Origin of the sequence: Thermomonas sp., assembly GCF_035369645.1 — a bacterium.
Lineage (GTDB): Bacteria > Pseudomonadota > Gammaproteobacteria > Xanthomonadales > Xanthomonadaceae > Thermomonas.
This window is the reverse complement of sequence record NZ_DAOOUM010000006.1, coordinates 1-56,228: the sequence shown is the minus strand read 5'-3', so window position 1 is coordinate 56,228 and position 56,228 is coordinate 1. Positions and strand designations below refer to the sequence as shown.

62 protein-coding genes and 1 tRNA gene (1 of these 63 running past the window's edge) are annotated in these 56,228 nt (G+C 61.4%); 20 read left to right on the top strand and 43 right to left on the bottom strand.

The window, feature by feature from the left end:
- The 16 genes from PK789_RS02305 to PK789_RS02230 all read right to left on the bottom strand — a co-directional run.
- Positions 1-49: the 5' portion of a hypothetical protein gene (locus tag PK789_RS02305; protein ID WP_324306740.1), read on the bottom strand. It extends 1,790 nt beyond the left edge of the window; only the first 49 of its 1,839 coding nucleotides appear in the window; it begins with the start codon at positions 47-49; the stop codon falls past the left edge of the window.
- A gap of 21 nt (positions 50-70) precedes the next feature.
- Positions 71-1,120 carry an ABC transporter ATP-binding protein gene (locus PK789_RS02300; protein ID WP_324306738.1) on the bottom strand — a complete coding sequence of 350 codons (1,050 nt, stop codon included), beginning with the start codon at positions 1,118-1,120 and terminating at the stop codon, positions 71-73.
- Positions 1,121-1,162: 42 nt separating this feature from the next.
- A complete protein-coding gene (locus PK789_RS02295; protein ID WP_503011872.1) occupies positions 1,163-1,510 on the bottom strand; it encodes a PilZ domain-containing protein in 348 nt (115 codons plus the stop codon).
- Between the two features lie 52 nt (positions 1,511-1,562).
- On the bottom strand, positions 1,563-2,558 hold the full coding sequence (locus PK789_RS02290) for a DNA polymerase III delta subunit-related protein (protein ID WP_324306747.1): 996 nt from the start codon (positions 2,556-2,558) through the stop codon (positions 1,563-1,565).
- Positions 2,559-2,560: 2 nt separating this feature from the next.
- The gene (gene tmk, locus PK789_RS02285) at positions 2,561-3,217 is read right to left on the bottom strand and encodes a dTMP kinase (RefSeq protein WP_324306736.1); all 657 of its coding nucleotides are present in this window, start codon (positions 3,215-3,217) and stop codon (positions 2,561-2,563) included.
- Positions 3,214-4,251 (bottom strand): endolytic transglycosylase MltG, encoded by a 1,038-nt coding sequence (mltG, locus tag PK789_RS02280; RefSeq protein WP_324306735.1) that lies wholly within the window; start codon positions 4,249-4,251, stop codon positions 3,214-3,216. Before mltG ends, tmk begins: the two co-directional genes overlap by 4 nt.
- Positions 4,248-5,048, bottom strand: coding sequence for an aminodeoxychorismate lyase (gene pabC, locus PK789_RS02275; protein WP_324306734.1), 801 nt, complete (start codon positions 5,046-5,048; stop codon positions 4,248-4,250). Before pabC ends, mltG begins: the two co-directional genes overlap by 4 nt.
- Positions 5,049-5,122: 74 nt before the next feature.
- Positions 5,123-6,478, bottom strand: a complete 1,356-nt coding sequence (locus PK789_RS02270; RefSeq protein WP_324306733.1) for an aminodeoxychorismate synthase component I — start codon at positions 6,476-6,478, stop codon at positions 5,123-5,125.
- 45 nt (positions 6,479-6,523) lie between these two features.
- Positions 6,524-7,762: a beta-ketoacyl-ACP synthase II gene (fabF, locus tag PK789_RS02265; RefSeq protein ID WP_324306732.1), complete on the bottom strand. Its 1,239-nt coding sequence runs from the start codon at positions 7,760-7,762 to the stop codon at positions 6,524-6,526.
- A gap of 125 nt (positions 7,763-7,887) precedes the next feature.
- Positions 7,888-8,127, bottom strand: coding sequence for an acyl carrier protein (gene acpP / locus PK789_RS02260; protein WP_324306731.1), 240 nt, complete (start codon positions 8,125-8,127; stop codon positions 7,888-7,890).
- 100 nt (positions 8,128-8,227) lie between these two features.
- On the bottom strand, positions 8,228-8,971 hold the full coding sequence (gene fabG, locus PK789_RS02255; RefSeq protein WP_324306730.1) for a 3-oxoacyl-ACP reductase FabG: 744 nt from the start codon (positions 8,969-8,971) through the stop codon (positions 8,228-8,230).
- Positions 8,968-9,924, bottom strand: coding sequence for an ACP S-malonyltransferase (fabD, locus tag PK789_RS02250; RefSeq protein ID WP_324306728.1), 957 nt, complete (start codon positions 9,922-9,924; stop codon positions 8,968-8,970). The genes fabG and fabD overlap by 4 nt, the downstream gene beginning before the upstream one ends.
- Before the next feature lie 126 nt (positions 9,925-10,050).
- Positions 10,051-11,034, bottom strand: a complete 984-nt coding sequence (locus PK789_RS02245) for a VirK/YbjX family protein (protein WP_324306726.1) — start codon at positions 11,032-11,034, stop codon at positions 10,051-10,053.
- Positions 11,035-11,162: 128 nt separating this feature from the next.
- Positions 11,163-12,155, bottom strand: a complete 993-nt coding sequence (locus PK789_RS02240) for a beta-ketoacyl-ACP synthase III (protein WP_324306725.1) — start codon at positions 12,153-12,155, stop codon at positions 11,163-11,165.
- 183 nt (positions 12,156-12,338) lie between these two features.
- Positions 12,339-12,533 (bottom strand): 50S ribosomal protein L32, encoded by a 195-nt coding sequence (gene rpmF, locus PK789_RS02235; protein WP_187551685.1) that lies wholly within the window; start codon positions 12,531-12,533, stop codon positions 12,339-12,341.
- 52 nt (positions 12,534-12,585) lie between these two features.
- The gene (locus tag PK789_RS02230) at positions 12,586-13,092 is read right to left on the bottom strand and encodes a YceD family protein (protein ID WP_324306745.1); all 507 of its coding nucleotides are present in this window, start codon (positions 13,090-13,092) and stop codon (positions 12,586-12,588) included.
- A gap of 112 nt (positions 13,093-13,204) precedes the next feature.
- Here PK789_RS02230 and PK789_RS02225 point away from each other — a divergent pair, with 112 nt between their 5' ends.
- Together PK789_RS02225 and PK789_RS02220 are read left to right on the top strand one after the other, a co-directional pair.
- Positions 13,205-13,564, top strand: coding sequence for a hypothetical protein (locus PK789_RS02225; protein ID WP_324306722.1), 360 nt, complete (start codon positions 13,205-13,207; stop codon positions 13,562-13,564).
- A 2-nt stretch (positions 13,565-13,566) separates the two neighbouring features.
- Positions 13,567-14,145: a Maf family protein gene (locus PK789_RS02220; RefSeq protein WP_324306721.1), complete on the top strand. Its 579-nt coding sequence runs from the start codon at positions 13,567-13,569 to the stop codon at positions 14,143-14,145.
- Here PK789_RS02220 and PK789_RS02215 read toward each other — a convergent pair.
- Positions 14,113-15,651, bottom strand: coding sequence for an ArnT family glycosyltransferase (locus PK789_RS02215; protein WP_324306719.1), 1,539 nt, complete (start codon positions 15,649-15,651; stop codon positions 14,113-14,115). The genes PK789_RS02220 and PK789_RS02215 overlap by 33 nt on opposite strands.
- A gap of 58 nt (positions 15,652-15,709) precedes the next feature.
- Here PK789_RS02215 and PK789_RS02210 point away from each other — a divergent pair, with 58 nt between their 5' ends.
- From PK789_RS02210 to PK789_RS02200, 3 genes are read left to right on the top strand one after another with little or no spacing between them, the layout of a single operon-like run.
- Entirely contained in the window at positions 15,710-16,660 is a 951-nt protein-coding gene (locus PK789_RS02210; protein WP_324306717.1) for an AAA family ATPase, read from the top strand.
- A gap of 2 nt (positions 16,661-16,662) precedes the next feature.
- Entirely contained in the window at positions 16,663-17,619 is a 957-nt protein-coding gene (locus PK789_RS02205; RefSeq protein ID WP_324306716.1) for a DUF58 domain-containing protein, read from the top strand.
- 19 nt (positions 17,620-17,638) lie between these two features.
- Entirely contained in the window at positions 17,639-19,579 is a 1,941-nt protein-coding gene (locus PK789_RS02200; protein WP_324306714.1) for a transglutaminase TgpA family protein, read from the top strand.
- Positions 19,580-19,591: 12 nt separating this feature from the next.
- Here PK789_RS02200 and PK789_RS02195 read toward each other — a convergent pair whose 3' ends face one another.
- The 4 genes from PK789_RS02195 to dnaX all read right to left on the bottom strand — a co-directional run bounded on the left by PK789_RS02195 (position 19,592) and on the right by dnaX (position 22,735).
- A complete protein-coding gene (locus tag PK789_RS02195) occupies positions 19,592-19,939 on the bottom strand; it encodes a histidine triad nucleotide-binding protein (protein WP_324306712.1) in 348 nt (115 codons plus the stop codon).
- 17 nt (positions 19,940-19,956) lie between these two features.
- Positions 19,957-20,553, bottom strand: a complete 597-nt coding sequence (gene recR / locus PK789_RS02190) for a recombination mediator RecR (protein WP_324306711.1) — start codon at positions 20,551-20,553, stop codon at positions 19,957-19,959.
- Positions 20,554-20,605: 52 nt separating this feature from the next.
- On the bottom strand, positions 20,606-20,926 hold the full coding sequence (locus tag PK789_RS02185; RefSeq protein WP_324306709.1) for a YbaB/EbfC family nucleoid-associated protein: 321 nt from the start codon (positions 20,924-20,926) through the stop codon (positions 20,606-20,608).
- A 63-nt stretch (positions 20,927-20,989) separates the two neighbouring features.
- Entirely contained in the window at positions 20,990-22,735 is a 1,746-nt protein-coding gene (dnaX, locus tag PK789_RS02180; RefSeq protein ID WP_324306708.1) for a DNA polymerase III subunit gamma/tau, read from the bottom strand.
- Between the two features lie 103 nt (positions 22,736-22,838).
- Between dnaX and PK789_RS02175 the strand changes: the two genes are divergently transcribed.
- Positions 22,839-22,931: transfer RNA gene (locus PK789_RS02175), tRNA-Ser, on the top strand.
- A 33-nt stretch (positions 22,932-22,964) separates the two neighbouring features.
- Here the strand turns inward: PK789_RS02175 and PK789_RS02170 are convergent.
- Both PK789_RS02170 and ubiH read right to left on the bottom strand, forming a co-directional pair.
- On the bottom strand, positions 22,965-24,167 hold the full coding sequence (locus PK789_RS02170) for an FAD-dependent oxidoreductase (protein WP_324306706.1): 1,203 nt from the start codon (positions 24,165-24,167) through the stop codon (positions 22,965-22,967).
- Entirely contained in the window at positions 24,164-25,396 is a 1,233-nt protein-coding gene (gene ubiH / locus PK789_RS02165) for a 2-octaprenyl-6-methoxyphenyl hydroxylase (protein WP_324306705.1), read from the bottom strand. The genes PK789_RS02170 and ubiH overlap by 4 nt, the downstream gene beginning before the upstream one ends.
- A gap of 42 nt (positions 25,397-25,438) precedes the next feature.
- On the opposite strand from ubiH, the gene PK789_RS02160 reads away from it, so the two are divergent.
- The 9 genes from PK789_RS02160 to PK789_RS02120 are packed head-to-tail and all read left to right on the top strand — an operon-like array spanning position 25,439 to position 34,406.
- Positions 25,439-26,008 carry a DUF6580 family putative transport protein gene (locus PK789_RS02160; RefSeq protein WP_324306704.1) on the top strand — a complete coding sequence of 190 codons (570 nt, stop codon included), beginning with the start codon at positions 25,439-25,441 and terminating at the stop codon, positions 26,006-26,008.
- Complete coding sequence (locus PK789_RS02155; protein ID WP_324306703.1) at positions 26,008-26,559, top strand: cob(I)yrinic acid a,c-diamide adenosyltransferase; 552 nt, start codon at positions 26,008-26,010, stop codon at positions 26,557-26,559. Before PK789_RS02160 ends, PK789_RS02155 begins: the two co-directional genes overlap by 1 nt.
- Before the next feature lie 21 nt (positions 26,560-26,580).
- Positions 26,581-27,495: a histone deacetylase family protein gene (locus tag PK789_RS02150; protein ID WP_324306702.1), complete on the top strand. Its 915-nt coding sequence runs from the start codon at positions 26,581-26,583 to the stop codon at positions 27,493-27,495.
- Between the two features lie 53 nt (positions 27,496-27,548).
- Positions 27,549-29,849, top strand: a complete 2,301-nt coding sequence (lptD, locus tag PK789_RS02145) for an LPS assembly protein LptD (RefSeq protein WP_324306701.1) — start codon at positions 27,549-27,551, stop codon at positions 29,847-29,849.
- Entirely contained in the window at positions 29,846-31,270 is a 1,425-nt protein-coding gene (locus PK789_RS02140; RefSeq protein ID WP_324306700.1) for a peptidylprolyl isomerase, read from the top strand. Before lptD ends, PK789_RS02140 begins: the two co-directional genes overlap by 4 nt.
- Before the next feature lie 5 nt (positions 31,271-31,275).
- Positions 31,276-32,253, top strand: a complete 978-nt coding sequence (gene pdxA / locus PK789_RS02135) for a 4-hydroxythreonine-4-phosphate dehydrogenase PdxA (RefSeq protein ID WP_324306699.1) — start codon at positions 31,276-31,278, stop codon at positions 32,251-32,253.
- Positions 32,250-33,053, top strand: a complete 804-nt coding sequence (gene rsmA / locus PK789_RS02130; RefSeq protein WP_324306698.1) for a 16S rRNA (adenine(1518)-N(6)/adenine(1519)-N(6))-dimethyltransferase RsmA — start codon at positions 32,250-32,252, stop codon at positions 33,051-33,053. Before pdxA ends, rsmA begins: the two co-directional genes overlap by 4 nt.
- Positions 33,054-33,107: 54 nt before the next feature.
- The gene (gene apaG, locus PK789_RS02125) at positions 33,108-33,488 is read left to right on the top strand and encodes a Co2+/Mg2+ efflux facilitator ApaG/CorD (protein ID WP_324306696.1); all 381 of its coding nucleotides are present in this window, start codon (positions 33,108-33,110) and stop codon (positions 33,486-33,488) included.
- A 12-nt stretch (positions 33,489-33,500) separates the two neighbouring features.
- On the top strand, positions 33,501-34,406 hold the full coding sequence (locus PK789_RS02120) for a symmetrical bis(5'-nucleosyl)-tetraphosphatase (RefSeq protein ID WP_324306694.1): 906 nt from the start codon (positions 33,501-33,503) through the stop codon (positions 34,404-34,406).
- Here the strand turns inward: PK789_RS02120 and PK789_RS02115 are convergent.
- The 13 genes from PK789_RS02115 to PK789_RS02055 form a co-directional block, all read right to left on the bottom strand.
- On the bottom strand, positions 34,403-34,900 hold the full coding sequence (locus PK789_RS02115; RefSeq protein WP_324306693.1) for a dihydrofolate reductase: 498 nt from the start codon (positions 34,898-34,900) through the stop codon (positions 34,403-34,405). The two genes, PK789_RS02120 and PK789_RS02115, sit on opposite strands and share 4 nt — an antisense overlap.
- Before the next feature lie 74 nt (positions 34,901-34,974).
- Positions 34,975-35,838, bottom strand: coding sequence for a ChbG/HpnK family deacetylase (locus PK789_RS02110; protein WP_324306692.1), 864 nt, complete (start codon positions 35,836-35,838; stop codon positions 34,975-34,977).
- Positions 35,835-37,394, bottom strand: coding sequence for an ArnT family glycosyltransferase (locus tag PK789_RS02105; RefSeq protein WP_324306690.1), 1,560 nt, complete (start codon positions 37,392-37,394; stop codon positions 35,835-35,837). The genes PK789_RS02110 and PK789_RS02105 overlap by 4 nt, the downstream gene beginning before the upstream one ends.
- Positions 37,391-38,449, bottom strand: coding sequence for a glycosyltransferase family 2 protein (locus tag PK789_RS02100; protein WP_324306689.1), 1,059 nt, complete (start codon positions 38,447-38,449; stop codon positions 37,391-37,393). Before PK789_RS02100 ends, PK789_RS02105 begins: the two co-directional genes overlap by 4 nt.
- 44 nt (positions 38,450-38,493) lie before the next feature.
- Positions 38,494-39,288, bottom strand: coding sequence for a thymidylate synthase (locus PK789_RS02095; protein ID WP_324306688.1), 795 nt, complete (start codon positions 39,286-39,288; stop codon positions 38,494-38,496).
- Complete coding sequence (lgt, locus tag PK789_RS02090; RefSeq protein WP_324306687.1) at positions 39,288-40,169, bottom strand: prolipoprotein diacylglyceryl transferase; 882 nt, start codon at positions 40,167-40,169, stop codon at positions 39,288-39,290. Before lgt ends, PK789_RS02095 begins: the two co-directional genes overlap by 1 nt.
- Before the next feature lie 37 nt (positions 40,170-40,206).
- Positions 40,207-40,956 (bottom strand): TerC family protein, encoded by a 750-nt coding sequence (locus tag PK789_RS02085; RefSeq protein WP_324306686.1) that lies wholly within the window; start codon positions 40,954-40,956, stop codon positions 40,207-40,209.
- Between the two features lie 15 nt (positions 40,957-40,971).
- Entirely contained in the window at positions 40,972-41,358 is a 387-nt protein-coding gene (locus PK789_RS02080) for a diacylglycerol kinase (protein ID WP_324306684.1), read from the bottom strand.
- A 137-nt stretch (positions 41,359-41,495) separates the two neighbouring features.
- The gene (locus tag PK789_RS02075; RefSeq protein WP_324306683.1) at positions 41,496-42,731 is read right to left on the bottom strand and encodes an ABC transporter permease; all 1,236 of its coding nucleotides are present in this window, start codon (positions 42,729-42,731) and stop codon (positions 41,496-41,498) included.
- Positions 42,728-43,432: an ABC transporter ATP-binding protein gene (locus PK789_RS02070; protein WP_324306682.1), complete on the bottom strand. Its 705-nt coding sequence runs from the start codon at positions 43,430-43,432 to the stop codon at positions 42,728-42,730. The genes PK789_RS02075 and PK789_RS02070 overlap by 4 nt, the downstream gene beginning before the upstream one ends.
- Complete coding sequence (locus PK789_RS02065) at positions 43,432-44,961, bottom strand: efflux RND transporter periplasmic adaptor subunit (RefSeq protein ID WP_324306680.1); 1,530 nt, start codon at positions 44,959-44,961, stop codon at positions 43,432-43,434. Before PK789_RS02065 ends, PK789_RS02070 begins: the two co-directional genes overlap by 1 nt.
- A gap of 135 nt (positions 44,962-45,096) precedes the next feature.
- Positions 45,097-45,807: a sensor histidine kinase gene (locus tag PK789_RS02060; RefSeq protein ID WP_324306679.1), complete on the bottom strand. Its 711-nt coding sequence runs from the start codon at positions 45,805-45,807 to the stop codon at positions 45,097-45,099.
- A gap of 9 nt (positions 45,808-45,816) precedes the next feature.
- Complete coding sequence (locus tag PK789_RS02055; protein ID WP_324306677.1) at positions 45,817-46,518, bottom strand: response regulator transcription factor; 702 nt, start codon at positions 46,516-46,518, stop codon at positions 45,817-45,819.
- Positions 46,519-46,628: 110 nt separating this feature from the next.
- Here PK789_RS02055 and PK789_RS02050 point away from each other — a divergent pair, with 110 nt between their 5' ends.
- Together PK789_RS02050 and PK789_RS02045 are read left to right on the top strand one after the other, a co-directional pair.
- Positions 46,629-46,970 (top strand): DMT family protein, encoded by a 342-nt coding sequence (locus PK789_RS02050; RefSeq protein ID WP_324306676.1) that lies wholly within the window; start codon positions 46,629-46,631, stop codon positions 46,968-46,970.
- A 73-nt stretch (positions 46,971-47,043) separates the two neighbouring features.
- Positions 47,044-47,454: a hypothetical protein gene (locus tag PK789_RS02045; protein ID WP_324306675.1), complete on the top strand. Its 411-nt coding sequence runs from the start codon at positions 47,044-47,046 to the stop codon at positions 47,452-47,454.
- Between the two features lie 30 nt (positions 47,455-47,484).
- Here PK789_RS02045 and PK789_RS02040 read toward each other — a convergent pair whose 3' ends face one another.
- The 4 genes from PK789_RS02040 to nudE are packed head-to-tail and all read right to left on the bottom strand — an operon-like array spanning position 47,485 to position 49,881.
- On the bottom strand, positions 47,485-47,673 hold the full coding sequence (locus PK789_RS02040) for a hypothetical protein (protein WP_324306674.1): 189 nt from the start codon (positions 47,671-47,673) through the stop codon (positions 47,485-47,487).
- A 54-nt stretch (positions 47,674-47,727) separates the two neighbouring features.
- Positions 47,728-48,549 carry a nucleoside triphosphate pyrophosphohydrolase gene (gene mazG, locus PK789_RS02035; RefSeq protein WP_503011870.1) on the bottom strand — a complete coding sequence of 274 codons (822 nt, stop codon included), beginning with the start codon at positions 48,547-48,549 and terminating at the stop codon, positions 47,728-47,730.
- Entirely contained in the window at positions 48,546-49,340 is a 795-nt protein-coding gene (cysQ, locus tag PK789_RS02030) for a 3'(2'),5'-bisphosphate nucleotidase CysQ (protein ID WP_324306672.1), read from the bottom strand. Before cysQ ends, mazG begins: the two co-directional genes overlap by 4 nt.
- Positions 49,330-49,881 (bottom strand): ADP compounds hydrolase NudE, encoded by a 552-nt coding sequence (gene nudE / locus PK789_RS02025; protein ID WP_324306670.1) that lies wholly within the window; start codon positions 49,879-49,881, stop codon positions 49,330-49,332. The genes cysQ and nudE overlap by 11 nt, the downstream gene beginning before the upstream one ends.
- A 29-nt stretch (positions 49,882-49,910) precedes the next feature.
- Between nudE and bioA the strand changes: the two genes are divergently transcribed.
- Together bioA and PK789_RS02015 are read left to right on the top strand one after the other, a co-directional pair.
- Positions 49,911-51,317 (top strand): adenosylmethionine--8-amino-7-oxononanoate transaminase, encoded by a 1,407-nt coding sequence (bioA, locus tag PK789_RS02020; RefSeq protein ID WP_324306668.1) that lies wholly within the window; start codon positions 49,911-49,913, stop codon positions 51,315-51,317.
- Positions 51,308-52,039 (top strand): 16S rRNA (uracil(1498)-N(3))-methyltransferase, encoded by a 732-nt coding sequence (locus PK789_RS02015; protein WP_288969415.1) that lies wholly within the window; start codon positions 51,308-51,310, stop codon positions 52,037-52,039. The genes bioA and PK789_RS02015 overlap by 10 nt, the downstream gene beginning before the upstream one ends.
- 49 nt (positions 52,040-52,088) lie before the next feature.
- Here PK789_RS02015 and PK789_RS02010 read toward each other — a convergent pair whose 3' ends face one another.
- The 3 genes from PK789_RS02010 to PK789_RS02000 are packed head-to-tail and all read right to left on the bottom strand — an operon-like array spanning position 52,089 to position 55,842.
- Positions 52,089-52,559 (bottom strand): chemotaxis protein CheW, encoded by a 471-nt coding sequence (locus PK789_RS02010; RefSeq protein ID WP_288969414.1) that lies wholly within the window; start codon positions 52,557-52,559, stop codon positions 52,089-52,091.
- Between the two features lie 8 nt (positions 52,560-52,567).
- On the bottom strand, positions 52,568-53,542 hold the full coding sequence (locus PK789_RS02005; RefSeq protein ID WP_288969413.1) for a chemotaxis protein CheB: 975 nt from the start codon (positions 53,540-53,542) through the stop codon (positions 52,568-52,570).
- Complete coding sequence (locus tag PK789_RS02000; protein WP_503011871.1) at positions 53,539-55,842, bottom strand: response regulator; 2,304 nt, start codon at positions 55,840-55,842, stop codon at positions 53,539-53,541. The genes PK789_RS02005 and PK789_RS02000 overlap by 4 nt, the downstream gene beginning before the upstream one ends.
- Before the next feature lie 122 nt (positions 55,843-55,964).
- Between PK789_RS02000 and PK789_RS11650 the strand changes: the two genes are divergently transcribed.
- The coding region (locus PK789_RS11650) for a pentapeptide repeat-containing protein (protein ID WP_503011869.1) at positions 55,965-56,228 on the top strand (264 nt) is incomplete at its 3' end.

The following is a 56,228-nucleotide window of genomic DNA, read 5'->3' as shown; positions in this document are numbered from 1 at the left end:
CAGCCCACAGGCGGAAGCGCAGCAGCTCGCCTTTGAAAAGATCGTTCATGTGCATGTTCTCCAGCGGCGCTCAGGCAGCGCTCGGTGCGGCGTGGTGTTTGGCGAGGAAGGCGTTGACCGCGCGGTCCAGGCTGACCGGCATCGATTGCGCATCGCGCGCGCCGCAGGCACGCAGGAAATGCTCGAAGTCCGCGTCCTGATCCAGCACCAGAAAGTGCTGCAGGCCATCGATGCGCTGGGTTTCCAGCAAGCCCGGCACCAGCCGCGGATCCGGTCCCTTGAACGGAATATCGGCCACCCAATGGCTGACCCGCGCGGTGAATTCTTCCGGCGGCGACATGTGCTTGAGTTGGCCGCGTTCGAGGATGATCAGGTTGTCGGCGACGCGCTCGATCTCCTCCATCTGGTGCGAGCAATAGATCACCGTGCAGTCGTCGGCAGCATTGCTTTGCAACAGTGATTCGAGGAAGGCGCGCTTGGCCACCACATCGAGGCCGAGCGTCGGCTCGTCCAGTACCAGCAGTTCCGGGCCTTGCGCCAGTGCCAGCGCGAGGTTGAAGCCGGCGCGTTCGCCGCGCGAGAGCTGGCCGATCTTCTGTTCCGGCAACACGTTGTAGTGGCCGATCACGCCATCGAAGGCCTGCTGGTTCCAGCGCCCGTACTGGTGGCGCTGCATCGCCATCACCTGCGCCACCCGCATCCAGTTCGGCAGAGTGTGTTCTTCGTTGACGAAGCCAATCCGGCTGCGGTCCTGCGGGGTCAGCCGCTGGCTGTCCTGGCCGAGGATGCGGGACTGCCCGGCGCTGGGTGGCATGAAGCCCAGCAGGATGCGGAACAGGGTGGATTTGCCGGCGCCGTTGGCACCGACGATGGCGTGGATGCGGCCACGCGGGATGGCCAGATCGAGATGATCCAGCGCCAGCTTGCGGCCGTAACGCTTGCTCAGTTGCTCGGTTTCGATGACGTTGCCGGAGAAGGCAGTCGGAGATTGGAATCTGACCATGGCGCTGCTATGTCGTCTGTACTTGTGCATGCAGTACAGGACACACCTACTTGCAGCGTCCAGCCGAATATGACGAAACACCGCCAGGTCTGACGAAAGCACACCAATTTGGTGCAAATCCCTCCGCCTGCCGTGAGTACAGCAGGCGCGGCTTGATCCCTACATCGTTTGCGTCGGCTGGTCGGCACCTAAGGTGCCAGCGAGGGTGGTTTCGATTTTACTGCGTACGGATTCGCCTTCAGCGGTATCGGCAAATTGCACGCCGATGCCGGCGGGACGATTGCCTTGCGCGCCGCTGGGGGTAACCCATGCCACTTTCCCAGCCACCGGCATGCGATCGGAGGAGTCGGGCAGCGTCAGCAGCAGGAAGACCTCGTCACCAATGAAATAGCGCCGCGTGGTGGGCACAAAAATACCGCCCTGCTTGATGTAGGGAATGTACGCCGCGTACAACGTCGCCTTGTCCTTGATCGCCAGCGACAAGATGCCCTGACGTGCACCACCCATTGGATTGCTCATACCCAGTCCCCTGTTAATCCCGTGTTGCGGATGCCGGCCATCATCGCCACATCCGCAGTGCATCGATCACGACAAGATCTTCACGCGCCGGTGTTCGCAGTAAGTCGCGCGCACGATTGGCCGCATCGAAACGTGCAGCAAGGGTGCGGGTTGCGGCCAGCTCGGTCAAGCCCATAGCTTCACGCAACGCAAATTCGGCCAGATGCGCCAAGCGCTCACTGGCACGTCCATCGGCCAACCAGCGTTGCGCGGTTTGCACGCTATCGGCCTGCCCGCGCAACAGTGCCTGCGCGTCTTTGACCACCTCACGCCGCAGCGCCAAACCATCCCCTGCCGCCCATGCAGCAGCCAGCCCCGGGTGCCCGCGTGCCGCATCCAATGCTTCTGCCGCCAGTGCATCGGGATGCCCGCGCTGCTGCAACCAGTGCAAGGCTTCTTGTTGCATGGGCAGGCGCACTTCCAAGCGCTGACAACGGCTGCGGATGGTGGCGGGCAGTTGCGCGGGGTTGGAGGAAAGCAGCCACAGATAGCGGCCCGGTTGTGGCTCTTCCAGTGTTTTCAGCACCGCATTCCACGCATGCCAGTTAACCGCATCGGCAGGCTCGATGATCACCACCTGCATTCCACCCAGTTGCGCAGTCAGGCCCATTTTTTCGGTCAATGCGCGAATTTGCTCAATGACGATTTCACTGCGCGGCTTGCCGGTTTTGCTATTGATTTCATAACCGAGAAAATATAAATCCGGATGCGCGCTATGCCCCCACGGATGTGCGGGGCTGCCGTCGGGGCGCACTTCCAGTGTTTCCATTTGCGCGCGTGATGCAAACAAATGGCAGCTTTTGCAAACACCGCAGGCTTCGCCATCCGTACGCGGCGTCAAACACAACACGCGCTGCGCCAAGTGTTCTGCCAGCACGCGCTTGCCGATTTTTTCTGGCCCGGTGATTAGCGTGGCATGCCCAAAATGTCCTGCTGTGAGGGCCTCACACGCCTGTACGTAAGCGCGTTGCTGCCAAGGGGTGAGGGCGGGCAACACACTCATGCCCCACCCCGGCGATATTCGGCCAAAACCACCAGTGCCGCAGCCGCCACCGTGGCCGCATCCGGGCTGGCATCCAGCACGCGGATACGTTCTGGGTGCTGCATGGCACGCGCTAAAAATCCTGCGCGTACGCGCTCGAAAAACGCATCGTGTTCCCGCTCGATGCGGTCAGGCGATGCGCCATCCAATAAATCGCGGCCGCGTGTGCGCTGGCGGGCATGCGCCACATCCAGATCCAGCAACAGGGTCAGCCCTGGTTCGATGCCCACCGCATGACGTTCCAATTCGGCGATGAAATGCACATCCATGCCACGCGCCGCGCCTTGGTAGGCATAGCTGGAATCGGTAAACCGGTCGCACATCACCCACGCGCCGCGTTGCAGTGCAGGCAAGATCACTTGCTGCACATGCTGGGCGCGGGCCGCGAACATCATCAACAATTCGGTGTGCGCAGCTACTGGCTCATCATTGGCATGCAACAGTAAGCCGCGAATGCCTTCGGCCAAGGGCGTGCCACCGGGTTCGCGGGTGCACACCACCTCGACACCATCTGCCTGCAGGGCGTCACGCAGCGCGGTGAGTACCGTGCTTTTGCCCGCACCCTCGCCACCTTCCAAACTCAGAAACCGGGGCTGGTGTTGTAAGGCCGTCATTGTGTTTGTGCCTGCCGCTGCGCGCGGTAACGGGCCACGTAATCGCGTACCGCCGCGTTGTGGGCACTGAGCGATGCACTGAACACATGCCGCCCACTGCCATCGCCCACCGCCACGAAATACAGCGCATCACCCGCTGCCGGATGCGTGGCCGCGTGCAGCGCCGCCTTGCCGGGCATCGCAATCGGCGTCGGCGGCAGACCATCGCGGGTATAGGTGTTGTAAGGCGTGTCGGTGGTCAAATCCGTGCGTCGGATATTGCCGGCATAGTTCGCACCCATGCCGTAGATCACGGTGGGGTCGGTTTGCAGGCGCATGCCGGTTTTCAAACGGCGCACAAACACGCCGGCGATCTGCGCACGCTCGCTGGCAGTGCCGGTTTCTTTTTCGATGATGGATGCAAGGGTCAATGCCTGCTCCGGGCGATCGAACGGCAAATCTTCGGCGCGCGTGCGCCATTCGGCGTCCAGAGTTTTTTCCATCCCCGCATAGGCGCGCTTGAGGATATCCAGATCGCTGTCGCCACGCGTCCACGCATAGGTTTCCGGCAGAAAGCGGCCTTCAGGATGTTGCCCAGTATGCCCCAACGCCTTCATCAACGCGGCATCATCGAGTTCAGGCAAGGCCTGCTTCAACACCGGCACTTTGCGCAGCGCAGCGCGTAGGTCGCGCATAGTCCAGCCTTCCACAATCGTGAAGCTGCGGCGGATCACCTTGCCATCGCGCATCGCCGATAACAGGCTGCGCGGTGTGGTGTCGGTGGCCAGCGCGTACTCGCCCACCTGCAACTTGCCGGCAGCGCCGGTTTGTCGTGCCAAGACTTGCCAGAACAGGCCTTCGCCGGTGTCGATGTGCTGCGCGCGCAGTTTTCTCAGCAGCTTGCCCAAGTTGTCGCCGCGTTCGACCATCACGCTCGCATCGGCCGTGATACCGGGCAGCGGCGCATCGGAAAACTGCTGGTAGCGCCAGCCAAACCAGCCGATGACGGCTGCCACCAGCAACCCACAGCACAGCAGCAAGGTGCGAAATTTCACGTCAGCCCCACACTATTGGAATACATCGGATAGTCCTTCGCTAATGCGGTTTGCAATGCTGTCACTGCCGGCTGCGTGCGCCAGCTACGCGCACCCAATCGTGCCACTGGCAGGATACCGCGCACCGCGTTGCAAAGGGCCAGCGCGTCAGCTGCGGCAAGCGCCTCCATCGACAATTCAACCACCTCCAGCATCCCCTGCTCCAACAACCAGCCACGCAATACGCCGACCACACCGCAGTGCTCGATCGGCGGCGTCAACCAGCGCCCGTCGCAATGCGCCAACACGTTGGCCGCTGTGGCACACACGACGTTGCCAGCCATGTCCCGCATCAGGCCTTCATCGCAACCCGCACGTTGTGCTTCGGTTCGCGCCAACACCTGTTCCAGACGGTTGCAATGTTTGATGCCGGCCAACAAGGGCTGCGTGGCAAGCCGGGTGTTGCACGCATGCAATTGCAACGCGGTTTGCCTCGGTGGCAACGGATGCAGCGACAACACCCACACCGGCGGTGCATCCACCGATGGCGCATAGCCGCGCCCACCATCGCCACGGGTCAGCAACAACTTGACCACGCCAGTATCCACACCAGCGCAGAGTTCATGCAGGCGCGCTTCAATAAAGGCCCGCTCCGGCAAGCTGATACCCAGCCGCTGTGCACCTTCACCAAGGCGTGCAAGATGGCGCGACCACAGCGGCACCCCGCCGTGGTCCACGCGCATGGTTTCAAACACACCATCGCCGTAGTTGAGGCCGCGGTTGGATGCCGCGATTTCATCGATACGGCGCTCGCTCACGAAGAGGCTGCATGGCCAGCCCCTCTCCCCCATCCCCTCTCCCGACGGGAGAGGGGAGTAAAGCAGCGCATCGCTCATTCCGCATCCCCCAATGCCCGCAACATCCCGCGCGCCTTGGCGCGGGTTTCATCCAGCTCGCGTTGCGGGTCGGAATCCATCACGATGCCGGCTCCGGTGCGAAAACGCAGCGTGGCATCTTCCACTTCGGCACTGCGAATCAGGATATTCAAATCCATCGCGCCATCGTGGTTCAGCCAACCCATTGCGCCGGTGTATGCACCGCGACCCACGCCTTCCAATTCGGCAATAATCTGCATGCAGCGCACCTTCGGGCAGCCGGTAATGGTGCCGCCGGGGAACACCGCGGCGATCGCCTGCCCAGGCGTCACCTCCGCGCGCAGCCGCCCGCGCACGTTGCTGACGATGTGGTGCACATGTGCATAACTTTCCACCACCATCAATTCATCCACCTGCACGCTGCCGGCTGCGCACACACGGCCCAGATCATTGCGTTCCAAGTCGATCAGCATCACATGTTCGGCGCGCTCTTTGGGATGCCCGACCAATTCCTGAATGCTCTCGGCATCGTCATCGCCGGCAAAGCGCGGGCGAGTCCCCGCAATGGGGCGGGTTTGTGCCATGCCCTCCTGCACGGATAACAGGCGCTCGGGCGAAGCACTGACCACACTGCCCCACGGGCTGCGGAAGATGCCGGCGAACGGAGCCGGATTGTGCGTGCGCAATTGCTGAAACAGCGCCGCCGGATCCAGCGCGGCAGCAAAGTGCGCTCGCCAACCGCGCGACAGATTGGCTTGGAACACATCGCCCCCGGCCAAGTAGTTCAGCACCCGCGCTACGCCATCGAGATACTGCTGCGCCGGGTCTTCGTCAATGCGGATGGGTGGTGTCCACACTGGCAATGCCGGCAGTGTGCGGGCACGCTCGATGTCATTTGCCATCTGCGCCAACCACACCTCCGCGCCCGCTTCGGCAACCATGCTGCATTCGCCGCTACTGCGCTCCCGCAGCACCGCCGCCGGGCATCGCAACGCCACTGCAATCGGCAGCGCGCCATCGGCCTGCGGCAATTGCAACACCGGCTCGACCTGCTGTGCCAATTCGTAGCCCAGCAACAGCGCCCAACCGCCACGAAACGGCAGCGCGCTTGCGGAGGAGTCTTCGCAATACGCGCTGCGCCAGTGCGCATCCAGCACATCCAAAAAACGGCCAGAAATTACTTCGCCCGCCAGCGTGCGCACCACGCCATCGCGATGCAGCGCGAAGCCTTCGCCACTGTGCGCCAGCAGCATGTCCCAGCATCCCAGTGCACCACCGCTGGTGGACTCCAGCAACACCGGGTAGCGTGCAGAATCCAGCCGATGCAGGGCAAGCAGGTCGATGAGGTTGGGGCAATGCCAAGGGTTGTGCATTTGTTTTTTTGTCACCCCGATGCAAGCCGGGATGACGAATCCGCCTCAAACGCGCTTGAACACCAGCGTGCCGTTGGTGCCGCCAAAGCCAAAGCCGTTGGACACCACCACATCCACCTTGGACTGGCGCGCCACGTTCGGCACATAGTCCAGATCGCAGCCTTCGCCGGGGGTTTCCAGATTGATGGTCGGCGGGATGATCCCGGTTTCCAGCGCCTTGATCGAATAGATCGCTTCCACCCCGCCGGCCGCACCCAGCAAGTGGCCGGTCATCGACTTGGTGGACGACACCATCGTCTTGTAGGCATGCGCACCCAGCGCACGCTTGATCGCTAGGGTTTCGGCCAGATCACCCAGCGGCGTACTGGTGCCGTGCGCATTGAGGTAGCCCACCTGCTCCGGGTTGATGCCAGCATCGCGGAAGGCCATCGCCATGCACCGCGCCGGGCCCTCGCCATTCTCGCTGGGCGCGGTCATGTGGAAGGCATCCGAGGTGGCACCGAAGCCGGCCAGTTCGCAGTAGATGCGCGCGCCACGCGCCTTGGCGTGTTCGTATTCTTCCAACACCAAAATGCCGGCACCATCGCCCAGCACGAAGCCATCGCGGTCTTTGTCCCATGGCCGCGAGGCGCGGGTGGGATCCTCGTTGCGCGTGCTCATCGCCTTCATCGCGCAGAAACCGCCCATCGCCGTGGGCGAGCTGCCGCGCTCGGCACCACCGGCAAACATCACATCGGCATCACCGTACTGGATCATGCGCATGGCCATGCCAATCGAATGATTGGCCGTGGCGCAGGCCGATACCGCGGAGAACGTGGGCCCCTTGATCCCGGTGGCCAGCGACAACTGCCCCGGCATCATGTTGATGATGGTGGACGGAATGTAGAACGGGCTGATCTTGCGCACCCCGCCTTCGTGCAATTTGACGGCGGTTTCTTCAATGCCCCAGATGCCACCGATGCCCGCACCAATCAGTGCGCCGATGCGCTCGGCATTGGCCTCGGTCACCTCCAGCCCCGCATCGTCCTTGGCCATCAACGAGGCAGCCATGCCGTAGTGCAGGAAGTGATCCATTTTTTTGGCGTCTTTCGGGTTCACCCATTGGGTGATGTCGAAGCCGCGAATTTCCCCCGCGATGCGGGTGGGATAGGTGGCGGCATCAAAACCCTCGACCATGCTGATGCCCGAGCGGCCGTTGCAGATACCATCCCAATTGCTGGCCAGATCCAGGCCCAGCGGCGAGATGATGCCCATCCCGGTGACGACGACGCGACGTTTCGACATGGTGACTCCTCGATCAATAATCATGGCTTGCATTGACGCTGCTGCAAAACACGCAGGGCCGCAGAAGCGGCCCCGGTGTGACTGCGGGAATCCTCCCACAGGGGTTGCCCCCAAAGGGGCAAACATCAGGCCTTGACGTGGGCCTTGATGTAGTCGATCGCCGCCTGCACGGTGCTGATCTTTTCTGCGTCTTCGTCCGGGATTTCGCACTCGAACTCTTCTTCCAGCGCCATCACCAGTTCCACGGTGTCCAGCGAGTCCGCGCCCAGATCGTCCACAAACGATGCGCTGGTGGTGACGTCTTCTTCCTTGACGCCCAATTGTTCGACGACGATTTTCTTGACGCGTTCTTCGATGGTGCTCATGTCTGGTTGCTCCTCCCGGGAATCGGGTTCAATGGACAAGTTTACGTGAAAGCCGGACGTTGCAACATGCGCCCGCCCGGCGGGGGAATCAAAGCAAAAATCAGGGCATGTACATGCCGCCGTTGACGTGCAGGGTTTCGCCGGTGATATACGCCGCCGACGGGCCGGCCAAGAATGCGACCGCATTGGCGATATCCGCCGGCTCGCCCAAGCGGCCCAGCGCAATTTGACCCAGCAGTGCGTCCTTGGCCGCGTCCGGCAAATCTGCGGTCATATCGGTGGCGATAAAACCGGGGGCCACCACATTGACGGTGATCCCACGCGAACCGATTTCTTTGGCCAGCGATTTGCTAAACGCAATGATGCCGGCCTTGGCCGCGGCGTAATTGGCCTGCCCGGCATTACCGGTGACACCAATCACCGAAGCGATATTGATGATGCGGCCCTTGCGCGCCTTCATCATCCCGCGTAGTACCGCTTTGGATGCGCGATAGACCGAGGTCAGGTTGGTATCGAGAATCGCCTGCCAATCTTCATCTTTCATTCGCATCAATAAATTGTCGCGAGTGATGCCGGCATTGTTGACCAAAATGGAAATATTGCCGAATTCACCTGCCACTGCGTCCACCAAGGCTTCAATCGCACCGGCTTCATTGACGTTGAGACGGCGGCCATGGCCCCCCACAGCGGCCAAACGTGCACCGATGGCCTGCGCACCTGCGTCCGAAGTGGCGGTGCCAATCACGGTAGCGCCTAGTGCCGCCAAGGTGTCGGCAATCGCCGCACCGATCCCGCGCGAGGCGCCAGTCACCAGTACGATTTCGCCTTGCAACAATCCACTCATGCGTTCCATTCCTCGATGGCGGCGGTAAATTCCGCCGGCGTGCCCAACGCACGTGCGTCGAGCGATTTGTCGATGCGCTTGACCAAGCCGGTCAACACCTTGCCCGGCCCGCATTCGCCAATCCGGGTGATGCCGCGTGCGGAGAGCGCCTGCACGCAGGATGTCCATTGCACGGGCAGATAGAGCTGGCGCACCAAGGCATCGCGGATGGCGTCGATGCTGGTATGCACCTGCGCATCCACGTTTTGCACCACCGGCAGCACCGGCAAGTTCCAATGCAGGCCGGCCATGGTTTGCGCCAAGCGGTTCGCCGCTTCGCGCATCAAGGGCGTGTGTGAGGGCACACTGACCGCCAATTTGACGGCCTTGCGCACACCGCGCTCAGCCAACAGCGCCAGCGCGCGATCCACCGCCGCCGCATCGCCACCAATCACGATCTGGCCCGGCGAGTTGTAATTGGCAGGCACCACTCCCTGCGCACCCGAAGCCTCCACGCACACGGCTTCCACCAAGGCATTGTCCGCACCCAGCACTGCCGCCATTGCGCCCACCCCAGCCGGGGCAGCGTCCTGCATCAATTGCCCACGGATGCGCACCAAATGCGCGCCATCTTTGAGCGACAGCGCACCGGCCGCCACCAGGGCGGTGTATTCACCCAAGCTGTGGCCAGCCAGCACCGCAGGCATTGCGCCGCCCTGCTGCTGCCACAAGCGCCACACCGCAATACCCGCCGCCAATAACGCCGGCTGGGTGTATTCGGTACGATTGAGCATTTCGTCCGGACCGGCCTGCGCCAGTGCCCACAAGTCCACGCCCGCACCATCCGATGCTTCCTCAAACGCGGGCTTCACGGTGGGGTGCAGCTCCGACAGCTCGGCCAACATGCCCAAAGCTTGCGAACCTTGGCCGGGAAACACCAAGGCGAGTTGCGGGGATTGGTGGGGGGCGCTCACGCGGGGCTCGCTCCGGCCATCAGCCTGAAAAATGGCCGATCATGATACGAGTAATTGCTCTATGCCGTCTGTACTCATGCGTATGGATTGACCATACGCAATGGATAATCAACCCAAAAATCTGCGTCAAATCAGACCGCTACCAGCATGTACGGCATCCAGCATGCCGACGTCATCGCTTACCCGCGTCGCACTCTGTTCCACTCTGGGCGGTGGCAATGCGCTTGACCACACCAGCGCGGCGCCCATTGCCACCGCGACCTCATCCAGCAGGGCATAGCGCTTGCGATACATCGACCGCTTGCTGGACGCCACCTCGGCAAGATCGCGCTTGGCTGGTGCCGCCGGCACCCGCAACAGGCCCAAGACATGTGGGCTGCCGCCGTGCTCTTGCCAAAGTTGATCGTAATCCAGCAGCGTTTTACCGGGCTTGAAGCGAATATGCGCGGTGCTGGTGACACCCAACACCTCATCGGCCGCTAACGCCTGCGCCATCAATTGCAGAAACTGCACCAGCGCCGACATCGGCCGCAACCCATACATCGAACGGGTCAGCGTGCGGTACATCGCCACCATGGCATCCCCGCGCCCACCTTGCAGCCCGCCCACCAACAGCACACGCACGCCACGCCGCGAATTGGCCAAGGCAAACGCCGCCGTAGCCACTCGGCCCAACGAGCACTCCCACACCAGGCCCAAATCGCCTTCGCGGGCATTGAGCGGCACATGTTGAAGTTTTAATACATGTTCGATGTCCGCCACCACAAAGCGCGCGATTTCATAGCCTGCGGGTGAATACACCGCCTCACGGACAGCTGCCGGCAGTGCGCAGACCAGTTCAAAATGCTTGCGCAACAGCAGGCTGCGTTGGGCGGGGGAAAACTGGGTGCTGATGTAATCACGCTGCACCCGCTCGCACATTCGGGGCGAATAGGCCACGGCTCCGCGCAATTCGGGCCGGTCCAGCATGGCAAACCATTGCCGGTGCATCTCTGGCCGCACCCACGCCCGCACACAGAACCGCAGCGCGCGGCCAGGCCGCGACTCCAGCTCGCGCACGCGCGCGTAACGCAGCAATAGGCTCTTGGTTGACAGCGATATGGCATTCACCCGCGCAGGATGCCAGAAATCAGCCGCACCGCACCCTCGCGGCCGCCACAAACGGCCACGCAGTTCACGATTCGTTGGGTTGGGTGGGTCGCGCTGGGTTGCCGCAAAGGCCGGCGAACGCGCTTACATTAGTAGCGGAGCAGCGCCGAACCCCACGCAAAACCACCACCAAACGCTTCCAGCAGCAGCAATTGTCCGCGCTGCACCTTACCCGAGCGCACTGCCTCATCGAGTGCCAGTGGCACCGAACCCGACGAGGTATTGCCGTGCTTGTCCACGGTGACAATGACCCGCTCCATCGACATATCCAAGCGCTTGGCGGTGGCTTCGATGATGCGCAGATTGGCTTGATGCGGCACCAACCAGTCCAGCGCAGTTTTGTCCAGATGATTGGCCACCAGCGCCTCATCAACCACCGCATCCAAGGCCTTGACCGCGTACTTGAACACGTCGTTGCCGGCCATCTTCACGCGCACGCCGGCGTTGGGCTCGTCCGGCTTGAACCCGGCCGAGACCCCCACCGGGTTCCATAACAATTCTTTTTTGCCGCCATCGGCATGCATATGCGTGCTGAGGATGCCGGTTTCGGTATCCGCCTTCAGCACCACCGCACCGGCACCATCACCAAACAGCACGCAGGTGTTGCGGTCATTCCAGTCCAGCATCCGGGTCAAGGTTTCCGCACCGATCACCAGCGCCGTCTTGGACGCACCGCTGCGGATGAACTTATCCGCCACGGTCAGCGCATAGATGAAGCCCGAGCACGCCGCATTGACATCGAATGCCGGGCAGCCGGCCACCCCCAGCTTGTGCTGGATGATGGTGGCCGTGGACGGGAAAATCAGATCCGGGGTGGTGGTGCCCACCACGATCAGGTCGATTTCATCGGCGGCCACCCCGGCCGAAGCCAAGGCCCGCAACGCGGCCTGATACCCAAGATCAGATGTCAGCTCGCCTTCCGCTGCGATATGCCGCTGACGGATGCCGGTACGGCTGGCAATCCATTCGTCGCTGGTGTCCACACCGCGCTTGACCAGATCCTCATTGGTCAACACCTGTTGCGGCAGGTAGCTGCCAGTACCGGCAATGCGGGCAAAGAGGCGGTTTTCGGTGTGGCTCATGCGAACAAAACTCCCTGACATACCGTGCAAACGTATCCGTCAAAGCGTAGCCGATCACGCGCTTGTCGCTGCGGCGTACCCCGTGACGCGGTTTGCAAAATATCCAAACACTGAAACGCCAACGGCCGCGCTGTGCTGGCGCGGCCGGGCGTCATGCAGAGACAACAGCCTTGCGGCTGATGATCACTCTTCGTCAGCAACCTTGGTCTTGGGTGCAATGACCTGCTTGCCACGGTAGTAACCATCGGCGGTCACGTGGTGACGCAGGTGGGTTTCACCGCTGGTCGGGTCGGTGGCCAACTGCTTGGCAGACAGGGCATCATGCGCGCGGCGCATGCCACGACGAGACGGAGAAACGCGGGACTTCTGAACGGCCATGGAAACAACTCCAAAAAATTAGCGGTGACACATCAACGCGACATTATCGCACTTATTCTTTCTTCAAGCCCACCAGCGCCGCAAACGGGCTGGCCTTGGCTACTTCCTCCACGGTCGGCGCAAATTCGCGCTCTACCATCTCGGCCTCGGGCGACACCGGCACCACCGGCAACGCCAAAATCAACTCATCCTCTACCAGCTCGGTCGGCCGCAACATACCGTCGGCAGGCACCAGCAAGGCCTCGTACTCCGGTGGCAAAGCCGCTTCATCGGCCTCATCGCGGATCAAACCCAACCGCTGTTGCAAATGCACCGGAAGCAAGAACCGCTGCAAGCTGCGCTGACACTCCAATGGCAGTTCGGCCTCGATTTGCAGCAGGACGAATGGAACCCGCAACGCATCGGTACCAAACGTGATCACGAAGCGAACTTCGCCATCGTCATCTAGCAAGCCACCGCGCAGCCGTGTCAGCGCCCGTAACGGCACCCGACCTTCAAACTCACGCGATGCGGCGACCATGCGCCAAGCATCCAAAATTTCCGGAACCCGGCTAGTCAACTGGTTGGACATAAGCCGCAAAATGCTACAGACCAACCCACCCCGCTGTCAAATAGAATTCGGGCAATGGCTTGGGATTTACACCATCCCAAGCCTCGCGCAGACTGCGCCTATGAAGATTTTTTTACTTATCGTACTGGTGCTGACCGCATTGGTGCTGTGGCTGGCGCAGCGTCAGCGACGTGAGGCGCTGCGTCGCCAGCGTGTCATTTCGCAACTGCTGGATGCCGCTGATGCGTTGGAAACCCGGCTGCGGGCCGCGCGCGGCGAGATCGAAGCGATTGCCGGCGACCACGTGAACCCCGTGCGTGCGGCCATGCAGGATTTGCTGCAACAACGGTTGTGGCTGCAAGAGCACGCGCAGCGCGCCAGCGTGGAGCAGCTGGAAAGTGTGCGGCAAGCGCTCGACGGCGCGCGCGCGCGCCTTGATCTGCAATTGCAGCGGGTCGAGCAGGCCCGTGGTGGGCAATGAACATGCCGCAGCTGATCCTTGCGTCCACCTCGGTTTACCGTCGCGATTTGCTCCAGCGCTTGCGGTTGCCGTTTGCGGTGGCGCGTCCGGAGGTGGATGAAACCGCACTACCCGCTGAGGCCCCGCGTGATTTGGCGGTTCGTCTGGCCCGCGCCAAGGCGCAAGCCGTGGCGGCCGCACAGACTGACAATGTGTGGGCGCTTGGCTCCGACCAAGTGGCCGAGTGTGAAGGCCGCGCGCTGGGCAAACCGGGCACCCGCACGGCAGCCATCGCACAATTACAGGCGATGGCGGGCAAGCGCGTTTACTTCCACACCGCGCTGTGCCTGGCGCATCCCGATGGCCGCACGCTGGCGGATATCGACGTGACCTGCGTGCAATTCCGCGCGCTGACCACGGCCGAGATCGCGCGTTATGTGGATGCCGAACAACCGTTCGATTGCGCCGGCAGCTTCAAGTCCGAAGGGCTGGGGATCAGTTTGTTTGAAGCGATTGAAAATCGTGACCCAACCGCACTGATTGGATTGCCGATGATCGCCAGCGCCAGGTTATTGCGGCAGGCCGGTTTCATCGTGCCGTAACCACGGCGTTGCCTGCGCCGGCAATGCAAACAGCCAATACTGTTTTGCGCCAGCATCCACCTTCAAAATTTGCGCGGGAGGCAACGGCCCCAGCTGGGCCTGCAAGCGCCGCAGATACGCTTGTGTCCCGTCAAACCCTGCATGCGACGGACTGACCACTACCAGCAGCGGCCCCTGCCCCAGCGTGTGGCGTGATGTCTGCAACAACTGCCAGAGCGATAACTGCATCGCGCGGCCATGTTTGTCGTTTAACGGGTGCGCTAACACAGGGATGTTGGCATCGCGTAAGGCATAGCCCAACTCTGCACTAATTTTGAAATCCCCGGCCACCACACGCATCCCTGCTGGTGGTTGCATTTGCCGCGCACGCACGGCATCGGCCAAGACATCCCAACCGGCAAAATTGCCCAGCGGCATGCCACGCATGGCGGCCTGGGTGCGCCACGCCGGCATTGCGGCCACGGCAAAAAAACCAAGCGCCACCAGCAAGCCTAGCGCCGTTACCGCCAGCACCGCGCCCTGCATGCCGCGCCGCGCCGTGGCCAGCCACACCGCCACCAAGGGCAGCAATGCCACAAACCCCGGTAGCGGCCAATGAAAGCTGACCCGCTGGCGGTCGGCAAAAAACCCCAGCAGCAAGAAACCCAGCACCATGGCGCTACCGCTCAAAGCCAGATAGCGCGCGGCGGGGTGGTGCGTGCGCAATCCACGCAGCGCCACCCAGCCCATCGCCAGCAAGAGCAACGGCGTGGCCGGCAACAACTGGATCGCACCCAATACCCAGCCGTCACTGCTAAACGCCCAGGGGTGCCGATCGACCAACTGAAACCGCAAGCCCGCATCACCGTGTTGCCAATTCCATAGCAGCAACGGCAGCCACGCCAGCGCGCCGATGGCGATCGCCAGCCACGTTTTGGGCTCGCGCAGCGCGTGCCGGCCCTCGCGTAGCAGCAACAGTGCCACCACGCCCACCGCGATGACCGCGGCAAAGCGATAGTGGGTTAACCCGCCGATCATCAAACCCAGCGCCAGCTCCGCACAGGCCCAGGTCTCCACCTTGCGCAGTAGCTGCAGGCCGGCATCCAGACACAACACGCTGGCCAATAACAGCGGCACATCGGGCAGCGCCATCAGCCCCAGCGTGCCGGCCAGGGGCAGCAGCAGACACAAACTGCCGGCCCACCAACCGATGCGGGCATCCCGTTGCGGCGCGCCAAATTCGCGCGCGCTCATCCACACCAGCAGCCACGGCAGCAGCGCGCCCATCAACAAAAATGGCAGCCGCAGCGCCAGCACATGACCGGGGGCCAGGCTATCTCCAACACGCGCCAGCCACGCGGTGAGGCCCGGTAAATCGGAATACGCCCATGCCAGATGCTGGCCTTCTTGCCAATAAAACGCTTCATCGACAAACAGCGGCAAACGTGCCGCCAGCAGCAATTTGACCAGCAACAGTGCGAGCCACAGGCCAATAAACCAGCGCCTTGCGGCATTTGCATCGTGCATGTCCCGCATCCGCTTGTGACCTCGCTACACTGCCTGTGAATTTGTCACCGAGGCGTCCATGTCCGCAATCCCAGTCACCGACACGATGCTACCCGATGCGCTGCGCAGCGCTCTGCGTGATGCACAAACCCAAGTCAACGAAATGGTGTTGGGCAAGCCCCTGCAAGTGCGCTTGGCCTTTGTCGCCCTGCTGGCCGATGGCCATTTGCTGATTGAAGACTTGCCGGGCTTGGGCAAGACCACACTGGCGCATGCGATGGCGGCTACGCTGGGGCTCGGGTTTTCGCGGGTGCAGTTCACTTCGGACTTGTTGCCGGCGGACATTTTGGGCGTGTCGATTTATGAAGCGCAGACCCGCCAGTTTGAATTTCATCCTGGCCCGGTGTTTGCGCATGTTTTGCTGGCCGATGAAATCAACCGTGCGCCGCCACGCACGCAAAGCGCGCTACTAGAGGCCATGGCCGAACATCAAGTCACCGTAGATGGACAAACACGAGTATTGCCCGATCCATTTTTTGTGATCGCCACCCAGAACCCGGTGGACTTGTCAGGCACCTACCCACTGCCGGATTCGCAATTGGACCGGTTCTTGTTGCGGCTCAGCTTGGGCTATCCGGACGATGCCGCCGAGCGCAGCCTGCTGGCCGGCCGTGACCGCCGCGAATTGATCGCAAAAATCCACCCACTGCTGGATGCGCCGCGCATTCTGGCGCTGCGCAACGCGGTGCAAGACGTACATGCCAGCGATGCGCTGCTGGATTACGTGCAGGCATTGATCGCGCGTAGCCGCAAGCACCCCGGCGTGCGTGTGGGGTTGTCGCCGCGCGCCGGGCTGGCACTGCTGCGGGCAGCGCGGGCGCACGCGCTACTGCTGGGGCGCAGCCATGTGTTGCCGGAGGATGTGCAGGCGTTGTTCCCAGCGGTGGCCGAACACCGGCTGGTGGCCGAAGCCGACGCCTCCACCAGCAGTTTGGCCAAGCAGATTTTGCACGCGGTGGCGGTGGATTGAGGATGCTGGCGGGTCTGCGTCAACGCTTGCAGCGATGGATGCGCCCGCGCGGTCCGGAAGTGCTGCCGGTGCAGCTGGATCGGCATCGAATTTATGTCTTGCCTACCGCCAGCGGGCTATTTTTTGGCTTGCTGCTGGGCACCATGTTGCTGGGCGCACTCAACTTCAACAATAACCCGGCGTTGTTGCTGGCCTTGCTGCTGGCCGGCACCGCGCTGGCCAGTTTGATCGCCGCGCATATGCAGTTGTCTGGGTTGCGAATGGATGCGGTCTCGGCCGAACCCGTGGCTGCCGGTGAAGATTTGCAGCTGCGCATCGCACTGAGCACCGCCGATGCACGTGTGCGCCGGGGCTTGTGCATTCGCCTTGCCGATCGCTTCACCCACACCCGCTTGGATGCCAACGGCACCACCGTGGCGCTGGCATTGGCCACCACGCAGCGCGGCCTGCTGCCATTGCCACGGGTCGAACTGCGCACCGTGCAGCCGTTGGGATTGGCGCGTGCCTGGGGCTATGCGTGGCCGGCACAGGCGCTGCTGGTGTACCCGGCCCCGGAAACCCAAGCGCCACCCCTACCGCAGGCTGAAGGTGGTCAAGGCCACCCACAATTGGCGCGCAGCGGCGAAGACCCGCATCACCTGCGCGGCTACCGGCCCGGTGACGCACCGCGCACGGTGGCGTGGAAGGCCTCGGCCCGGCGCAATAATTTATTGGTGCGCGAATACGAACTACCGCGCGGCGGCGAATTGAAACTGGACTGGCAACACACCCACGGCCTGCCGTATGAACAACGCATCCGCCGCTTGGCTCGCTGGGTAGACGATGCCGAGCGCGAAGGCCGTCGTTACGCGCTGAATCTACCGGCAGCCTTGCCCATTCCGTATGGCAACGGCGCACAACATCGGCACCTGTGCCTGCGTGCGTTGGCGCTGCTGCCCACCGAGGCGCGCCGTGGCTGAGCGCGCGTCCTCCCCGCCAATGACGCCGATCGCGCGCGGCCATGTGCTGTTGGCTGCGGCCGCCTGCCTGCTGCCACTGCTGTTGCAATTGCCGCTGGCGTTGGGTCTGGGCTACGGGCTGGGCGCGTTGGTGGTGGCCGCAGCCTCTTGGCGCAAGCCACTGCCGTTTTGGCTGCGCCTGTTGCTGGGCGGCTGCGGCCTGCTGGCGGTGCTGGCGGTGGCCCCCGGCATTGGGCGCGATAGTGCCTGCGCGGTGCTGGCGGCGATGCTGGCGCTCAAGCCCGCCGAAACCACCAGCCTGCGCGATGGCCGCAGCTTGGTCGGATTTGCGCTATTTGGCCCGTTTGCCACGTTTTTGTTGGATCAAGGCCCGCTCAGTCTGCTGCTGGCGCTGGCGGCGGTGCTGCTGGCGCTGCTGGCCTTGCAACGCTTGGCCGCCGACGAAGGCGAGGTGCCCGACACCCATGCTGCGTCGCTGGTGCAGCGGCCCGCCGTGGTTGCCGTGCTGCGCCTGTTTGCGCTGGGCCTACCGCTGGCATTGGCGGCGTTTTGGTTGTTCCCGCGCCTGCCCACACCGCTATGGGGCCTGCCCGAACGCAGTATTGCCAAGCCCGGCCTGTCCGACAGCATGACCCCGGGCGGCATGTTTGACATGCTGCTGGATGACAGCCCGGCCGCGCGCGTGCAGTTTTTTGGCGCGGTGCCGGCACCCTCGCAACTGTATTGGCGCGGGCCGGTGTTGTGGGATTTTGATGGCCGCACCTGGCATCAAGCGCAGGCTTTGCAACTGTTCACGCCGGCACCGATGCAGGCCGCCGGCACCGGCTGGGAGTATCAGATCGAATTGGAGCCCAGCGAGACCCGGCAACTGGTCGCGCTGGATCTGCCCACCCAACTGCCCGAAGGTGCGCGTGTCAGTTTGGACTACACCCCATGGGCCGATACCCCGCAATACAGCGTGTCGCGCTGGCGTATGCATTCGGCCCCGCCGGCTGTGTTTGAAGCGGATCTGCCCGCCGCCTTGCGTGAACGTGCACTCGCTTTGCCGCAGGGCTACAACCCACGCACCTTGGCCTTGGGTCAGCAATGGCGACGTGAGGCTGGGCATGATTCACACGGCCGCAGCGATGCCGCGATTGCCCAGCGCGCGCTGTCGATGATCGAAAAAAACTTCGCCTACACGCTCAATGTGCCGATGGCCGGGCGCAACGAGATCGATGATTTTTTGTTCGATCGCAAAGAAGGTTTTTGCGAGCACTTCAGTTCTGCATTCGTGGTGCTGATGCGCGCCGCTGGCATCCCCGCCCGCGTGGTCACCGGTTACGCCGGCGGTTATCGCAACCCGGTAGGCGGCTATTGGTTGGTGCGCAAATCTGATGCGCATGCGTGGAGTGAAATCTGGCTACCCAAACGCGGCTGGGTGCGGGTGGACCCCACCGCAGCGGTGGCTCCCGAGCGCGTGTACGACACCCTTGCCGACCGTCAACCCGGCCGCATCGGCAATTTCACCGGGCTGGTGAAGGTGTTCAACACCGCCGACTGGCTACGTCGCGGCTGGAACGACTTTGTGCTGGGTTTCAACGCGCAACGTCAGCGCGACTTGCTCAAACCGCTGGGGGTCAACAGTCTGCAACCGCGCGATCTGGCGCTACTGTTCGCCCTGATTGCCGGCGCGGCACTGCTGTGGATGCGCTGGTTGATCGCCCGTGGCGAACGCCAACGTGACCCGTTATTGCGTGCGTGGCATGCCTTGGATATGCGCTACCGCAAACTGGGGCGTGGCCGCCATCTGCACGAGCCCGCGCAAGTCTGGGCCACCCGCGTGGCCGCCGATACCCCGCACGCCGGCGAGCATCTTTCCACGCTGGCGGCGCGCGTGGCCGCTGCGCGCTATGCGCCGGCGCTCAGCCGTGATGCCCTGCATCAACTCCTGCGCGATTTACGCCGGCATCGCCCATAGCCGGGCAGCGAATCACGGGGTTCCAAAGCGTCCCAATGGCGCACCCGCCAGCAGGTGCAAATGGATTTGAAATACAGTTTGCCCGCCATCGCCATTGCAGTTCATCACGATGCGGTAGCCGTCTTCGGCCAACCCTTGCGCCTTGGCATACGCGGCCGCCGCCGTGGCCAACCGGCCGATCACCAGCGCATCGCTGTCGGGTACATCGTTGAGGGTGGCAAAGTCCTGCTTTGGCACAAACAACACATGCACCGGCGCCTGCGGCGCGATGTCGTGGAATGCAAATAAATGCGCGTCTTCATAGACGATTTTGGCAGGAATTTCGCGGCGCAAAATTTTGTGAAAGATGGTGTCACTCATGCCGATAGCCTCAACGTTCAAAGAATTTCACTACGACTGCCAAACGCATGCGACAGCGTGCCGCGATCGACGTATTCCAGCTCGCCACCCAACGGCACGCCATGCGCCAAACGGCTGGGATGCACGCCGCGCGCACGCGCCAGTTGCGCCAAATAATGCGCGGTGGCCTCGCCTTCCACGGTGGGATTGGTGGCCACGATCAATTCACGCACCTCGCCCTCTTCCAACCGCAGCGCCAACCGGTCTAAGCCCAATTCGTTAGGGCCAATGCCATCCAACGGGCTGAGCCGGCCTTGCAGCACGTAATACAGACCACGAAAACCCGTGGCCTGCTCGATGGCAAGGCGGTCCGCGGGGGTTTCCACCACGCACAGCAAATGCCCGTCGCGCGCGGCACTGGAACACGTCGCGCAACTATCGGTTTCACTGAAATCGCGGCAACGCTGGCAATGCCCCACCCGTTCCATCGCCTGTGCCAACGCCTCCGACAAACGCCGGCCACCGTCGCGCTGGCGTTCCAACAGGTGATAGGCCATACGCTGCGCGGATTTTTGCCCCACACCGGGCAACACGCGCAGGGCATCGATAAGTTGTTCGAGCAGGGAGACTGTCATCGCTTTCGCTTTCGATCGTGATTTCCGCAGAAGCGGGAATCACGGCAGCACATCAGAACGGCAGCTTGAAGCCCGGCGGCAACTGCATGCCGGCGGTGGCACCAGCCATCTTTGCTTGCGATGCGGTATTGATCTTGTTGACCGCATCATTGAACGCAGCCGCAATCAGGTCTTCGGCCATTTCCGGGTCGGCCAGCGCGGCCGGGTCGATGCGTACTTTGCGGCAGTCCATGCGCCCACCCAAGGTCACGCTGACCATGCCGCCGCCGGCATTGCCAGTGGCTTCCAGCGCGGCCACTTCTTCCTGCGCACGCTGCATGTTTTCTTGCATTTTTTGCGCCTGCTGCATCAGCTCGGCGATATTTCCACGCATGTTCTGTCCTGTTTTGTGGGGTGTTGCGATAAGTGAAGATGGCTTGCGCTCATCGATAAACGATTACGGGGTGTCGAGTGCGCGGATCGAGTCGGGCACGATCTGCGCACCATGGGTTTGCACCAAACGCTGGATCCCGGGGTCTTGCGCAAACCCGCGCTCTGCATCGGTTTGCCGAGCGTCACGGGCGCGCAGATTGCGCGCGCTGGCGGTTTCACCGCGCGGCTGGCCAAGCTCAAAACGCACTTGCACCTGCCCGCCCAACTGGGTGCCAATGGCATCGCACAATTGCAGCACCAGATTGGGGGATTTCAGGTGCTCTTGTTCGGGCAGTAGCGAGAGCTTCAACACACCTTCGGCATGCGCCACAAACCCAGAATTTTCCGCCAGTAATTTGGCCGGGCCACGCAAGCCGCTACTGGCGACCAATTCCAGCCAATGTTCACCATCGGTCACCAGCAACGCGCTGGCGGCCTGCGCCGACGGCTCCACCACGCGCGCTGGCAATGCTGCCGCTGGCAACGGTGCTGGCGCTGGCGCTGGTGTTGCCGGGGCGGGTGTCATGGCGTGCAGCTCCGGCGCGCTGGCTGCAGGCTTTGCCGGTGTATTGACCTCCGCCATCGCCGCGCGTGCGCGCGCCGCCGCGTCGATACGTGCTTGCGCGGACGGGTGACTGCTGGCAACAGTTGACGCACGCACCCCCTCTGGCATTGCAGCAGGTGCCCGCTGTGCATCGGGACGAAACGCCAACATGCGCAGCATCGTCATCTCAAACCCACTGCGCGGGGTGGGTGCATAGCCAAGGTCGCGGCGTCCGTTCAATACCATCTGGTACCACAACTGCACCAACTCTGGCCGCAGCTGCGCCGCCAGCGCAGGCACGTCGATGGCATCGCTGCCGGTGTCGTAATCGGGCACCAGTTGCTTGGCTTGAATACGATGCAGGGCCTGTGAGAGTGCATCCAGCACGCTGGCCCAATCGGGCGAAAATTCGGCCAGTTGCGCCACTTCATCCAACAATCGCGCACCATCTGCATCCGCCAATGCTGCCAGCAAGGCATGCACGCGGTTGCGATCCACCGTGCCCAGCATCGCCGCCACCGCTCCACCATCCAGCTTGCCGGCGGTGTAGGCAATCGCCTGATCCAGCAATGACAAGCCATCACGCAGGCTACCGTCGGCGGCTTTGGCCAATTGGGCAACCGCATCGGCATCGGCCTCGATCGCTTCGGCGGCCAGGATTTTTTCGATCTGGCCACCAATCTGCGCTTCATCCAAACGCTTCAAATTGAACCGCAAGCAGCGGCTGAGCACCGTCACCAGCAGCTTTTCCGGGTCGGTGGTGGCAAACAGGAATTTGACGTGCTCGGGGGGCTCTTCCAGCGTTTTCAGCAGCGCGTTGAACGCCTGCTTGGACAGCATGTGGACTTCGTCGATCAGATAGACCTTGTACTTGCCGCGACTGGGCATGTACTGCGCGTTGTCGATCAACTCGCGCACATTGTCCACGCCGGTATTGGAGGCGGCGTCGATTTCCAATAGGTCGATGTAACGCCCGGCGTCGATCGCCCGGCATGTTTCACAGTCACCGCAGGGGTCACTCGACGTGCCGCGCTCGCAATTGAGCGACTTCGCAAAAATGCGCGCGATGGTGGTCTTGCCCACCCCGCGCGTGCCGGTGAACAAAAACGCATGGTGCACGCGGCCGGTTTCCAGCGCATTGGTCAGCGCACGCACGACATGTTCTTGGCCGACCAATTCGGCAAAGCGCTTGGGACGCCACTTTCGGGCAAGCACGAGATAGGACATGCCCCCATTGTGGCATGCAGCGGCCCACCGCCGCGCCGGCCATTTAACCTTCGCACAAGAATTCTTGTGGAACCGCCAGTAGCCCGCTAGAATGCGCGGTTCCGGAGAGGTGTCCGAGTGGTTGAAGGAGCACGCCTGGAAAGTGTGTAAGCGTCTAAACCGCGCTTCGGGGGTTCGAATCCCCCTCTCTCCGCCAGATGTAAAACAAGCCCCCTCGTGGGGCTTTTTTTTACACCCCCGCCGCATGCCGCCACAACGCGCGCACCAGCGGTGGCATCCGCCCGGCCAATCCCAGCGCATGTCCGCGCAGCAGGGTGGGCAGGACGGCGTCGTTGCTATAGACGCGGTTGATGGTTTCGAATGCGTGGGCGTTGATGGCGTTCTCGCTGCGGCGGGTGCGTGCCCAGCGGGCGAGTTGTGTGGGCGATGCGATGTCGTGGCCATGGCGCTGGGCATCGCGCACATGTGTTTGCAACGCAGACACATCGCGCAGACCCAAGTTGACGCCCTGCCCGGCCAAGGGGTGTACCGCGTGGGCGGCGTCGCCGATCAGCAACAGGCGGTCCTGGCATTGCCGGCTGGCCAGTTGCCGGCGCAGCGGAAATGCCGCGCGTGGGGATTGCAGGGTGAAGTCGCCCAGTTCCCCGGCGAAGGCGGTGGCCAGTTCGCGTTCAAACTGTTGCGCGGGGGCGTCCAGCAACCGCTGTGCTTCGGCGTTGGGCAAGGTCCAGACCAGTGATCCCAGCCGCCCGCGCAATGCGGTGTCGCCATCGTCATTGAAGGGCAGCAATGCCACCGGGCCGGTGGGTAAAAACCGCTGCCAGCAGGTGTCTTGATGCGGCTGTTCACTGCTGAGAAAAGCAACCACACCGCGCTGTTGGTAGTCGTGCGCATGTATGTCGATGCCGGCCAGTGTGCGCAGTGTGGAGTGTGCGCCATCGGCGGCGATGGCCAGACGCGCATCCAGCACCACGTCATCATCCAGGCCCACGCGCACGCCGGTGGCGTGTTGCTCCAGCGTCTCGATTTTGGCGGGGCAATGCACGCGCACGCCAGCGCTGCGCAGGGCTTGCCACAGCACGTCCACCAGCAGGCCGTTTTCGACGATCCAGCCCAACTGCGCCTGCCCCAGTGCATCGGCATCAAAGGTCAATGGCGCACCGCCGGCGGCGTCCCACACGCGCATGCCGCGATAGGGCTGCACACGCGCGGCTTGCACCTGCGGCCACACCCCCAGATCGCCCAATAAGGCAGCATTGTCGGGGGCGAATGCAAACACCCGCAGGTCGCGCGTCGTACGTGCCCATGGCGCGGGTTCACGCGGGTCCACCAATGCGACGTGCAGGCCTTCGCGGGTCAGCATCAAGGCCGCGGCGGCGCCCACCACGCCGCCACCGGCGACTACCACATCCAAGCCACTACGCCGGTTCATGCGTACCTCCTGCGGCATAACGCCGGCACATCGCCGCGATACCCCATCGCGCCACCAGCCAGCCAGCCTTGCAACGCGCCGGAGGCATCCAATGCCAGCAGCCCGGCGCTGCGCAGCGGGCGCAGTAGCGGGGCATCGTTTGCGGTCAATTTCGCCAAGCCATCCGAGAACGTCAACGTGCGGTTGCGGTCTTCGCTGCGGCGGGTGGCGTAGCGCTGCAACACCGCCGCGCTGCTGGGGTCATCGGCATGCTCGGCGATGCACTCGGCCAAGGTCAGTGCATCGCGCAGGCCCAGATTGAAGCCCTGCGCACCCAGTGGATGGATGGATTGCGCGGCATTGCCCACCAGTACCGCACACGGTGCGGTCAGTGCGTCGGCCACGCAGCGCTGCATGGGATAGGCGCTGCGCGGGCCAACGTCCAGAAAACGCCCGGCGCGCCAGCCAAACACATGCTGCACCCGCGCAAGGAAGGCGGCATCGCCCAAGGCGGCAACGGCGTCGGCCTCGGCACTGGCCACGCCATGCACCAGTCCGTAATGGCCATCGCCACGCGGTAAGAGTGCGGTCGGGCCGCTCTCGGTGAGGCGTTCAAAGGCGCAGCCATCCGGCGCGCGTTGGCTGCGCAGACGGGCGACAAACAAGGTTTGCGCGTAATCGTACGTCTGGCTGCCGATGCCCACGGCCGTGCGCACCGCGCTGCGTGCACCGTCGGCGGCCACCAGCAAGCGGGCGCGCAATAGCTGCTCGCCATTGGCATCGGCCATTTGGATGCAACGAAACCCGTCTTCCATCGCCGCCACACCGAGAAACCGCGCGGGGCGATAGCGGGTGAGGTGGGCCAACTGGTCTAGCCGCGCTTCCAATGCTTCGCCAAAATCACGCGCCACCACCACCCGGCCGAATTCGCTGCGCCCGTGCTCGCGGGCATCCAACTGCACCCGCCCAAAATCCCCGGCGCGGCTGATGTGGATGCGCCGAATACTGCCGGTGGGCGCGCGCATCAATCCCAGCACCCCCAGTGCGTCCAGCGCATGCAAGGTGGCTTCGGCAAAACTGAGATTGCGCTGATCAAACACCGGTGGCAATGCGCCCGCCGGGGCGGCTTCCAGCATGCCGACATCCAGCCCCAGTGCGTCCAGCGCGATGGCCAGGCTAGCGCCCACCAAACCGCCACCGACGATCAGAACATCGTGGGTGCGGCTGTTTTCCGAGTCATTCTTGGACATTGCGCTATGCTAACGGCTTCGCTGCAATTGACGAAGACCGCCATGAATCGCCCCGCTTCCCTGTCCGCTACTGGCCCACTGGTATTGGCCGCGCTGATCTTTGCCGCCGCATTGACCCGGGTATTGCCGCATCCACCCAATTTTTCGCCGATTGAAGCGGTGGCGCTGTTTGGTGGTGCCTATTTTGCCAAGCGCAGCTGGGCATTGATCGTGCCGTTGCTGGCGATGTTTGCCTCCGATCTGGTGCTGGGCGTGGTCAACGGTGGCGTCTACTGGAGCTATTTCGCCAGCGCCGGCTATCTGCTGGTGTATGCCTGCATCGCACTGTCCACCGTGCTGGGCTTTGGCTTGCGTGGCAAGGTCAGTGGCGGCCGCGTGCTGGGCTACGGCTTGGCCGGCTCGCTGCTGTTCTTTGTGGTCACCAATTTTGGAACATGGCTGGGCAGCAGCATGTACCCGCAAAATGCCAGTGGCTTGCTGGCGGCCTATGTGGCCGGCATCCCGTTCTTCCAGTGGACCGTCGCCGGCACCTTGTTCTATGCGGCGCTGCTGTTTGGCGGCTTTGAATTGCTACGCCGTCGCAACCCGGCACTGCGTGCGCAAACCGCCTGATGGGCAACCGGCTTAGCAAAATCTATACCCGCACCGGTGATGACGGCAGCACCGGCTTGGGCGATGGCTCGCGGGTGGGCAAAGATTCGGCGCGGGTCGAGGCCTATGGCACCGTGGATGAAGCCAATTCCTGCATTGGCCTGTTACTGGCAGTGGATCTGCCAGAGGATGTGCGCGCATTGCTGGTGCGCATCCAGCACCAGTTGTTCGATCTGGGGGGCGAGCTGTGCATCCCTGGCCATGCGGCGGTGTTTGATGCCGATATCGACGCGCTGGAAGCCCAACTTGACCACTTCAACGACGGCCTGCCTGCGCTGAAAGAATTCATCCTGCCCGGCGGTGGCGAGGCCGCTGCGCGCTGCCATATCGCCCGCACCGTGGTGCGTCGTGCCGAGCGCCGCACGGTGGAATTGGCGCGACTGGAAGACATCCGTCCGCAGCCGGTGCACTACCTCAATCGTTTGTCGGATTTGTTGTTTGTGCTGGCCCGCGTGCTGGCCCGTGCCAGTGGCCACGGCGAAGTGCTGTGGGCGCACGAACGCCGCAAATAAACGCACCGGCGGCCGCCACGTATGCTCCAAGTGTTCACCCATCCTGCGTGTTTGGCGCACGACACCGGCCCCGACCACGCTGAACGCCCGGCGCGCCTGCGCAGCATTCTGGGTGCGCTGGAGGCTGCGCACCCGGATCTGGATTGGCAGCAAGCCCCGCGCGCCACCCGTGGTCAATTACTGCGCGTGCACGACGCCGCGTTGCTCGACAGCGTGCTGGAAACCGTGCCGCTTGGGGTGATGGCACTGGACCCCGACACCATGCTGTCACCCGGTTCGGCCGAAGCCGCGCTGCGTGCCGCTGGGGCCGGGGTGGCGGCGGTGGATGCAGTACTGGCTGGGCGCACTACCCGCGCCTTTTGCGCGGTGCGCCCGCCCGGCCACCACGCCACCGCCACCACGGCGATGGGGTTTTGCCTATTCAACAATATCGCCGTGGCCGCACGGCATGCGCTGGATCAGCATGGGCTGGAACGGGTCGTGATTGCCGACTTCGACGTCCATCATGGCAATGGCACCCAAGCCATTTTTGCCACCGAAGCCAAACTTCGGTTTGCCAGCTCCCACCAGTGGCCGTTGTACCCGGGCAGCGGCGCCCACCACGAAACCGGCATCGGCAATATCGCCAATGTCCCTCTGCCCGAAGCCGCTGGCAGTGCCGCATTCCGCGCAGCGTGGCAAATGGAACTCTTGCCATTTCTGGATATGTTCCGCCCACAACTGGTACTGATTTCTGCCGGCTTCGATGGTCATCACCGCGACCCGTTGGCCAATTTGCAGCTGAATACCGATGATTTTGCGTGGATCACCCGCGAATTGGTCGTGATCGCCAACCGGCATTGTGGTGGCCGCGTGGTGTCGATGCTGGAAGGCGGCTATGACCTTACCGCCCTCGCCGAGTGCTGTGTGGCACATATAGATGGCTTACGCTGGTAACCGTTTGCCGCTTGCGGCAAGCTAGTCACCCGTTTTTCGTTTCCGGATCGCCCGTGCGCCCAGTCCTGCGCCTGCTCCCCTTGTCCTTGTGCATCACTCTTTCGCTACAGGCGCATGCTGCCGACGGCAAATCCACGCCATCGTACAAATTGTGCCCGGTGGTGGATGCAGTGCCAGCATTTGAAGATGCCCAGAAAGCCCCCGAAGGGCTGAATCTGCTCGACAACAATCATCGCCCCACCGATATCGAAGGCGATTTGCTGTCAGGCACCGAAGCCAACCCGATGTTCAATGGCAATGTCACCATGCGCCGTGGCGACCAATTCATGGGTGCCGACCAGCTGACCTTCGACAAGGCTCAGAACCGCTACAACGCCGAAGGAAGCGTGCGTTACCAAGCATCCGGCCTGCGCATGCGCGCCGCGCGTGCCGAAGGGGATCAAAATTCCGACACCCACAGCATGCAGGACTTGGAATACCAACTGCTGTCGCGACGCGGCAATGGCAAGGCGCACAGCCTGAGCATGACTGGCGATATTGGCAGCCTGTACGGTGCCACCTACTCCACGTGCCCGCCCGAAGAACGGCATTGGGAATTAAGCGCCAAAAAAATCGACATCAACACCAGCACCAATATGGCGGTGGCGCACGGTGCCACATTGCGCGTAGGCAAAGTACCCGTGCTGTATTTGCCGTGGTTCATGTTCCCCACCAATGATGACCGCCGCACCGGCTTGCTGTTGCCGTCGATGTCCAATTCCAGCCGCAATGGGTTTGATTATCGGCAACCCATTTACCTGAACCTTGCCCCCAACTATGACGCCACCTTGATGCCGCGCTGGATGAGTAAGCGCGGCGCGGCGATGGGTGGGCAATTCCGTTATCTCAATGAAACCGGCCACGGCGAATTGGACGCGCTGTGGATGCCCGATGACAAGCTGCGTAAGCGCAGCCGAGGACTGGCACATTTCGAAGGCGTGCAAGATCTATCGCCCAACTGGCAGGCACGTGCCGACGTCAATTGGATCAGCGACCCGTACTATTTCGAAGACTTCAACAACAATATCGATGGCCTCTCACAGGCCACTTCCTACAGCGCCATCGGCGTGTATGGACGCGGCATGGAATGGACCGCCGGCATCAGTGCAGATCATTGGCAACTGGCTGACTTCACCCTCAGTGACAGCATCCTGCCCTACGACCGTTTGCCACGTGCCTTCGTCAGTTGGGAACGCCACCTGACCAGCACACTGCAATTTGGTGTTGATGCAGAGGCGGTGAAGTTTCATCACCCGGTGTATGCCGCAGGCTCGCGGCTGGATATCAAACCGTGGATCAGCGCGCCACTGGAAGGCGACGCGTGGTTCTTGCGCCCCACCTTGGCCTATCGCGTCACTGGCTATTCGCTAGATCACGCGCTGGGGCAGACCTTGGGTGGCAATTCGCCATCACGCGGGCAGTCGATTTTCAGCCTTGACACTGGCCTGTTCTTTGACCGCGACATGCAGGTCAAAGGCAAAGATTATTTGCAAACCATCGAGCCACGGCTGTTCTATTTGAATGTGCCCTACGTCAACCAGTCCAACATGCCGGTGTTCGATACCCAGCCACTGACCTTCAGCTGGAACCAGCTGTTCCGCGACAATCGCTATTCCGGTGCCGACCGCCAAGCCGATGCCAATCAGCTCACCTTGGCCATCAGCACCCGCATGATTCGTCAGTCCGACGGCCACGAGCGACTCTCGCTTAGCCTTGGCCAGATCCGCTATTTCGAAGACTCGCGGGTGCGTCTGCCAAACGAGCCCATCACCCAAGAAGGCCGCTCGGCTTGGGTCGTGGATGCCAACTACGCCCCCACCGACCGCTGGACGATTGGTGCCTCCTACCAACGCGACCCCAAGTTCAACCGCACCGATCTGGCCAGCGTGCGTGCCCGTTACCTGCTGCCCAATGAAGGCGTGTTCAACCTGAGCTACCGCTATCGCCGTGCCCTGCTGGAACAAATCGACGCCTCGTTCCTGTACCCCATCAACGAACGCTGGAGCATCGTTGGCCGGCAATACTATTCCCTGCGCGACAGCAAGACCCTGGAAAGCCTCGCCGGCGTGCAGTGGGATAGCTGTTGTGTCGCCGTTCGGGTTGTGGCCCGCCGCTACGTGCAAAATCGCATGGGCGACCTCGGCAACACCTTGATGTTTGAAATCGAACTGAAAGGGCTGGGTTCGGCCGGGCAAGATACCCAGCGTGCCTTGCGCCGGGCCATCCTCGGCTACAATCGCGATGATTTGTACCTGGTCCCACCGCAGATCGCCACGGGCCAGCCATCCACGCAGGACAATACGAAAATTCCATGACCTCCAGCTATCGCTTGTGCGCCCCCCGTCCCCTGCTGGCGGCTTTATTGCCGGCATTACTGTTCGTATCCGGCGCGCAGGCACAGGACTACGCAACGCCACAGCCAGTGGATCGCATTGCCGCAGTGGTCAACGAAGACGTGATTTTGCGCAGCGAGCTTGATCGCGCAGTTGCCAATATTCGTTCCCAATACGCAGGCAAAGAAAATCAACTACCACCCGCAGATGTGTTGCAGCGGCAGGTGCTGGAGCGCTTGATCCTGATGCGCTTGCAGCTTGCCCGCGCCACCGATGCCGGCATCACCGCCAGTGACGCGGATCTGGAACGTGCAGTACAGGGTGTGGCGCAGCAAAACAGCATGAGCGTCGATCAACTGCGCGAACGCCTCGGCAAGGACGGCATGAGCTTTGCCGATTTCCGCAACAATCTGCGCGACGAAATCATCACCCAAAAGCTGCGTCAAAGTTTTGCTCAAGGCCGCATCAACGTCAGCGAGGCCGAAGTGGACGCTGCGCTGGCCAATGCCTCGGCGGCAGCCAGTCAGCAGTTTCATCTGGCGCATATTCTGGTCGGCACCCCCGATGGTGCCACCCCGGAACAAATCGCCACCGCACAGAAAAAAGTGGATGGCATCAAAAGTCTGGTTGAGCGCGGCGAAATGACCTTCTCGGCAGCCGCCGTGCGCTATTCCGACAGCCCCAATGCACTGGAAGGCGGCGACTTGGGTTGGCGCAGCATGAACGAAATCCCGCCGGCGTTTGCCGCCGCCATCGCGCAAATGAAGGATGGCCAAGTGATTGGCCCCATCCGTGGCCCCAGTGGCTTCCAATTGCTGCAATTGGTGGGCAGCCGTACTCAAGCGGCAGGCGGTGGCGAAAAAGTCACCCAATATTCGGCACGTCAAATCTTGATCAAAGTCGATGACAAAACCGATGACGCCGCCGCCAAGGCCAAGGCCGACACGCTGGCCGCCCGCCTGGCGGGGGGGGCCGATTTTGCCAAACTCGCCGGGGAAGCCTCGGACGATGCCAGCACCCGCCGCCGCGGTGGTGACCTTGGTTGGGTCGGTGCTGATACCTATGGCACCGCATTTGGCATGCAGATGGCTGGACTAAGTGATGGTCAGACCTCTGCCCCGTTCAAAACCGATGCGGGCTGGGTGATCGTGCAGCGCACCGGCACCCGTGAAATTGCCGCCGGTGACGAAAACATGCGCGGCCAAGTGCGTGAAACCATTGGTCGGCGCAAGCTGGAAGAAGAGTGGAACCGCTGGCTACGTGAAATGCGTGGCGAAGCATTCGTCGATACTCGCGATGATCAAGGCAAATCCACTCGTCCTGCACTACCGGAAACCACCAAAGAACACCCCAAGATGACCCCGGTGGATGTCCATCCCGAGGGTAGCCGCACGGCATTTTAAGTACGATGCCACCTCGTCTTGCACTGCTTCCGGGTGAACCTGCGGGCATTGGCCCGGAATTGGTCGTCCATGCCGCCCAGCACGATTGGGCGGCGCAATTGGTGATTTTTGGTGATGCCGCCAGCTTGCAACGTGCGGCGCAGGCACTTGGCCTGCCGCTGCACCTGCACCCCTACGGTGCAGCACCGCATCACCCGCGCAGTCTGGCCATCGTGGACATCCCACACCCGGTGGCCACCCGTTTTGGTCACCCCAACCCGGCCAATACCACCTCGCTGATCGCCGCCATCAGCCGCGCCGCACGCGCCTGCATCGACGGCGAACTGGATGGTCTGGTGACCGGCCCGGTGCACAAGGCGGTGATCAATGCCGGCGGCATCACTTTTACCGGCATGACCGGCCTGCTGGCCGATCAAGCCGACTGCGATGTGGTGATGATGCTGGCCAACTCGCAGATGCGGGTAGCGCTACAAACCGTACACATGCCCTTGCGTGAGGTGGCCGCCGCCATCACGCCAGAAGCCGTGGTGCGCACACTGCGCATCGTCGATACCGCGCTGCGCACTCAGTTTGGTATCCCCGCGCCCACGATTGCCGTGTTGGGCCTGAACCCACATGCGGGCGAGGACGGCCATCTGGGCCGTGAAGAACTCGACATCCTCATCCCCACCCTCGACCACTTGCGCAGCGAAGGCATGCACTTGATTGGCCCGCTGCCCGCCGATACTGCCTTCCTGCCCGACAAACTGCGCGGCTTTGACGCGGTGCTGGCGATGTACCACGACCAAGGCCTGCCGGTACTCAAACACGCCGATTTCACCCACGCCGTCAATATCAGTCTGGGCCTGCCCTACCCGCGCGTAGCGGTGGATCACGGCACCGCGCTGGAGCTGGCCGGCACCGGCAAGGCCGACCCGTCCAGCCTGTACGCCGCCATCCGCACCTGCACGCAATTGGCCACAACAGGACGAGCGGCACGATGAGCGGGTTCACCGAACCGGCCAAGAAGCACCTCGGCCAGAACTTCCTGCACGACCACGGCGTGATTGCCAACATCGTGCTGGCGATCAACCCGCAGCCGGGTGATGCCATCGTCGAGATCGGCCCCGGACAAGGCGCGCTGACGTTTCCGCTGCTGAAAAAACACGGCGCGCTGACCGCGATCGAGTTTGACCGCGACCTGCACGCGCCACTGCAAGCGGCCGCGCAAGCGCATGGCACGCTTCACCTGATCGAAGGCGATGTGCTGGGCGTGGATTTCAGCGCACTGGCCGCGCAGCGCGGCGATGCGCATGGGCAAATCCGCTTGGTCGGCAACCTGCCCTACAACCTCAGCTCACCGATTTTGTTCCATGCGCTGGATCATGCCGCCGCGATCCGCGACATGCACTTCATGCTGCAAAAGGAAGTGGTCGAACGCATGGCCGCCGGTCCCGGCAGCAAGGTGTATGGTCGCCTCAGCGTGATGCTACAAGCGTACTGCGCGGTGACGCCACTGTTCATCGTGCCGCCGGGGGCCTTCAAACCGGCACCGAAGGTGGACTCAGCGGTGGTACGGCTGGTGCCAAAACCGCAAGCGGCCATCGGCGTTGCCCACCCTCCCAGCTTTGCCAACGTGGTGCGCGCCGCCTTCGGCCAGCGTCGTAAAACCTTGCGCAATGCGTTGCAGGGTGTGGCCGACAGCGCGCACATCGAAGCCGCTGGCCTGCGCCCAGACGCACGTGCCGAACAAGTGGAAGTGGCCGGATTCGTGCGTTTGGCGAACTTGCTAGCAGCCAATTGACCCGCCCACACAAAAGCATGGGCGCAAGCCGGCGCGCGCCGCTAGAATGGCGGCATGAGCAACAACGATTATCAGTTCGACATCGCGGTCAACGCGCATTTTCTGGATGACCAATCGGTCCCGGAAGAGGGCCGTTTCGTGTTTACCTACACCATCCAAATTCGCAATCAGGGCAAACACCCGGCACGCCTGTTGGGCCGCCATTGGTTGATTACCGACGGTAACGGCAAAGTCCGCGAAGTGGTAGGTGAGGGCGTGGTGGGTGAACAACCGTGGCTGCGGCCCGGCGAGGGCTTTGAGTACACCTCAGGCGCGGTACTGGAAACCGATATCGGCACCATGCGTGGCAGTTACGACATGCTGGCCGATGATGGCACCCGCTTTGCCGCGCCCATCCCGTCGTTCACCCTGTCCATTCCGCGCACTTTGCACTGAGACGGTGAGCTGATGGCCGTCTGGGCAATTGGCGACCTGCAAGGTTGCTACGACGTGACCCAGCGTTTGCTGGAGAAAATTCGCTTTGATCCGGCGAGTGATCGCCTGTGGTTTTGCGGTGACTTGGTCAACCGTGGTGGGCAGTCCGCCGAGACCTTGCGCTTGGTGCATTCGCTGCGTGAGGTCAGTCACGTGGTGTTGGGCAATCACGATCTGTCGTTGTTGGCCATCGCCGAACGCAGCCCCGACGAGCAACGCCGGGTCAACCCTGACTTGCAAGGCGTGCTGTTTGCCGAAGATGCACCGGAACTTCTAGGCTGGTTACGCAAGCGCAAACTCTGCCATGTGGACCGCACATTGGGCTGGATGATGGTGCATGCCGGCTTGGCCCCGAAGTGGACAAGCTTTTTGGCTGAAAAACACGCGCGCGAAGTTGAGTCCCGCCTGCACGGCGACAACTACCGCCGCCTGCTGCGCAATATGTATGGCGATGGCCCCGAATGGTCACCGCGCCTGCAAGGGATGGAGCGCGATCGCGCGATCATCAATATCTTCACCCGCATGCGCTATTGCAGCCCGCGCGGACGTATCGCGTTCGAACACAAAGGCGCTCCGGGCAGCCAGCTTCCGGGGTTGTACCCGTGGTTTTCGGTACCCGGCCATGCCCCGCGCGACCTGAATATCGTCTGCGGCCATTGGAGCGCACTGGGTCTGCATATCGGCAACGGCATCCACGCCATCGACACCGGCGCGGTGTGGAGCGGCAAACTTACCGCCCTGCAATTGGATGCCGAAGGCTTGCATGTGGTGCAAGTGCCCGGCCGCGATGTGCCCGCACCTGCGCCCAAGCAACGCCATAAACACAAACCGGCGCAGCCAGCGCGTCGCCCCGACGCCCCCCCACCGGGGCCCCGCTAAGCGCGCGTGTACGTCACCATCGAAAACGCAAATGCATGCGCGGCATCGGCTGGGTGCTGGATGCGTGCGGTTGCGTGCCAGATGCGGGTATCGAATTGTGGAAAAAACGTATCCGCGCCTGCCACCTCGGTGTCCACATAGGTCAGATGCAGCCGCGTGGCCTGCGATAGCGTCAACGCATAGAGTTCACCACCGCCGATCACGCAGAGCACGTCACTGCCGTCGGCAGCCGCAATCTCCAGCGCCGCATCCACCGTGGTCACCGCCTGCATCCCCGCAAATGGCACCTCGCCACTGCGGGTTAGCACTAGGTTGCGCCGTTTGGGTAAGGCCCGTCCCAGTGATAGCGCGGTCTTGCGCCCCATTAGCACCGGTTTATTCAAAGTCAGGGCTTTGAAATGGTGCAAATCGTCCGGCAAATGCCACGGCAAGGCATTGCCTTTTCCAATGGCGAAATTGCGATCCAACGCCGCGATAAGGGTGAGAGTAGGCATCGCTATCATCATGCGTGCGCGGGTGGCGTCAGGGCAAGTCTAGGTGATATCTAGGTGACACCGACGCGATGCCGCTATCGTTGCGGCGAGGCCAGAATCTGCCGCATCGGTAGCAAACGCAACTTCGCCGCTGCCAACCACGTGTCGAACGCTGCGGCGGACAACACTGCATATTCCACTTGCCGCGCCGCCGCGATGGCATCACTCGCCGGCGCAGTAAGCGCGGGGTGGCACATCAATACGTCGCCATCTGCTGCCGCCGCCAACCAACACTGCATGCGTTTGCCATATCCCTGAGCATCGCCAGAAAAATCATAAACCCCAAGTAGATGCCGGTTTTGCTGAAGGCCCAATGCCTTGGCACGGGTGCTGATTGCGTGATGCCCCAGCACGGCGATGATGTGGCTTTTGAGTTGCGTGCGCCGATCAAGATGCGCGGCTTGAGGCGCGCTGCGGGTTGATCGCAACCACGGCATCGCCTGCGCGTAACGCTGCTGAATGACGCGCAGCAAGACATCGCGAATGATGGGCAGTTGATGCACATGCTGATGCCCATCCACATAGACCGGTGCGCGCCCCATGGCGAGCTCGAAGGCATCCAGTTGTGCGTGAAATTCAGCCTCCAGCGCCTGCGCATCCAACTGCCGCAGACTGGCACGCACCAGTAATTGCCGATGGGTAAACCGCAACTTCGGGTGCAAGGGGCATTCAGTCAGATCCAGATGCAAACCCACCTCGGCCTGTTGCGCATCGATGCCGCGCAGCTCACGCGCACCCTGCTTCCACGCAACACCGCCCACCATTGCCGATACCGCTTGCACCCGCCCCATGGCCAGCAAGGCAAACACCGCCTGATTGATGCCATCGTGCAAGCCAAAATCATCCACGCACACACTGATGCGTCGCAGTGGCGCATGCGCGTCGATGCCCACACTCATTGCGTGGGCCTTGTGCAACCCAGCGCCGCAGATTGCGCCGATTGCCTAGGATCAACCCGCCACAAGGTTTGCTGCCGATCGGCGTACAGGGTGTGTGCTTGCGTCAAGAACGGATAATCCTTGATCGAATCAGCATCCCCCAACACCCACGCCACACCACCGCCGCACAACGCCGCCGGCAATGCCTGCGGATAGATCAGCAGATGTTTGGCCAGCGCGGGGGCAAAACTGCCCGCATCGGCAATTTCTTTGCGCCAAGTGTCGCGCTGGGCGATGTCTGGGTCACTCCAATCATCCACATCGAAGACCGGTTGTTGCAGGCGCGCGTAAAACGGCACCGAATACAGATAGTCCTTGAGGATATAAACCGGCTGGCCCGCCTGATAGTGCGCGCGTAACGCCACGCCAATCGGTTTGGATGAATGCCCTTTGACCACACTCAGGCCAATCACCGCAGTCAGTCCCAATAAGGCGCTAGCACCCAGACTCACATACCAACGGCGGGTACGTGCAAGGCTTTCTTGTGTGCGGGTGCTGGCATCGGCAATCCACCATGCCAGAGCCGGCACCGCCGGCAAGATATAGCCCAACAACTTCGATTTTGGCAGCGAGAAAAACAACAACACACACAACACCGTCAGGCCCATCAACATGCGTAGCGCACCTTGGGTGTCTTGATGGGTGAAATAACCGCGCACACATGTGCCGCGCAGCCATAACACCAACGGAAAACTACACAGCACCAACACCGCCGGGTAGAACCACCATGGCTGCACATTGTTGAAGCCGGTCGCTGCAAACCGCTGGAAATGCTGCACCACGAAAAAGTAATGCAAAAACCCATCAAACCGCAGTTGCATCGCCACAAACCACGGTGCGGTCACCACCAGCATCAGCACCACTCCGGGCACCGACAGCAACGCCCATAGCGTGCGCCAACGCCAGCGCAGCAACAGCCATAGCCCAATCACCATCGCCGGCAACACAAACCCGATCAGCCCCTTGGCCAACACCCCAAGCCCGGCCAGCACATAGGCTAACCACAACACACGACGGTATGCCAAGCCTTGTTCAAAACACAGTGCGGCATGCGCCAACGCAAGGATGGTCGCGGTGATGCAGCCGGCCACCAGCATGTCCAAATTGGCAAATTGCGCCGCCGCAAAAAACATGGGCAACACCAATAACACCAGCACACTGCGGCGTGCTAACGCTTGCCCACACCAATGCCGGGTGAACAGATACAAGGCCCAAGCCCCCATGCTGGCACCAATCAACGAGGCCATGCGTGCGGCAAATTCATTGGGCCCAAACACCGCTAACGCTGCGCCTGTCAGCCAATAAAACAATGGCGGTTTATGGAAAAACGGCATGCCGTTGAGGGTGGGTGTTAGCCAGTCGCCCGAGCGCAACATTTCATAGGCCACCGTCGCATAGCGCCCCTCATCCGGGTGCATCAATGGCCGCATCCAAGCGGCTGCAGCCAACCACAGCGCGATGATCGCCAGCATCTTGATCGCATCCGACCAAGACGTGTTGTAAGCAGCGCGGCTCATGCTTCACTCCGCGTGCCGGAATGTGTGGCCTGCGCTGGCAAGGTTGTGTGCTTCAGGCCAACCCCCAAGTCACGTTTAACCACGAAAATCGGCCTGCGCTTGGTCTCTTCGTAAATCCGCCCCACGTACTCGCCCACCACGCCCAGTGAGACCAATTGAATGCCGGCAAACAACATCAGGCTCACCACGATCGTGGTCCAGCCATTCACGGTATGACCGTACAACAAATACACCGCGGTCAGATAAGCACCGTAAGCGAATGCTGCCAGTGCCAGTAAAAAACCGACCATGATCACTGTGCGTAGCGGCCACAACGTAAATGCGAAGAGGCCATCCAAGGCCAACCGCAGCAGCCGCCATTTATTGAAGTGGCTGTGTCCGTGGCCACGTTCCTCCGGCAGATAGGTCACCGCAACAGCTTCAAACCCCACCCAGGCATACAAACCTTTCATGAAGCGATTGCGCTCCGGCAATGCCAGCAATGCCTGCACCACGCTGCGATCCATCAAGCGAAAATCACCCGCATTGGCAGGCACCTTGAACCGCCCGCCGTTGACCATGCCATAGAACCAACCGGCACCGATGCGCTTGAACCAGCTTTCGCCATCGCGATGTTCGCGCACGGCATACACCACATCGGCACCCGCACGCCAATGCCGCACGAAGGTATCCAGTAAGGCCAGCGGATGCTGCAAGTCGGCATCCAGCATCACCACAACGTCCCCCGCTGCGGCTTGCAAGCCGGCAGTCAGCGCCGCCTCTTTGCCAAAATTGCGCGATAACTGCAGTCCACGCACACCGGCGTGCTGTGTCCATTGCGGCATGCGCTGCGCGGTGGCATCGCTGCTGCCATCGTCCACCAGAATGATTTCCCACTGCTCGGCAAGGCACGCAAGCTGCGCTTGCAGCAGCGGCAGTAACTGTTCGAGATTTTCCGCTTCGTTGTAACACGGCACGATGCACGACAACGTATGTAGCGGGCGCAATGCGGCGGGATTCGCCGGCACCGAGATGGGTAGCGATGCGGTGGCAACGGGAGCTTGTGTGGAAAGCATTCGAAACCTCGTGGGGAGGAGCGAACGAGGATGCCACCCTTGCGTTACACCGCAACCGGCGCCTTGATAGCGGGGTGCGGGTCGTAGCCGTTGATGGCGATATCCTCGATTCGGAACGCAAAGATATCCCGCACTTCGTTATTTAATTTCAGCTGCGGCAGCGCCCGTGGCGTGCGCAACAACTGCGCGCGCGCCTGCTCGAAATGATTGGCATACAAGTGTGCATCGCCCAGTGTGTGCACAAAATCGCCCACCGCCAGCCCGCATACCTGAGCCACCATATGGGTCAGCAATGCATAGCTGGCAATATTGAACGGCACGCCGAGAAAAATATCGCCACTGCGCTGGTACAGCTGACAACTGAGTTTGCCGTCGGCCACATAGAACTGAAACAGACTATGGCAAGGCATCAATGCCATCTGCGGCAAGTCGGCCACATTCCACGCACTGACAAGCAAGCGCCGCGAATCGGGGTTGCGCTGGATTTCATCGACCACCCATTGGATTTGGTCGATGGTCTGGCCATTGGCCCCTTCCCAACTTCGCCATTGTTTGCCATACACCGGGCCAAGATTACCGTTGGCGTCGGCCCACTCGTCCCAGATACTGACGTTGTTGTCACGCAAATAGGCGATATTGGTGCTGCCCTGCAAGAACCACAGCAACTCGTGGATGATTGCGCGCAGGTGCAATTTTTTGGTGGTGACCAGTGGAAAGCCCTGCGTCAGATCAAACCGCATCTGCCAGCCAAACACACTACGGGTACCCGTGCCGGTACGGTCAGATTTTGCGCTGCCCTGCTCCAGCACATGCCGCAGCAAGTCCAGATAAGCCTGCATCAACGCACCTGTGGTTGCAAAGTAGGCGTGCTACGTGAGCGCCACAGCCAGAACACCCCTAGTAAGATCAAGGGTGTGCTGAGCACTTGTCCCATCGTCACCCAGCCGAAGGCCAGATAGCCCAGTTGCGCGTCTGGTTCACGTACAAATTCGACCAAAAAGCGGAAGCAGCCATACAGCAGCGCAAACATGCCCGACACTGCATAACGTGGCCGTGGTTTGCTGGAAAACCACAGCAGCACGCAGAACATCAGTAAACCTTCCAATGCTGCCTGATACAACTGCGACGGATGCCGCGCAAAGCTGTTCAGTGCGCCGCTTTCAAAATAGGTACGCAGGCTGGCGGCGTCCATCGATGCAAACGGTTCTGGCAATGCACGCGGGAAGATCACCCCCCAGCCATCAAACGCAGTACCCGCCGTGGGCTTGCCCCACAACTCGCCACCAATGTAGTTGCCGATGCGGCCAAAGCCCAAGCCCGCCGGCACCAAGGGGGCCATGAAATCGACGGTGTCGAAAAAATGCAGACGGTGCTTGCGCGACCACCATGCAATGGCGGCTAGCACCCCCAGCAAGCCACCGTGGAAGCTCATTCCGCCCTGCCAGACCCGCACGATCATCAACGGGTCTTTGACAAATTCACCAAAATCATAAAACAGGATGTAGCCGATGCGCCCACCCAGCACTACGCCTAACATCGAATAAAACATCAAATCGCCAAAGCCGTTGTCATCCACGCCGGGCAGGCGCCCGGCACGCACGCGACGCCGCCCCAGCCAGAACGCAACCACAAAACCCAGCAGGTACATCAAGCCGTACCAATGGACTTTCAGCGGCCCTATCGCCACGGCAATCGGATCAATTTGATGCAGATATGGCATAGATATCATGGTTCCTGGTCAACCAAAGCAGCAAGCCTTACCACTCGCCCGCACCTGGAATTTTGTGTGCTGCCGCTTTACGCCGCATCAACAAATTGAACCACTCCACCATGACCGAAAACGCCATCGCAAAGTAGATGTAAGGCTTGGGTACGTGGACTTCCAGCCCATCCAAAATCAACACCGCACCGACTAGCAAAATAAACGCTAAGGCCAGCATTTTGACGGTGGGATTGGCGTCGATGAACTTGCCCAATGGATTGGCCGCCAGCAGCATGATGGCCACCGCCGCCAGAATCGCAAACACCATGATCGGGATGTGCTCGGCAATGCCCACGGCGGTAATGACCGAGTCCAGTGAGAACACGATATCGATCACCGCAATTTGCGCGATCACCGCGCCAAACACCGCCGATGTCTTGGTGGTGCGTGGGTCTTCATCTTCGCCGCCGGTGATCAGGTCACGAATTTCCAATGCACCTTTCACCAACAGGAAGGCGCCGCCCACGATCAACACCAAGTCGCGGATCGACACCCCCATACCGCCCACCGCAAACAAATCACTCTGCATCCGTGCCAAATGTGCCAGCGTCACTAGCAGCAGAATGCGGGTGATGCAGGCCACCGCGATGCCCAGTTTGCGTGCCGCCGGCTTGCGGTGCTCGGGTAAGCGGCTGACCGCGATGGAAATGAATACAAGGTTGTCGATACCCAGCACGATTTCCAGCGCGCTCAAGGTCACCAAGGTCAGCCATGCATCGGGGGATGCCAGAAAGCTCAGGTCCATTCGATTCTCGTCGTGTTAGCCGTGCAACCAGCGTGGGCCCAGCAATACGGCCCACACCAGCACGACATTCATCATCAATACAAAGACCGCCGCCGAGCCCATGTCTTTGGCACGCCCGGCCAACTCATGCCGCTCGGCTCCGAACCGCTCGATAACAGCTTCCATCGAAGAGTTCATCAACTCCATTGCCATGACCAGCATGCAGCTTCCAATCAGTAGCACACGCTCGATACCGCTGCCGCCCAAGTACCAACCCAAAGGGCCAAGTACGGCGAACACGCAGACTTCAAGGCGAAAGGAGGATTCGTGCAACCACGCCGCGCGTAGCCCCAACAGCGACCATTTTGCCGCCCGCAGCACGCCTGCCGGTCCACGCGGCAGGTGCCCATACAGATCAGCCACGTGCGAGCTCGCAAACGCGGAAGGACGGGGCAATGGCACAAACAGGCATGAGGCACATCGCAGGTAGCCGAGCAAGCGGCCATTTTGCCACAAGCCCCGCACCTGCCGTCTGTTAAAGAATCGCAAAGTCGACGCAACTATTGCGAACGCAGGGCCTCGATGGGATCCAGCAGACTGGCTTTGCGTGCCGGGTAATAGCCAAAAAACAGCCCGGTGCAAATGGAGAACGTGGCCGCCAGCAGCACCACCTTGGCATTGAGCTGCACCGGCAGCTCACCAAATTTACTGACCAGTAGCGCGCCCACCACGCCAATGGCGATACCAATGATTCCGCCAATCAGCGAGATCAGCATCGCTTCCATCAAAAATTGCCGCCGCACATCACGCGGGCCCGCACCCACCGCCATGCGTAGGCCGATTTCGCGAATGCGCTCGGTCACCGACACCAGCATGATGTTCATGATGCCGATGCCACCAATAATGAGGCAGATACCGGCTACCGCGCCCAGCAGCTTGGACATCAAATTGGTGGTGGCGGTGCGCGTTGCGACGATTTGGCTGATATTGCGCACCGCGAAATCATCATCTGCGCCCGGCTGAATTTTGTGGCGCTGACGCAGCAAGTCTTCGATTTCCGCCTGCGCGGCATCTAAGTGCTTGGCATCGTCCACGCCCACCGCAATCGACTGCACAGCGCCCGGTGGCATGCCCTGCGAGGTGGATAACCGCCGCCGCGCGGTTTCCAGCGGCACCACCACGATGTCGTCTTGGTCTTGGCCAAAGCCGCCTTGGCCCTTGCCGCCCAACACGCCGACCACGGTAAATGGTACCCGCCCAAGGCGAATGCTTTGCCCGATGCCGCTTTCATCCCCAAACAAGGTTTTGCGTACGGTTTCGCCCAAGATCACCGGCTTGGTGCTGCCACCGTAATCGGGTGTATCAAACCCTTGGCCTTGGGCAATTTTCCAATCGTTGATGGCAAACCAATCGGCCTGCACGCCCTGCCATTGGGTGGATGCGTTGTTTTCAGCAAACACCACCTGGGTGCCACCACGTAACGAACCGGCCACGTATTGCACCTCCGGCACCTCACTACGAATGGCATCCACATCGCCTTCATTGAGTGACCAGCGGCTACCCTGCGCCATCCGCGCGCCGCCCGGCCCCATGCCGCCGGCGCTGCCAATATCCAAACGCTGCGAGCCAAGGCCCGACACCATTTTGTCGATTTCGGCCTGCGTGCCCTGGCCAATCGAGACCATCACAATCACTGCGGCAATACCAATGATCACGCCGAGTGATGTCAGCGCGCTGCGCATCCAATTGCCACGCAAAGCAAAAAACGCGGTACGAAAAATGTCGGAATAGTTCATGCGGCCTCTACCTCGGTCTGCGCGTGTAATTCGCCATCGCGCATCACAAACGTGCGATCGGCATGCGCAGCCACTTGGGCATCGTGGGTAATCAAAATCACGGTATGGCCGTCATCACGTAGGCGTTTGAACAAGGTCAAAATTTCCTCGCCGGTCTTGCTGTCCAGTGCGCCGGTGGGCTCATCGGCCAACAGGATGGGCGGGTGGTTGACCAACGCGCGCGCAATCGCCACGCGCTGCTGTTGGCCGCCGGAAAGTTCATTGGGGAAATGGTCGGCACGCCCGCCAAGGCCCACAGCCTCCAGTGCTGCCAACGCCCGCCGACGGCGCTCGGCTGGGGGAATCTGCGCATAGCCCATCGGCATCGCCACGTTGTCGGTCGCGTTCATGCGCGGCAACAGATGGAAGCCTTGAAACACAAAACCAATTTTGTCGCGACGCAATTGCGCCAATTGTTCGGCATCCAGTGTGGCGACATCCACACCATCGCATTCGCAGCGGCCACTGGTGGGGGTATCCAGACAACCCAACAAATTCATCAAGGTGGATTTACCCGACCCCGATGGCCCCATGATGGCCACGAACTCGCCGCGCTCGATGCGTAAATTCACGCCATGCAGTGCCACCACTTCCGCCTCGGTACCGGCGGAATACACCTTGCCCAATTGGTTGGTCAAGATCACCGGAACGGGGGCGGCCATCACTTGCTCTCCGCAGCCGTACGCTCACCCGAAATGATGGTATCGCCGTCCTTGATATCGCGGCCGGACACTTCGGTGTTGGAGCCATCGCTGGCACCCACTTTGATCATCACCGGCTGCGGCTTGCCGTTGACCAATTTGTACGCCAACACCCGCTTGGCATTGACCAAGGCATCCACACCCGCCGTCCACTGGCCGCGCTGGGTATCGTCTAAGGTAGCCACAAACGCCGCAAATTGCTGACTCATGCGGTCGCGCATGCGGGCGCGCATCTGCGCCATCATGTTGGCATCGCCGCCACCATTGCCGCCGCCAGAACGCATACCGCCGCCGCCAAACAGTTTGCTACCGCCGTTTTGACTCTGTGCCTTGGCACCCGACTGCCACTGCGCCGCGCGTTCGGCCTGCTTGCGCTGCATCTCTTCCAAGGCGGCATCAAATGCAGTTTTCTGCTCCGGCTTCAGTGCCAGCGTGGCTACCATGGTTTTCAAGTCATCGCCCATTCCTGCGCCACGACTGCCATTGCCACTGCTGGGGCCAGCACCTTCAGGCTTCATCTCCGCCAATGGCGAGCCATCGGCCGGCTTGAAGCGCAGCGCAGCATTGCCCACCTTGAGCACGCCGTCGCGCTTATTGACTTCAATTTGCGCGTTCACCGTCAGCCCCGGCAGCAAGGTGCCGTCACTATTGTCCACGCTGACCACGACCGGATAGGTCACCACGTTATTGGTGGTGGTGGCGGCCATCCGCACTTGTTTCACCACGCCTTTGAATTGACGATTAGGAAAGGCGTCAGCGGTAAAACTGACGGTTTGCCCCACATGCACTTGGCCGATATCGGACTCGTCCACCGCCAGTTCGATTTTCATCTTCGACAAATCTTCGGCGATGGTGAACAGTACTGGGGCCGAGAAATTGGCCGCCACGGTTTGCCCGGGGTCAATCGAGCGGGTTAGTACCACGCCATCGACGGGCGAACGAATCACCGCGCGGCTGATATTGACCTCGGTGGTCTTGAGCGATGCCGACTGCTGCCGAATCGACGCCTGCGCCGCATTCACCTGCGCCTGCGCCTGGTCACGCGCGGTACGCGACAAATCCAAATCGCTTTGCGCAATTAATTTTTTCCCCGCTAACTCTTGCTTGCGCTGAAAATCTAAGCCGGCATTGCGCAGGCTCGCTTGCGCTTGTGCCAATTGCGCACGGGCACTGGCGATTTGCGCATTGCCTTGTTCCAGCTGGGCTTGATAAGTGGATGGGTCGATTTTGGCAAGGATGTCCCCCTTTTTCACTGGCGAATTGAAATCCACCAGCACATCGGTGACCTGCCCGGAAATCTGGCTACCCACCGTCACCGTGGTGATGGCACTCAAGGTGCCGGTGGCAGAAATCGCCACCCGGATATCCCCACGCTGCACGGTTTCCGTGCGATAGCCACCGGCCGCATCTGCGCCTTTATGCTTGCTCCAGTAATACCACCCCCCACCCACAGCCAGAACAACGGCGGTGATGGCAGCAAGTTTTGACAAGGGAAATGTAGAACGGCGCGGTTGGCTCATGGACGGGCACGATCAATTAGGATTGCGGGATGAACGCGCCGTAGCGCGTTCGGTTGACAGCACCATCCTGCCCAACCGTCGTGCCAGCTACCTGTGCCGTCTGGCCTATTGTTGCGCCGCGAAGATAATGCTGGCGCGTGTGCCTTGAGCCGGCTCGCTTTCCAAGTGGATTGCCCACCCACAACGCTGCCCTAAGCGATGCGCCACCGACAAACCCAGCCCCGGCCCACCCACTGTCCCTGTCCGTGCGCAGTAGAACGGTGCATGCGCATGCGCCAATGCCTGTGCATCCATGCCGATACCGGTGTCTTCCACTTGCACCCGATCCGCCAGCACCCGTACCCGTATCTCACCGTGGTCGGTAAAGCGCACCGCATTGGCCAATAATTTACTCGCGATCACCTGCAACACCCGTGGCGGTGCATGCAATATTGGCGCTGCGGCCTGCTCCCACTGCAACGTCAGGCCTTTTGCCTGCACCGCAGGCTGGATGCGGTCAAGCTCCACGGCCATCACCTCGCATACTGAAAACTCCATATTTTCCAATACGCAATCATCGCTACGCGCCAGCAATAGCAGCGCATCCAGAATATTCTCCATCTCCCCGATGGCGCCTTGAATGCGCACCAGCGAGCGCCGCGATGCTTCTGACAAGCCAAGATCTTGTTCGATCAAATCCCGCGCTACGCGAATGACGGTCAATGGCGTGCGCAACTCATGACTGGCGGCATGCGTAAATTCATGCTCACGCTCGGTCTTGGCTGCAAGTGCAGCCCCAGTAGATGCACTGCAACCGCGCCGTTTGGACACTGCCATCACTTGCACTCAGCTTGTCAACGCCACGATTCGATAACCAGCGCTTTGTACGGTGTGCAACAACGGCTGCGCAAACGGCTTATCCACCACCTTGCGCAAGTTGTACAAATGACTGCGTAGTGTGTCCGAATCTGGCAAGTCATTGCCCCAGATTTCGCGCTCGATCTCCTGCCGGCTCACTACCCGTGGTGATTCGCGCATCAAAATGCCCAGCAAACGCAGCGCCGTGGGCGAAAGCTGCAGGTGTTGCCCGGACCGCGTCGCACGATGAGATGCCGGATCAAGCTCCAAATCTGCCACCCGTAATACCTCTGCCCCAATCAGCCGATGGTCGCGCCGGATCAATACCCGCAAGCGTGCTTCCAACTCACGGATGGCAAAGGGCTTGGTCAAATAATCATCCGCCCCTGACGACAGCCCGTTGAGCTTTTCATCCAAGGTATCGCGCGCAGTCAACATCAAAATTGGCGTGGTTTTCCGCGCCTCATGACGCAAACGCGTACACACTTCCATGCCGTCCATACGCGGCAACATCAGATCCAGCACGATCGCGTCATAGGTGTTTTTTGATGCCAGCCGATAGCCATCCAGCCCATCACTGGCGTAATCCACATCAAACCCACGCCCCTCCAGATACTCGCCCACCATTTCGGAAATATTGCGATTGTCCTCCACGATGAGGATCAACCCCGCCGGTTCCTGCTCGCGCATATCTGCCTTCCTGCCTGTCCATCATCGACGTCGTTCGCCCACCATGCCTGCATGCAAGTTGTAGCCACGTGAAGGGGTAAGCTTTGGCTTTCGACTGCCGCAGCCTGCGCATGCCCTACGCTCGCCTTCTGACACCTCTCTTGCTGCTGTGCTCCAACGTCTTCATGACGTTTGCCTGGTATGGCCACCTCAAATACCGCAGTGTTGCACTCCCCAAAGTCATCCTAATCAGCTGGGGCATCGCCTTTTTCGAATACATGCTAATGGTCCCCGCCAATCGCATCGGCAGTACCGCCTACAGTGCACCGCAGCTCAAAGGCATGCAAGAAGTCATCACCTTGCTGGTGTTTGCCGGGTTTTCCACGCTCTATCTTGGGCAGGCATTGAAGTGGAACCACTGGGCCGGTTTTGGTTTGATTCTGGTCGCGGCGTGGTTGATTTTTCTGGAGTGATGCGAAGGCATTGCCCCCCCCCTCCCGGAACATGCTAGTTTTGCCACTCAACCCTGAACATGGATGATCAACAATGAATATCGCATCGAAGTTTGTCGGGTTTTGCGCGATGCTCTTGCTGCTCTCTTTGTTTTTGTCATCACCGCCCGCCGCTGCACAAACCAGCCCGAACCCACCGGAAACAGGACCAGTGACGAATTGCTCCACTGGGTGCACAATCATCACCTGCAATGCCACCATGTGCACCGTGAACTATTGTGACTATTCCGGATGCCGCGTGGTTGGCCACTACAACCGCCCCAAGAGTGACGCCTTACAAGCCCACCCAGTAGCCAAGGCAGCAAACGGTTCGGCTTCCGGCACCCTGTCCGCCAGTGATGCAAGCCTGCAGTTTGCCATGGCTTGCTCGGATGCTGCCCACGATTGTCGAATGTATGCAGTAAAGCCAGACGGTGCGACTTATATTGGCAACTATCGTCCCTGATCTAAACGGTAGGTTGGCTTACTATCCGACTTACACAAAATCACAAAACCCCACCCGATGTTGCAGCGACACGGTGACGGCGTAATACTGGCGGTCAGGCGAAATTTTGATAATGAGATACGCATCCTGCTTGAGGTAGCGCGCCAACTGTACCTGCGCATGCGCCGGCAGCAGCGCCAATAGCAAGACAATCAGCAACCCCGTCCACTGTGCGCGCATCGTTATCTTTCCCCTATGCGGGCTGTTTGCGCCGGATCTGCAGGCCACTCGCCATCAGCCTTGCCGCTCCATCGCTTTGGCTTGTTCCCAAAACGCATCCTGCTCTTGCAGCGACTTTCCCGCCAAGCCACCGGTTGCTTCTGCCAGTGTCTCCATTGCCCGGAAGCGGCGTTCGAATTTCCGGTTGGCGCGGCGCAAGGCGGTCCCCACATCCACCTTGGCATGTCGCGCTAGGTTGGCACAGACAAACAAAATATCGCCTAACTCATCTTCCAGCCGATCGCTCGCAGCGGCGTCATTTGGGTTTGCTTGTACCGCGTCAAATTCGGCACGCACTTCTTCAATTTCTTCGGTCAATTTTTCCAACACGGGCGCAGGGCCGGGCCAATCAAAGCCAATGCTGGCGGCTTTTTTCTGTAATTTCAGCGCGCGCTGCCACTCCGGCAAACCGCGCGCGATACCGGCCAGTGCCGACGTATCTTGCACACCATTGGCCGTGCGTTCGGCACGCTTGAGGGCATCCCAAGCCACTAGTTGCGCGTCGGCATCGGCATAGCGCACATCGCCAAACACATGCGGGTGCCGCCGCGTCATCTTGTCGCAAATCGCCGTCACCACATCGGGAAATGCAAATGCGCCCTGCTCCTCCGCCATGCGCGCATGGAACACCACTTGCAATAGCAAATCACCCAATTCGTCCTGAAGCTCAGCCATGTCGCCACGATCGATCGCATCGACCACTTCGTAGGCTTCTTCGATGGTGTACGCGGCAATCGTTTTGAAGGTCTGCTGCACATCCCACGGGCAGCCGTGCTGCGGGTCACGCAGGCGCGCCATGATGTCCAACAGCGCCTCGATACCGGGTGCTGCGCTCACAACGGTGGCAACTGGTCAAATAGTGCAACATCGCCCACGGCAAGAAAATCGCCATTGAGCAGGGTATCGCGCTGGTTGTAGCGAAACGGCCGGCCCTGCAAGTCACGCAGCGCGCCGCCTGCGGCTTCCAAAATAATTTGTCCTGCGGCGGTGTCCCATTCGCTGGTGCGACCAAAGCGCGGGTAAAAATCCAATGCGCCTTCGGCAATACTGCAAAATTTCAATGAGGAGCCGCAATTCATTTCAATATGCGCCGGTAGTTTTTCCAGCATCTCTAGGGTACGCGCATCGCGATGCGAGCGGCTGACAGCCACCCGCAGCGGCACCGATGCGGGTGCCTGCACGCGGATGGCGCGCTCTTGCCCGGCCTCGCGCCGATACGCCCCTTGCCCGGCGGTGCCATACCACAGCCGCGCAGTGACCGGTTGCTGGATCACGCCAAACGTCGCTACGCCATCCTCAATCAAGGCGATATTGACGGTGAACTCGCCATTGCGCTTGACGAACTCGCGGGTGCCATCCAGCGGATCCACCAACCAAAACCGCGACCACTGCCGGCGTTGTTCGGTGCTGATGTCTTTGGACTCTTCCGACAACACCGGAATATCTGGCGTCAACGCCTGCAAGCCAGCCACGATGCAACGATGCGCGGCTAAATCTGCTGCGGTCAGTGGGGAGTCGTCGGCCTTGTGCTGTACTGCAAATTCGCTGTCATAGACATTGAGAATTTCATTGGCGGCGTGGTGCGCCAACGCGATGACGCCCTCGCGCAGAGTTTGATCAAGTGCCATGGCGTTGTAACCACTCCCGAACGATAAACAAGGCCGCAATCGTGCGTCCTTCCGAAAAATCTTCTTGCAAAATCAACTGCCCCAGATCGGCCAACTTCCACGGCACCAGCTCCAGCGGCTCGGGCTCATCCCCCGCCAGCCGCTGTGGGTACAAGTCCCGCGCCAACACCACATGGGTTTGATGGCTCATATACGTCGGGGCCAAGCTCAGGCTGCGCAGCACTTGCAGGTCATGCGCGCCGTAGCCGGCTTCTTCCATCAACTCACGGTTGGCGGCCTGCGCGGGGGTTTCGCCGGCATCCATGCGTCCCTTGACCAAGCCAAGCTCATAACGATGCACACCGGCCGCGTATTCGCGTACCAGCAGCACGGTCTCAGCATCCAGCAACGGCACCACCGCCACCGCGCCATGCCCGCGTGCGTGCAGGCGCTCGTAGCGGCGGCGCTCACCGTTGGAAAATTCAAGGTCAAGCCGTTCCAACCGGTACGGGCCGGCGTCGTGCTCGGTGATACCGTGGATGATGGGCAGGCGCTGGCTCATAAACCCGCCCCGGCGGTGATAATGGCAGGATGAAAGGACTTCACGATGCCCCCATGATAGCCGCCGCCGAGGCGTGGCGCGCGCGTGACTTGGCCGTGCTGTGGCACCCCTGCACACAAATGCGCGAACACCCCGATGCCCTGCCGTTATTTCCGGTGGCACGCGGCGATGGCGCATGGCTGGTGGGGCATGACGGTCAGCGCGTACTGGATGCCGTCAGCAGTTGGTGGACCAATATCCACGGCCATGCCGAGCCGCGTATTGCCACCGCCATTGCCAACCAAGCCCACACATTGGAACAGGTGATCTTGGCCGGATGCTCGCATGCCCCGGCCGTGGAATTGGCCGAACGTCTGCTCGCGCTTGCCCCGCGCGAGGCCGGACGCGCGCCGCTGTCCAAGGTGTTCTATGCCGATAACGGCTCGGCCGGGGTGGAAGTGGCGCTGAAGATGGCCTTTCACTGGTTTCACAACCAAGGCATTACCGGCCGCACCCGCTTTGTTGCCCTGCACGGCAGCTATCACGGTGAGACCCTCGGCGCGCTGTCAGTGGGCGATTTGCCGCTGTATCGGCGCGTGTACGCGCCATTGCTATTGGACGTTTTGTTTGCGCCATCACCCGATGCCTTTGGCAGCCGCAACGTGACGGATGCCATCACCCGCGCCAACGCCGCTGCGGATGCCTTGGCGGTGTTGTTTGAAACGCACGCTGGCGAAATCTGCGCCTTTATCCTGGAACCGTTGGTGCAGTGCGCCGGCGGCATGCGCATGCATCACCCGCAGTATTTGCGCCGCGTGCGTGAGCTGTGCGACACCCATGGCATCTTCTTGATTGCCGATGAAATCGCGGTGGGTTTTGGTCGCACTGGCACCCTGTTTGCCTGCGAACAGGGCGGCATCCAACCCGATTTATTGTGTCTATCCAAAGGCCTGACCGGCGGCTTTTTGCCCTTGTGCGCGGTGCTTGCCACCCAGCGAATTTACGACGGCTTTTTGGATGATTCACGCGAGCGTGCTTTTTTGCATTCGCATAGTTATAGCGGTAACCCACTGGCCTGCGCCGCCGCATTGGCCTCGCTGAATATTTTTGCCAGCGATGCGGTGTTGGCACGCAACCACGACACCGCGCAAATGATGGCGGCCTTGGCTGCGCCATTGCGCTCGTACCCGCTGGTCGCCGAGGTGCGCCAGACCGGGATGATCCTCGCCATCGAACTGTCCCCAGAGCCCGACAACCACGACGATGGCCACGCCGTGGAAATCGCTGGCCGGCGCGGCTTGCGGATGTATCGCCACGCTTTGGAACATGGCGTGCTGCTGCGCCCACTGGGGGATGTGTTGTATTGGATGCCGCCGTATTGCATTGACACTGCGCAATTGCAGCACTTGGCCAGCGTTACCGCCGCAACATTGGAGGAAGCAAGCCGATGCGCCTGACCCGCAGTTATGTGACAGCCCCGCTTGCGGTTGGGCACACCTTGGTGTTGCCTGAAGATGTCGCAGCACATCTGCTGCGGGTACTGCGCTTACAGGTGGGCGATGCCTGTGTGTTGTTCAATGGCGATGGCCACGACTACGACGCGCGCATCAGCATGCTTGGCAAGCGTGAAGCGCAGGCCGAGGTGCTCGCCGCACGCCAGATCAACAACGAATCGTCCCTGCGCATCACCCTGCTACAAGGCATCGCGCGCGGTGAAAAAATGGATTTGATCCTGCAAAAAGCCACCGAACTGGGTGTGGCCAAGATTCTGCCAGTGATGAGTGATCGCAGTGAAGTCAAATTGGATGCGCAGCGCGCCGACAAGCGCGTGGCGCACTGGCGTGAAGTGGTGATCGCAGCCTGCGAGCAAAGTGGCCGCGCGCGCGTTCCTGAGGTGCTGCCACCACAGCCACTTGCGCAGGCGGCAGGCTTGCGCAGTGGGTGTGGTTTCCTTATGGATCCAACCGCCGCTACGTCCTTGACCCTGTTGCGTGACACGCCCATGGCCGCTTGCACCTTGGCCATTGGCCCAGAAGGCGGCTGGTCCACACGTGACCGCGAGCAATTACAGGCCGCCGGGTTTGCAGGGCTGCGTCTTGGCCCACGCATCCTGCGTACCGAAACCGCAGGCTTGGCCGCTATCGCGGCGCTGCAAGTCTTAGCGGGGGATTTGGGGTAAGTGCATCGGCGGTATCTATCCCGCGCGCACCCACAGCCCCGCTGCGGAGTTACACCGCCAATGCCAAAGTTTCGCGCAGGCTGTCTTCCAGCGCAGCAAGGTCCGGCACCATCGCTTCGTCTTCGTTGTGGCGCACCCGCGACAACACGCCCATCGGCAAGTCGTCATCGCCTTCCAAGGTTACCAAGGAAGTCTCGGTGACCGTCACCAAGCGTGGGAAGCCTTGGGTCAACATGGCGAAATAGGGATGCTTTTCATCGCCACCCAGCGCCTTCAACACGATCACCTTGCTACCCAGGCCACCCTCTTCATCGGCGAGTTCAGCAAACCGCGAAAATGACACCAACGGCAATTGCCAGCCGCGCCAGCGGATACGACCCAGCAGCCAGTCCGGCGCATCGGCAACGGGTTCTGGCGGCGCAAACGACAACACTTCGGCAATGGTGGCGTTGGGCAGCAGCAGGCGTGCCTGTGCCACTTGGATGAGCACGCCACGAATGATGTGGGCAATCTCGGACATGGGTTACCTCAAACTGGCCAGCGTTGCAGCAGCGAACGGGAAATTTCGGCCAAGCTACGCGCCTCGCCACCGCGTGCCACCAGCAGCTTGCTGGTAGCGGGATCAAAACAATTTTCAGGTGCCTGGCCATACACCAAAGCCCCGCCCAGCCGCAGCGAGAGTGCTGGATCCACCAGTGCAATGTCGGCGCCACTCAGCAGCAGCATGGCACTATCAGCAGGGCGCAAATTGATAAAACGGGCCACACCTTCGGTTGCTACCAAGGCCAACCCACCTTCAACCTGCTGGACATCGACATGTTCAGGCAACACATAGATATGCCCATGCGCAAGCACGTCGCCGGCTTGCCCCAAACTGACCTTTAATTGCGCAGCACGCTGCATCTGGCGCACCAGTTTGTCGTATTGCCCGCCATCAACGCGCTGGCGCAGCAACACCGCACGCGGGAACCCCTCCGGCAGACTGGCCAAGACCTGACGCACGGCATCTGGCCCACCCACACCCGCCGAAATCACCACCGCACCTTCGGTCAATTCTGGTGCTTTCACCGGCTCTGCCGTATTCAGCGGAAGCACCGCAACCTGCTTGGCAAGCATTTCCATTTCCTGCGCCAAATCCTTTGGTGCATCGGGATTTGGTACCGCCGGCAATACATCGTCATGGCCATGCAATTTGGCGGCTAGATGGCGCATCCAGCGTGCCGCCTCCCAGCCTTCGCGCCTGGCAGCCACATCGGCATCGTCAAACAGCACAGTCAGTGCTGGATTGGCCAATGCATCATCAAAGCGATCCAACGTCGCTTCGATGATCGGATCCAAAACCACCAAGACAGCATGTGGCATTGCAGCCTGTAATGCCGTCACCGTGTCGGCAGCGGGATCCAACACCGCCACCAACTCGGCCCCAGCGCCGCGCACGGCCGCCTCGGTGCGTTCGCGCGCCGCACCGGCGCGCGCCACCACCACTACCCGACGCCTGCTCATTGCAGGTTTCCATCGCCCGTGTTTTCAACCCCGAGCAGTTCAAACACATTGCGCATGAGCTCGGCTTCTTGATACGGCTTGCCCAGATAACGTTCGACACCCAAGTCCATCGCGCGCTGGCGGTGTTTTTCACCGGTACGCGAGGTGATCATGATAATCGGCACGTTGCGCAAACGTGGATCGGCCTTCATCGCCGTCGCCAACTCGTAACCGTCCATGCGTGGCATTTCGATGTCGAGCAGCATCAAGTCGGGGACAAAATCGGCCATCCGCTCCAATGCATCCAAGCCATCCTTCGCGGTCGCCACCTCGAAACTGTGCCGTTCCAGCACGCGGCCGGTGACCTTGCGCATGGTGACCGAGTCGTCCACCACCATGACCAGCGGCACCCCACGTTGTTCGACCGCCGACACCACCGGGGCAGCTTCGCGCGGTGCAGTCACGAAGCGACGCACCAACGGCACCACGTCCAAAATCACCACCACGCGGCCATCGCCCATGATGGTGGCGCCGAAGATGCCGGGGATCGACAGCAATTGCGGGCCGCCAGATTTCACCACGATTTCGCGGCTGCCCACCACCTGATCCACCGCCACCGCCGCGCGCAAATCGCCCGAACGCACCAACAACAGCGGCATCTGCAAGTGGCCTTCGGCCTTGGCTGTGGCCGAGCCGACCAGCGCACCCAAATCATGCAGCACGTAGTCTTCGCCACCATAACGATAGCTGGCATCCGGTTTGGCCAATTCTTCGCGGCTGATCCGGCCCACGCCACGCACCGAGGCAATCGGCACCGCGTATTCGGTTTCGCCAATCTTGACGAATACCGCTTGGGTCACCGCCAAGGTCTGCGGCAAACGCAAGGTGAAGGTGGTGCCTTCACCCAAGCGCGACGCAATATCAATGGTACCGCCCAGCTGACGCACTTCGCTGGCCACCACGTCCATACCCACGCCACGGCCTGCCAGACGGCTGACGGTTTCGGCAGTGGAGAAGCCGGGCTGCATGATCAACTCGTCCAACTCGGTCTCGGACAGCACCGCATCGGCTTGGATCAATTCACGCTCGATTGCGCGGGAACGGATCGCATCGCGATTCAAACCGGCACCATCGTCGGAAATTTGCAACACGACTTCGGAACCTTCGCGCCGCACTGCCACGCGGATACTGCCCTCGGCATCCTTACCGGCAGCGCGTCGCACATCCGGCACTTCTAGGCCATGTGCGATGGCATTCCGCAGCATGTGTTCAAGTGGCGCGGTCATGCGCTCCAGCACATTGCGGTCCAGTTCGCCTTGTGCGCCATCCAGTTTGAGTTGGGCTTGCTTGCCCGTCTCGGTGGCCGCCTGCCGGATAACCCGGCGCAGACGCGGCACCAACGAATCGAACGGCAACATGCGCGTACGCATGAGGCCTTCTTGCAGCTCCGAGCTCACCCGCGACTGTTGCGTCAACAGGGTTTCGTACTGACGGGTGAGGTCTTCCATCGAGCCGTGCAAGCTCTGCAAGTCGGCCGCCGATTCGGCCAGCGCGCGAGAGAGCTGTTGCAGGGTGCTGAAACGGTCAAGTTCCAACGGATCGAAGGCTTCACTCCCCGCATCGCCTTCGCGTTGATAGCGGGCGATGATCTGCGCTTCGGTTTCTGAATCCAGACGCCGCAGCTGATCGCGCAGACGCAGGTTGGTTTGTTCCATTTCCTGCGCGGTACTGCGGAACGCCGACAGCTGCTGTTCCAAGCGCGCGCGATAAATCGCCACTTCGCCCGCGTAGTTCACCAAACGGTCGAGCAGGTCGGCACGGATGCGGACTTGTTCTTGCGGTGCGCGCACGCCCGCATCGTCGTCGTCCAAACCCATGTCTTGCTGGATGGGTGCAGACAGTGGCTTGAGCGGCACCACTTTGGCGGTCGGCTTTGCCGTCGGCACAGCCGTCGCGTCGTCGGTGGTTGCCACTGCTTCGGCCAATTCGACCGGGGCTTGTTCCACCACCACGCGATTTTCTGCGCGCGCGGTGAACTCTTCAATCAGTGCCTCTGGCATACCCACGGCACGGCGTGCCGCGATACGGGTAATCATGCCGTGCAAGCGATCGAACCCACGCTCCAGCAGGGAGACACCGGCTTCGCCCAGTTCGACTTTTTGCGCCGCTGCGGCTTCCAGTAACGACTCCATGGCGTGACCCAATTCGCCGACCGACATCATGCCGGCCATGCGTGCGCCACCCTTGAGTGTGTGCAGGTCGCGCTGCAAACCTACGATCATTTCTTGGTCGTCGGACTGTTCGCGCAACTGCGCCAGCAACCCATCGGAGTGGTCCAATAAATCGCCACCCTCTTCGACGAAGATATCGACCAGCTCGATATCCAGCTCGCTGGTATCCAAGGCTTCGTCCGGGTCTTCCGCCGCCGCTGCTGTGGCCTGCAATGCCGCAAGTGCCGCAAATTCGCGGGCTTTGGCCGCTGCCTGTGCTTCTGCGGCACGCCGCTCTGCCTGCTGCCGCTCGGCTTCAGCACGCAACGCGGCTGCACGCTCGGCTTCTTGACGTTCGGCTTCGGCACGCGCCGCCACGATCCGTTCGGCTTCCTGACGCTGGGCTTCGACACGTTCGGCTTCGAGGCGTTCGGCTTCGAGGCGTTCGGCTTCGAGGCGTTCGGCTTCGAGGCGTTCGGCTTCGAGGCGTTCGGCTT

Coding starts and splice junctions, on each gene's coding strand:
- PK789_RS02155 (WP_324306703.1), top strand. CDS start 26,008: ATGGGCAACCGGCTTAGCAAAATCTATACCCGCACCGGTGATGACGGC.
- PK789_RS02220 (WP_324306721.1), top strand. CDS start 13,567: ATGCCGCAGCTGATCCTTGCGTCCACCTCGGTTTACCGTCGCGATTTG.
- rpmF (WP_187551685.1), bottom strand. CDS start 12,533: ATGGCCGTTCAGAAGTCCCGCGTTTCTCCGTCTCGTCGTGGCATGCGC.
- PK789_RS02185 (WP_324306709.1), bottom strand. CDS start 20,926: ATGCGTGGAAATATCGCCGAGCTGATGCAGCAGGCGCAAAAAATGCAA.
- PK789_RS02055 (WP_324306677.1), bottom strand. CDS start 46,518: ATGCGCGAGCAGGAACCGGCGGGGTTGATCCTCATCGTGGAGGACAAT.
- PK789_RS02150 (WP_324306702.1), top strand. CDS start 26,581: ATGCTCCAAGTGTTCACCCATCCTGCGTGTTTGGCGCACGACACCGGC.
- PK789_RS02120 (WP_324306694.1), top strand. CDS start 33,501: ATGGCCGTCTGGGCAATTGGCGACCTGCAAGGTTGCTACGACGTGACC.
- fabG (WP_324306730.1), bottom strand. CDS start 8,971: ATGAGTGGATTGTTGCAAGGCGAAATCGTACTGGTGACTGGCGCCTCG.
- PK789_RS02140 (WP_324306700.1), top strand. CDS start 29,846: ATGACCTCCAGCTATCGCTTGTGCGCCCCCCGTCCCCTGCTGGCGGCT.
- acpP (WP_324306731.1), bottom strand. CDS start 8,127: ATGAGCACCATCGAAGAACGCGTCAAGAAAATCGTCGTCGAACAATTG.
- PK789_RS02210 (WP_324306717.1), top strand. CDS start 15,710: ATGTCCGCAATCCCAGTCACCGACACGATGCTACCCGATGCGCTGCGC.
- rsmA (WP_324306698.1), top strand. CDS start 32,250: ATGAGCGGGTTCACCGAACCGGCCAAGAAGCACCTCGGCCAGAACTTC.
- PK789_RS02115 (WP_324306693.1), bottom strand. CDS start 34,900: ATGCCTACTCTCACCCTTATCGCGGCGTTGGATCGCAATTTCGCCATT.
- PK789_RS02110 (WP_324306692.1), bottom strand. CDS start 35,838: ATGAGTGTGGGCATCGACGCGCATGCGCCACTGCGACGCATCAGTGTG.
- PK789_RS02200 (WP_324306714.1), top strand. CDS start 17,639: ATGACGCCGATCGCGCGCGGCCATGTGCTGTTGGCTGCGGCCGCCTGC.
- PK789_RS02010 (WP_288969414.1), bottom strand. CDS start 52,559: ATGTCCGAGATTGCCCACATCATTCGTGGCGTGCTCATCCAAGTGGCA.
- PK789_RS02160 (WP_324306704.1), top strand. CDS start 25,439: ATGAATCGCCCCGCTTCCCTGTCCGCTACTGGCCCACTGGTATTGGCC.
- dnaX (WP_324306708.1), bottom strand. CDS start 22,735: ATGTCCTATCTCGTGCTTGCCCGAAAGTGGCGTCCCAAGCGCTTTGCC.
- tmk (WP_324306736.1), bottom strand. CDS start 3,217: ATGACGGCCTTACAACACCAGCCCCGGTTTCTGAGTTTGGAAGGTGGC.
- recR (WP_324306711.1), bottom strand. CDS start 20,553: ATGACAGTCTCCCTGCTCGAACAACTTATCGATGCCCTGCGCGTGTTG.
- PK789_RS02050 (WP_324306676.1), top strand. CDS start 46,629: ATGCCCTACGCTCGCCTTCTGACACCTCTCTTGCTGCTGTGCTCCAAC.
- PK789_RS02240 (WP_324306725.1), bottom strand. CDS start 12,155: ATGAGCCACACCGAAAACCGCCTCTTTGCCCGCATTGCCGGTACTGGC.
- pdxA (WP_324306699.1), top strand. CDS start 31,276: ATGCCACCTCGTCTTGCACTGCTTCCGGGTGAACCTGCGGGCATTGGC.
- PK789_RS02075 (WP_324306683.1), bottom strand. CDS start 42,731: ATGAACTATTCCGACATTTTTCGTACCGCGTTTTTTGCTTTGCGTGGC.
- PK789_RS02060 (WP_324306679.1), bottom strand. CDS start 45,807: ATGGCAGTGTCCAAACGGCGCGGTTGCAGTGCATCTACTGGGGCTGCA.
- PK789_RS02005 (WP_288969413.1), bottom strand. CDS start 53,542: ATGAGCAGGCGTCGGGTAGTGGTGGTGGCGCGCGCCGGTGCGGCGCGC.
- PK789_RS02170 (WP_324306706.1), bottom strand. CDS start 24,167: ATGAACCGGCGTAGTGGCTTGGATGTGGTAGTCGCCGGTGGCGGCGTG.
- nudE (WP_324306670.1), bottom strand. CDS start 49,881: ATGAGCCAGCGCCTGCCCATCATCCACGGTATCACCGAGCACGACGCC.
- apaG (WP_324306696.1), top strand. CDS start 33,108: ATGAGCAACAACGATTATCAGTTCGACATCGCGGTCAACGCGCATTTT.
- lgt (WP_324306687.1), bottom strand. CDS start 40,169: ATGCCATATCTGCATCAAATTGATCCGATTGCCGTGGCGATAGGGCCG.
- PK789_RS02270 (WP_324306733.1), bottom strand. CDS start 6,478: ATGCACAACCCTTGGCATTGCCCCAACCTCATCGACCTGCTTGCCCTG.
- fabF (WP_324306732.1), bottom strand. CDS start 7,762: ATGTCGAAACGTCGCGTCGTCGTCACCGGGATGGGCATCATCTCGCCG.
- cysQ (WP_324306672.1), bottom strand. CDS start 49,340: ATGGCACTTGATCAAACTCTGCGCGAGGGCGTCATCGCGTTGGCGCAC.
- bioA (WP_324306668.1), top strand. CDS start 49,911: ATGAAAGGACTTCACGATGCCCCCATGATAGCCGCCGCCGAGGCGTGG.
- PK789_RS02295 (WP_503011872.1), bottom strand. CDS start 1,510: ATGGGTGGTGCACGTCAGGGCATCTTGTCGCTGGCGATCAAGGACAAG.
- PK789_RS02105 (WP_324306690.1), bottom strand. CDS start 37,394: ATGAGCCGCGCTGCTTACAACACGTCTTGGTCGGATGCGATCAAGATG.
- PK789_RS02085 (WP_324306686.1), bottom strand. CDS start 40,956: ATGGACCTGAGCTTTCTGGCATCCCCCGATGCATGGCTGACCTTGGTG.
- PK789_RS02195 (WP_324306712.1), bottom strand. CDS start 19,939: ATGAGTGACACCATCTTTCACAAAATTTTGCGCCGCGAAATTCCTGCC.
- PK789_RS02040 (WP_324306674.1), bottom strand. CDS start 47,673: ATGCGCGCACAGTGGACGGGGTTGCTGATTGTCTTGCTATTGGCGCTG.
- PK789_RS02095 (WP_324306688.1), bottom strand. CDS start 39,288: ATGCAGGCTTATCTGGACTTGCTGCGGCATGTGCTGGAGCAGGGCAGC.
- PK789_RS02015 (WP_288969415.1), top strand. CDS start 51,308: ATGCGCCTGACCCGCAGTTATGTGACAGCCCCGCTTGCGGTTGGGCAC.
- PK789_RS02100 (WP_324306689.1), bottom strand. CDS start 38,449: ATGCTTTCCACACAAGCTCCCGTTGCCACCGCATCGCTACCCATCTCG.
- ubiH (WP_324306705.1), bottom strand. CDS start 25,396: ATGTCCAAGAATGACTCGGAAAACAGCCGCACCCACGATGTTCTGATC.
- PK789_RS02070 (WP_324306682.1), bottom strand. CDS start 43,432: ATGGCCGCCCCCGTTCCGGTGATCTTGACCAACCAATTGGGCAAGGTG.
- PK789_RS02205 (WP_324306716.1), top strand. CDS start 16,663: ATGCTGGCGGGTCTGCGTCAACGCTTGCAGCGATGGATGCGCCCGCGC.
- PK789_RS02215 (WP_324306719.1), bottom strand. CDS start 15,651: ATGCACGATGCAAATGCCGCAAGGCGCTGGTTTATTGGCCTGTGGCTC.
- PK789_RS02045 (WP_324306675.1), top strand. CDS start 47,044: ATGAATATCGCATCGAAGTTTGTCGGGTTTTGCGCGATGCTCTTGCTG.
- PK789_RS02225 (WP_324306722.1), top strand. CDS start 13,205: ATGAAGATTTTTTTACTTATCGTACTGGTGCTGACCGCATTGGTGCTG.